At 55.3% G+C, this 56428-nt stretch carries 60 protein-coding genes (2 of these 60 running past the window's edge); 18 read left to right on the top strand and 42 right to left on the bottom strand.

Annotated elements, in window-relative coordinates; all coding sequences use genetic code 11:
• Positions 1–94: the 5' end (the start) of a M90 family metallopeptidase gene (locus AAY24_RS03830; protein ID WP_046858570.1), read on the bottom strand. Its footprint begins 665 nt before the window's first position; only the first 94 of its 759 coding nucleotides appear in the window; its start codon is at positions 92–94; its stop codon lies beyond the left edge, outside the window.
• Positions 95–358: 264 nt separating this feature from the next.
• Between AAY24_RS03830 and AAY24_RS03825 the strand changes: the two genes are divergently transcribed.
• Both AAY24_RS03825 and AAY24_RS03820 read left to right on the top strand, forming a co-directional pair.
• The gene (locus tag AAY24_RS03825) at positions 359–1495 is read left to right on the top strand and encodes an aminotransferase class V-fold PLP-dependent enzyme (RefSeq protein WP_046858569.1); all 1137 of its coding nucleotides are present in this window, start codon (positions 359–361) and stop codon (positions 1493–1495) included.
• 85 nt (positions 1496–1580) lie between these two features.
• Positions 1581–1979, top strand: coding sequence for an acyl-CoA thioesterase (locus tag AAY24_RS03820; RefSeq protein ID WP_046858568.1), 399 nt, complete (start codon positions 1581–1583; stop codon positions 1977–1979).
• A gap of 32 nt (positions 1980–2011) precedes the next feature.
• Here AAY24_RS03820 and AAY24_RS03815 read toward each other — a convergent pair whose 3' ends face one another.
• The 16 genes from AAY24_RS03815 to AAY24_RS03740 all read right to left on the bottom strand — a co-directional run bounded on the left by AAY24_RS03815 (position 2012) and on the right by AAY24_RS03740 (position 15730).
• Complete coding sequence (locus AAY24_RS03815) at positions 2012–2782, bottom strand: TatD family hydrolase (RefSeq protein WP_046858567.1); 771 nt, start codon at positions 2780–2782, stop codon at positions 2012–2014.
• A 45-nt stretch (positions 2783–2827) separates the two neighbouring features.
• Positions 2828–3187, bottom strand: coding sequence for a PilZ domain-containing protein (locus AAY24_RS03810; RefSeq protein WP_082117015.1), 360 nt, complete (start codon positions 3185–3187; stop codon positions 2828–2830).
• A 7-nt stretch (positions 3188–3194) separates the two neighbouring features.
• On the bottom strand, positions 3195–4205 hold the full coding sequence (locus tag AAY24_RS03805; RefSeq protein WP_046858565.1) for a DNA polymerase III subunit delta': 1011 nt from the start codon (positions 4203–4205) through the stop codon (positions 3195–3197).
• Positions 4198–4842, bottom strand: coding sequence for a dTMP kinase (gene tmk, locus AAY24_RS03800; RefSeq protein ID WP_046858564.1), 645 nt, complete (start codon positions 4840–4842; stop codon positions 4198–4200). Before tmk ends, AAY24_RS03805 begins: the two co-directional genes overlap by 8 nt.
• A 7-nt stretch (positions 4843–4849) precedes the next feature.
• The gene (gene mltG, locus AAY24_RS03795) at positions 4850–5848 is read right to left on the bottom strand and encodes an endolytic transglycosylase MltG (protein ID WP_046858563.1); all 999 of its coding nucleotides are present in this window, start codon (positions 5846–5848) and stop codon (positions 4850–4852) included.
• A 50-nt stretch (positions 5849–5898) separates the two neighbouring features.
• A complete protein-coding gene (pabC, locus tag AAY24_RS03790; protein ID WP_234422274.1) occupies positions 5899–6666 on the bottom strand; it encodes an aminodeoxychorismate lyase in 768 nt (255 codons plus the stop codon).
• 208 nt (positions 6667–6874) lie between these two features.
• Positions 6875–8119: a beta-ketoacyl-ACP synthase II gene (fabF, locus tag AAY24_RS03785; RefSeq protein WP_046858561.1), complete on the bottom strand. Its 1245-nt coding sequence runs from the start codon at positions 8117–8119 to the stop codon at positions 6875–6877.
• Positions 8120–8217: 98 nt separating this feature from the next.
• Positions 8218–8451, bottom strand: a complete 234-nt coding sequence (gene acpP, locus AAY24_RS03780; RefSeq protein ID WP_046858560.1) for an acyl carrier protein — start codon at positions 8449–8451, stop codon at positions 8218–8220.
• A gap of 193 nt (positions 8452–8644) precedes the next feature.
• Positions 8645–9385 (bottom strand): 3-oxoacyl-ACP reductase FabG, encoded by a 741-nt coding sequence (gene fabG / locus AAY24_RS03775; protein ID WP_046858559.1) that lies wholly within the window; start codon positions 9383–9385, stop codon positions 8645–8647.
• Positions 9386–9495: 110 nt separating this feature from the next.
• Positions 9496–10464, bottom strand: coding sequence for a beta-ketoacyl-ACP synthase III (locus tag AAY24_RS03770; RefSeq protein WP_046858558.1), 969 nt, complete (start codon positions 10462–10464; stop codon positions 9496–9498).
• Positions 10461–11486, bottom strand: coding sequence for a phosphate acyltransferase PlsX (gene plsX / locus AAY24_RS03765; RefSeq protein ID WP_046858557.1), 1026 nt, complete (start codon positions 11484–11486; stop codon positions 10461–10463). Before plsX ends, AAY24_RS03770 begins: the two co-directional genes overlap by 4 nt.
• Positions 11487–11594: 108 nt before the next feature.
• A complete protein-coding gene (gene rpmF / locus AAY24_RS03760) occupies positions 11595–11774 on the bottom strand; it encodes a 50S ribosomal protein L32 (protein ID WP_046858556.1) in 180 nt (59 codons plus the stop codon).
• 40 nt (positions 11775–11814) lie between these two features.
• Entirely contained in the window at positions 11815–12351 is a 537-nt protein-coding gene (locus AAY24_RS03755; protein WP_046858555.1) for a YceD family protein, read from the bottom strand.
• Positions 12352–12492: 141 nt separating this feature from the next.
• On the bottom strand, positions 12493–13626 hold the full coding sequence (locus AAY24_RS03750; RefSeq protein WP_046858554.1) for a sodium ion-translocating decarboxylase subunit beta: 1134 nt from the start codon (positions 13624–13626) through the stop codon (positions 12493–12495).
• Position 13627: 1 nt separating this feature from the next.
• Entirely contained in the window at positions 13628–15412 is a 1785-nt protein-coding gene (gene oadA / locus AAY24_RS03745; RefSeq protein ID WP_046858553.1) for a sodium-extruding oxaloacetate decarboxylase subunit alpha, read from the bottom strand.
• A 69-nt stretch (positions 15413–15481) separates the two neighbouring features.
• Positions 15482–15730 carry an OadG family protein gene (locus AAY24_RS03740; RefSeq protein WP_046858552.1) on the bottom strand — a complete coding sequence of 83 codons (249 nt, stop codon included), beginning with the start codon at positions 15728–15730 and terminating at the stop codon, positions 15482–15484.
• A 374-nt stretch (positions 15731–16104) separates the two neighbouring features.
• On the opposite strand from AAY24_RS03740, the gene AAY24_RS03735 reads away from it, so the two are divergent.
• Together AAY24_RS03735 and AAY24_RS03730 are read left to right on the top strand one after the other, a co-directional pair.
• Entirely contained in the window at positions 16105–16716 is a 612-nt protein-coding gene (locus tag AAY24_RS03735; protein ID WP_046858551.1) for a Maf family protein, read from the top strand.
• A 38-nt stretch (positions 16717–16754) separates the two neighbouring features.
• Entirely contained in the window at positions 16755–17729 is a 975-nt protein-coding gene (locus tag AAY24_RS03730) for a PDC sensor domain-containing protein (RefSeq protein WP_046858550.1), read from the top strand.
• Positions 17730–17738: 9 nt separating this feature from the next.
• Here the strand turns inward: AAY24_RS03730 and AAY24_RS03725 are convergent, their stop codons facing one another.
• The 3 genes from AAY24_RS03725 to AAY24_RS03715 all read right to left on the bottom strand — a co-directional run bounded on the left by AAY24_RS03725 (position 17739) and on the right by AAY24_RS03715 (position 20758).
• A complete protein-coding gene (locus AAY24_RS03725; protein WP_199930484.1) occupies positions 17739–18617 on the bottom strand; it encodes a tetratricopeptide repeat protein in 879 nt (292 codons plus the stop codon).
• A 53-nt stretch (positions 18618–18670) separates the two neighbouring features.
• The gene (locus AAY24_RS03720; RefSeq protein ID WP_046858548.1) at positions 18671–20119 is read right to left on the bottom strand and encodes an adenylate/guanylate cyclase domain-containing protein; all 1449 of its coding nucleotides are present in this window, start codon (positions 20117–20119) and stop codon (positions 18671–18673) included.
• Between the two features lie 141 nt (positions 20120–20260).
• A complete protein-coding gene (locus AAY24_RS03715; RefSeq protein WP_199930483.1) occupies positions 20261–20758 on the bottom strand; it encodes an NUDIX hydrolase in 498 nt (165 codons plus the stop codon).
• Positions 20759–21330: 572 nt separating this feature from the next.
• Between AAY24_RS03715 and AAY24_RS03710 the strand changes: the two genes are divergently transcribed.
• Positions 21331–21699, top strand: coding sequence for a hypothetical protein (locus AAY24_RS03710; protein WP_046858547.1), 369 nt, complete (start codon positions 21331–21333; stop codon positions 21697–21699).
• An 83-nt stretch (positions 21700–21782) separates the two neighbouring features.
• Here the strand turns inward: AAY24_RS03710 and AAY24_RS03705 are convergent, their stop codons facing one another.
• From AAY24_RS03705 to rluC, 4 genes are all read right to left on the bottom strand, one after another.
• Positions 21783–22139, bottom strand: a complete 357-nt coding sequence (locus tag AAY24_RS03705; protein WP_046858546.1) for a hypothetical protein — start codon at positions 22137–22139, stop codon at positions 21783–21785.
• A gap of 99 nt (positions 22140–22238) precedes the next feature.
• Complete coding sequence (gene sppA / locus AAY24_RS03700) at positions 22239–23213, bottom strand: signal peptide peptidase SppA (RefSeq protein ID WP_046858545.1); 975 nt, start codon at positions 23211–23213, stop codon at positions 22239–22241.
• A gap of 41 nt (positions 23214–23254) precedes the next feature.
• The gene (locus AAY24_RS03695; protein WP_046858544.1) at positions 23255–23908 is read right to left on the bottom strand and encodes an HAD-IA family hydrolase; all 654 of its coding nucleotides are present in this window, start codon (positions 23906–23908) and stop codon (positions 23255–23257) included.
• A gap of 6 nt (positions 23909–23914) precedes the next feature.
• Positions 23915–24889, bottom strand: coding sequence for a 23S rRNA pseudouridine(955/2504/2580) synthase RluC (rluC, locus tag AAY24_RS03690; protein ID WP_046858543.1), 975 nt, complete (start codon positions 24887–24889; stop codon positions 23915–23917).
• Positions 24890–25433: 544 nt separating this feature from the next.
• Between rluC and rne the strand changes: the two genes are divergently transcribed.
• The gene (gene rne, locus AAY24_RS03685; protein ID WP_082117232.1) at positions 25434–28637 is read left to right on the top strand and encodes a ribonuclease E; all 3204 of its coding nucleotides are present in this window, start codon (positions 25434–25436) and stop codon (positions 28635–28637) included.
• An 80-nt stretch (positions 28638–28717) separates the two neighbouring features.
• On the opposite strand, the gene AAY24_RS03680 is transcribed toward rne, so the two are convergent.
• A complete protein-coding gene (locus AAY24_RS03680) occupies positions 28718–29200 on the bottom strand; it encodes a low molecular weight protein-tyrosine-phosphatase (protein ID WP_046858542.1) in 483 nt (160 codons plus the stop codon).
• Positions 29201–29483: 283 nt separating this feature from the next.
• Here AAY24_RS03680 and AAY24_RS03670 point away from each other — a divergent pair, with 283 nt between their 5' ends.
• Positions 29484–29846, top strand: a complete 363-nt coding sequence (locus tag AAY24_RS03670) for a hypothetical protein (protein ID WP_046858540.1) — start codon at positions 29484–29486, stop codon at positions 29844–29846.
• A 105-nt stretch (positions 29847–29951) separates the two neighbouring features.
• Entirely contained in the window at positions 29952–30197 is a 246-nt protein-coding gene (locus tag AAY24_RS03665) for a hypothetical protein (RefSeq protein ID WP_046858539.1), read from the top strand.
• 5 nt (positions 30198–30202) lie between these two features.
• On the opposite strand, the gene kdsB is transcribed toward AAY24_RS03665, so the two are convergent.
• The 6 genes from kdsB to AAY24_RS03635 form a co-directional block, all read right to left on the bottom strand.
• Positions 30203–30982 carry a 3-deoxy-manno-octulosonate cytidylyltransferase gene (gene kdsB / locus AAY24_RS03660; protein WP_046858538.1) on the bottom strand — a complete coding sequence of 260 codons (780 nt, stop codon included), beginning with the start codon at positions 30980–30982 and terminating at the stop codon, positions 30203–30205.
• 26 nt (positions 30983–31008) lie between these two features.
• Positions 31009–31191, bottom strand: a complete 183-nt coding sequence (locus AAY24_RS03655; RefSeq protein ID WP_046858537.1) for a Trm112 family protein — start codon at positions 31189–31191, stop codon at positions 31009–31011.
• Positions 31184–32167, bottom strand: coding sequence for a tetraacyldisaccharide 4'-kinase (gene lpxK / locus AAY24_RS03650; RefSeq protein ID WP_046858536.1), 984 nt, complete (start codon positions 32165–32167; stop codon positions 31184–31186). The genes AAY24_RS03655 and lpxK overlap by 8 nt, the downstream gene beginning before the upstream one ends.
• A gap of 7 nt (positions 32168–32174) precedes the next feature.
• Positions 32175–32600, bottom strand: a complete 426-nt coding sequence (locus tag AAY24_RS03645; protein ID WP_046858535.1) for an ExbD/TolR family protein — start codon at positions 32598–32600, stop codon at positions 32175–32177.
• A 6-nt stretch (positions 32601–32606) separates the two neighbouring features.
• Positions 32607–33221, bottom strand: coding sequence for a MotA/TolQ/ExbB proton channel family protein (locus AAY24_RS03640; RefSeq protein WP_046858534.1), 615 nt, complete (start codon positions 33219–33221; stop codon positions 32607–32609).
• Between the two features lie 129 nt (positions 33222–33350).
• The gene (locus tag AAY24_RS03635) at positions 33351–35663 is read right to left on the bottom strand and encodes a DNA internalization-related competence protein ComEC/Rec2 (protein ID WP_046858533.1); all 2313 of its coding nucleotides are present in this window, start codon (positions 35661–35663) and stop codon (positions 33351–33353) included.
• Positions 35664–35896: 233 nt separating this feature from the next.
• On the opposite strand from AAY24_RS03635, the gene AAY24_RS03630 reads away from it, so the two are divergent.
• Positions 35897–36409, top strand: a complete 513-nt coding sequence (locus AAY24_RS03630) for a DUF2062 domain-containing protein (RefSeq protein ID WP_046858532.1) — start codon at positions 35897–35899, stop codon at positions 36407–36409.
• Positions 36410–36413: 4 nt separating this feature from the next.
• Here AAY24_RS03630 and lolD read toward each other — a convergent pair whose 3' ends face one another.
• Both lolD and AAY24_RS03620 read right to left on the bottom strand, forming a co-directional pair.
• Entirely contained in the window at positions 36414–37109 is a 696-nt protein-coding gene (lolD, locus tag AAY24_RS03625) for a lipoprotein-releasing ABC transporter ATP-binding protein LolD (protein WP_046858531.1), read from the bottom strand.
• Complete coding sequence (locus tag AAY24_RS03620; protein WP_046858530.1) at positions 37102–38349, bottom strand: lipoprotein-releasing ABC transporter permease subunit; 1248 nt, start codon at positions 38347–38349, stop codon at positions 37102–37104. Before AAY24_RS03620 ends, lolD begins: the two co-directional genes overlap by 8 nt.
• 109 nt (positions 38350–38458) lie before the next feature.
• Here AAY24_RS03620 and AAY24_RS03615 point away from each other — a divergent pair, with 109 nt between their 5' ends.
• From AAY24_RS03615 to AAY24_RS03605, 3 genes are all read left to right on the top strand, one after another.
• On the top strand, positions 38459–38749 hold the full coding sequence (locus tag AAY24_RS03615) for a hypothetical protein (RefSeq protein WP_046858529.1): 291 nt from the start codon (positions 38459–38461) through the stop codon (positions 38747–38749).
• Between the two features lie 47 nt (positions 38750–38796).
• Positions 38797–39867, top strand: a complete 1071-nt coding sequence (locus AAY24_RS03610; RefSeq protein WP_234422236.1) for an agmatine deiminase family protein — start codon at positions 38797–38799, stop codon at positions 39865–39867.
• Positions 39868–39953: 86 nt separating this feature from the next.
• Positions 39954–40862, top strand: coding sequence for a carbon-nitrogen hydrolase (locus AAY24_RS03605; protein ID WP_046858528.1), 909 nt, complete (start codon positions 39954–39956; stop codon positions 40860–40862).
• 40 nt (positions 40863–40902) lie between these two features.
• Here the strand turns inward: AAY24_RS03605 and AAY24_RS03600 are convergent, their stop codons facing one another.
• From AAY24_RS03600 to AAY24_RS03590, 3 genes are all read right to left on the bottom strand, one after another.
• A complete protein-coding gene (locus tag AAY24_RS03600) occupies positions 40903–41139 on the bottom strand; it encodes a hypothetical protein (protein WP_052761034.1) in 237 nt (78 codons plus the stop codon).
• A 44-nt stretch (positions 41140–41183) separates the two neighbouring features.
• Positions 41184–42062: a phosphoribulokinase gene (locus AAY24_RS03595; protein ID WP_046858526.1), complete on the bottom strand. Its 879-nt coding sequence runs from the start codon at positions 42060–42062 to the stop codon at positions 41184–41186.
• A gap of 126 nt (positions 42063–42188) precedes the next feature.
• A complete protein-coding gene (locus AAY24_RS03590; RefSeq protein ID WP_046858525.1) occupies positions 42189–43643 on the bottom strand; it encodes an aminoacyl-histidine dipeptidase in 1455 nt (484 codons plus the stop codon).
• 254 nt (positions 43644–43897) lie between these two features.
• Between AAY24_RS03590 and AAY24_RS03585 the strand changes: the two genes are divergently transcribed.
• From AAY24_RS03585 to AAY24_RS03570, 4 genes are all read left to right on the top strand, one after another.
• Complete coding sequence (locus tag AAY24_RS03585; protein WP_046858524.1) at positions 43898–44728, top strand: Rossmann-like domain-containing protein; 831 nt, start codon at positions 43898–43900, stop codon at positions 44726–44728.
• A gap of 190 nt (positions 44729–44918) precedes the next feature.
• The gene (locus AAY24_RS03580; protein WP_046860980.1) at positions 44919–45731 is read left to right on the top strand and encodes a transglycosylase SLT domain-containing protein; all 813 of its coding nucleotides are present in this window, start codon (positions 44919–44921) and stop codon (positions 45729–45731) included.
• A 98-nt stretch (positions 45732–45829) separates the two neighbouring features.
• On the top strand, positions 45830–46195 hold the full coding sequence (locus AAY24_RS03575) for a 4a-hydroxytetrahydrobiopterin dehydratase (protein ID WP_046858523.1): 366 nt from the start codon (positions 45830–45832) through the stop codon (positions 46193–46195).
• A 153-nt stretch (positions 46196–46348) separates the two neighbouring features.
• Positions 46349–47275: a TauD/TfdA family dioxygenase gene (locus AAY24_RS03570; protein ID WP_046858522.1), complete on the top strand. Its 927-nt coding sequence runs from the start codon at positions 46349–46351 to the stop codon at positions 47273–47275.
• A 10-nt stretch (positions 47276–47285) separates the two neighbouring features.
• Here AAY24_RS03570 and AAY24_RS03565 read toward each other — a convergent pair whose 3' ends face one another.
• The 3 genes from AAY24_RS03565 to AAY24_RS03555 form a co-directional block, all read right to left on the bottom strand.
• Positions 47286–47729, bottom strand: coding sequence for a DMT family transporter (locus AAY24_RS03565; RefSeq protein ID WP_046858521.1), 444 nt, complete (start codon positions 47727–47729; stop codon positions 47286–47288).
• A 182-nt stretch (positions 47730–47911) separates the two neighbouring features.
• Complete coding sequence (locus tag AAY24_RS18390) at positions 47912–48895, bottom strand: HDOD domain-containing protein (RefSeq protein WP_052761033.1); 984 nt, start codon at positions 48893–48895, stop codon at positions 47912–47914.
• Positions 48896–49251: 356 nt separating this feature from the next.
• On the bottom strand, positions 49252–49557 hold the full coding sequence (locus AAY24_RS03555) for a hypothetical protein (protein WP_199930482.1): 306 nt from the start codon (positions 49555–49557) through the stop codon (positions 49252–49254).
• A 296-nt stretch (positions 49558–49853) separates the two neighbouring features.
• Between AAY24_RS03555 and AAY24_RS03550 the strand changes: the two genes are divergently transcribed.
• Positions 49854–50531: a Crp/Fnr family transcriptional regulator gene (locus tag AAY24_RS03550; RefSeq protein WP_046858519.1), complete on the top strand. Its 678-nt coding sequence runs from the start codon at positions 49854–49856 to the stop codon at positions 50529–50531.
• 8 nt (positions 50532–50539) lie between these two features.
• On the opposite strand, the gene AAY24_RS03545 is transcribed toward AAY24_RS03550, so the two are convergent.
• Positions 50540–52576, bottom strand: coding sequence for an NADPH-dependent 2,4-dienoyl-CoA reductase (locus AAY24_RS03545; protein WP_046858518.1), 2037 nt, complete (start codon positions 52574–52576; stop codon positions 50540–50542).
• 121 nt (positions 52577–52697) lie between these two features.
• Between AAY24_RS03545 and AAY24_RS03540 the strand changes: the two genes are divergently transcribed.
• Positions 52698–53687, top strand: a complete 990-nt coding sequence (locus AAY24_RS03540) for a GlxA family transcriptional regulator (protein ID WP_046858517.1) — start codon at positions 52698–52700, stop codon at positions 53685–53687.
• On the opposite strand, the gene AAY24_RS03535 is transcribed toward AAY24_RS03540, so the two are convergent.
• Together AAY24_RS03535 and AAY24_RS18385 are read right to left on the bottom strand one after the other, a co-directional pair.
• Positions 53688–55940: a DUF1631 family protein gene (locus AAY24_RS03535; protein WP_046858516.1), complete on the bottom strand. Its 2253-nt coding sequence runs from the start codon at positions 55938–55940 to the stop codon at positions 53688–53690. It lies immediately after the preceding gene.
• Positions 55941–56007: 67 nt separating this feature from the next.
• Positions 56008–56428 carry the 3' portion of an AAA family ATPase gene (locus AAY24_RS18385; protein WP_052761032.1) on the bottom strand. The gene runs 1937 nt beyond the window's last position, so the window shows 421 of its 2358 coding nt (coding positions 1938–2358); the start codon falls outside the window, past its right edge — the gene reads right to left on this strand; the stop codon is at positions 56008–56010.

Here is a 56428-nt window from a genome sequence, read left to right as displayed (position 1 = left end):
AGGGCATACGCTCGAACAGCCCCATCCAGACCGATTCATCCACAGAGCTACGGGAGAGAATACGTCTGTTACGCCACGCCTGATACGACCACATCACACGACCTACCGGATTGAAAGATTCAAAAAAGATTGATTGAAAACGGCCCGTCGGATTACGGCGGGCTACAGTTCACCAGTGCGTAGCCTACTTTTATTTAGCTGCCCGTTCTGGCATCGTTGTTTAGGGGGCCTGCAGTTGCTCCTGGACAGTTGGACGCCATCATCGCCGGTTCAGTTCACCCATGTCCGGGTTTTATCCGAACCCTGGCAAAACGCGCTATCCTGGGACCCTAACCGACCAACCACGGTAACGTGCTCTATGAAAGATGAGAAAAATCTATTCGGCTTGCAGGATGACCTGATCTACCTGAACCATGCCGCCGTGGCCCCTTGGCCGCGCTGTACCGCCGAGGCGGTCAAACAATTTGCTGACGAAAACAGTAGTCTGGGCGCGACCCACTATTTGCAATGGATGGAGACCGAGCGCCAGTTGCGGGCAAATCTTGCCTGGTTGATCAATGCATCATCCCTCGATGATATCTCGATTCAGAAAAGCACTTCCGAGGCGCTATCAACCATCGCCCACGGCCTGGAGTGGCAGGCGGGACAGAACGTGGTCTTCCTGAAACAGGAGTTTCCCTCCAACCGGGTCGTCTGGCAAAGCCTGGCCCGTTATGGTGTGGAGGCGAGGATAATCGAACCCGGCCCGGAGCAGACGCCGGAAACCGCCCTGCTGGCGGCCTGTGATGAAAACACCCGACTGATCAGTGTGAGTTCGGTGCAGTACGCCACGGGGCTGCGTATGGACCTGGAATCCATTGGTCGTTATTGCCGGGAACGGCAGATCCTGTTCTGTGTCGACGCAATTCAGAGCCTGGGCGCCCTGGCGTTTGATGTAAACCGGATAGCTGCAGATTTTGTCGTGGCTGATGGCCACAAATGGATGCTTGGACCCGAGGGTGTGGCCCTGCTCTACACAGCTCGGAATATCCGGGAGCAGCTGAAACTGCACCAGTTTGGCTGGCACATGCTGGCGGCGGCCGGTGATTACGACAGCCTGGAAACCACCCCCGCCAGCAGCGGACAGCGCTTCGAATGTGGCAGTCCCAATATGCTGGGTATTCATGCACTTAACAGCAGTATCTCACTCATCAAAGAGATTGGGCTGGAGCAGATAGAGGCTGCTATTCTAGGCAATACCGATCTGCTCATCCACCTGATTGCTGAACACGATCAACTCCAACTGACCAGTTCACCAGAACAGCATCGTCGCTCGGGAATCGTCACTTTCAGGGTAACGTTCGGTGACCACGAACAGGTCTACCGGGAGTTGATGCAGCGTCGTGTGATCTGCGCACCGCGTGGCGGCGGTATCCGGTTTTCTCCCCACTTTTATACCGGCGAGCAGAAGTTATACGACGCGATGCAGATAGTGACTGAAATTATCAATAAATAACATTAAAAATAACTATTAAGCTATTATTTATAAAACACTATTAGATAAACTAATTGACTATTTTAACCAACACTTGAGATAAACCATGAGTAAATACCCCATCGAAGAACGTAACCCGGGTGAACGTCAGTTAACGGTCAGAGTGCTCGCCATGCCGGCAGATACCAACCCTTCAGGCCATATCTTCGGTGGCTGGTTAATGTCCCAGGTGGATATTGCCGGGAGTATCATCGCCATGCAGGTGGCCGACGCCCGGGTGGCCACTGTCGCCGTGCATGACTTTCAATTTGAAAAACCGGTCCATGTGGGTGATCTGGTCAGCTGTTATGCTGAGGTGGAGCGCAAAGGAAATACATCGATACGGGTCAAAGTGGAGGTCTATGCAGAGCGGGACAGAAACCCCCATACGGTCGGGCGAGTCGCTGTGGCCTCTATCACCTATGTCGGACTGGATGAGAACTCCAGGCCGAAGTTAATTAAATAAATTATCAGGTAATGACTATATCTATCTGATAATTAATTAAAAAACAGCCTGTAGAAATTTTCTTTGGTAATCTCTTCGATGCGCTCCCGGTCGACCCCCCGGATGTCCGCCACCTTGTCCGCCACATGGGCCACGTAGGCCGGCAGATTGGATTTACCCCGCAGGGGAACCGGCGCCAGGAAGGGTGAATCGGTCTCTATAAGAATCCTGTCTTGGGGGACTTTTTTCGCCACTTCCCGCAGATCGGCCGCGCTGTTGAAGGTGATGATGCCGGAAAATGAGATATAGAAGCCGAGATCCAGCGCCTGTCTGGCCATCTCCCAATTCTCGGTAAAGCAGTGCATCACTCCACCGACGCTCCGGGCGCCCTCCTCCTGCATGATACGGATGGTATCTTCCCGGGCGGCCCGGGTATGAATAATCAGTGGCTTATCGCACATCCGGGCCGCAGCAATATGGTTTCGAAAGCGGTCACGCTGCCACTCCAGATCACCTTCGCTGCGAAAATAGTCCAGGCCGGTTTCCCCAATGGCGACATTTTTCGGGTGTTTGGCCAGTTCCACCAGCTGTTCAGGGGTCGGTTCCTCTCTATCTTTATCATTGGGATGCACGCCGACTGAAATAGAGATGTCGGGCTGCCCCTCCACCAGTGCCAGCATGGCCGGATAGCTCTCCAGGTCGATGGAGACACAAAGCATGTGCTCCACACCCGCGCTGCGGGTGGAGTCGAGCATTTTTTCAAAACTGTTATCAAAGGGCGCCAGATCCAGGCAGTCCAGGTGACAGTGGGAGTCGACAAGCATCAGGGTCTCTTAAACTGTTGTGCAAACGCACCAACAGAGGTGCGTTTACATGGTGTGGGTGGGGCGCTCCGATTTCAGTGCGCCGGCGAGGTAGCCTTCAATCTTGTTCCTGGCCATGCCTCCGTCCTGGTCACTGAATTGAACACCGATGCCGGCAGCCCGGTTTCCCTCGGCACCAACTGGTGTAATCCAGATGATTTTACCTGCCACCGGTATGCGTTCCGTCTCCTCCATCAGGGTCAACAGCATGAAGACTTCATCACCCAAACCATATTTTTTATTGGTGGGTATAAAAAGGCCGCCATTTTTAACATACTGCATATAAGCCGCGTACAAGGCGTTCTTGTCTTTGATAGTCAAAGAGAGAATTCCTTGTCGGGCTGCCGGTGCATTCGTTACAGACATACTTATCTCACCCAACGCCGATGCCCGCCCAATTGAGCAGCAGGCTTTCCAATTGCATTTGTGTATTCAGCTGAGAGCCCAGTGTCCGGTTTGCTTCCAGGAGTTGGTCCAACAGCGCGTACAACTTCCTAGAGTTTACCTTTCGTGCCAGCGCATGCAAGCGATCCCTTTGATCCACATTCATTATATGGGCAGACTCCGGGGCTATTTTGAGCCGAATCAGGTCTATCACCCAGCCGCTGAACCAGTTGATCAGACTCAACTGGTCAAGTTTGCTCCAGCGCAGCGCTACACCGATGGGATCGCTCCCCTTCAGAATGCCAATCAGATCATCTAGCACCCTGGCCCGCTCCTCCAGGATACCTTCCCGGGCATAATTCAATGCCAGCAGGGGGGCGCCAGAGGCCAGCGAGAGCAGCAGTGGGAGATCCCCATTACCATGGATCTGCTCAGCCAGCCAGTTCTGGGCGGTCGCCGGATCGGGCGGAGTAAAATGGTAGCGCTGACAACGACTTCGAATGGTGGCTGGCAGGCGGCCGGCATTGGCCGTCACCAACACCATCACGGTGCGTTCTACCGGCTCCTCCAGGGTCTTCAACAGGCTGTTCGCCGCTGCCGTATTCAGGGCGTCCGCCGGTTCTATTATGATGATTTTATAGCCACCGGAGCGGCTGGTCAGCCCTTCTTTCTGGGTAAACTCTCTAATGGCATCGATCTTGATCGCTTTTCCCGGCTCTTCCGGTTGAATCCAGGTGAAATCCGGGTGGCTGCCCGCACGCAACAACCGGCACCCCTGACAGTTTCCGCAGGGCCTGCCCTCCTCCTGGGGCTCCGTACAGAGCAATGCAGCGGCCAACCGATGGGCGAACCAGGATTTGCCCAGGCCCAGTCCTCCGGTAAGCAGCAAGGCGTGGGGCAGACGGGCGGACTGCTTGGCAGCCATAAGGCGCTGCCAGTGGGTCGCCTGCCAGGGCAACACGGCCTCGATCGATGAATAGTCCGTTAACGGTTCATCCATCAAGTTGCCCCTGGACAAATCGTTGCATAACCAGACGGATCTGTTCCTGCACCTGACCCAGAGGCACGGCGGCATCTACAACCTGTACCCGAGCCCTATCCTGTTCTGCGATAGCCAGGTAGGTCTCACGTACCCGTTCAAAAAAAGCGTGCTGTTCAGCCTCGAAGCGATCCGGTTCGGAGCGTTGACCGGCCCGATCCAGTCCGGTCTTGACCGGCAGATCCAGCAGCAGTGTCAGATCAGGTTTGAGACCCTGCTGAACCCACTCTTCCAATACATTGATCCGATCCATATCTATACCCCGTCCGCCGCCCTGGTAAGCGTAGGAAGCGTCGGTAAAGCGGTCACAAAGTACCCATTTACCGGCATTCAGGGCGGGCAGGATGATGCGGGTCAGGTGTTCTGCACGGGCAGCAAACATCAACAGCAGTTCCGTGTCCCGGCCCATGCCAGTGTGTTTGTGACCCAGCAGAAGATCCCGGATATCCTCACCCAAGGCCGTGCCACCCGGTTCCCGGGTGAAGACCACTTCATGGCCAGCCTGCTCCAGCAGGTCGCGAATGAAGGCCAGATTTGAACTCTTGCCGGCGCCCTCGCCACCCTCTACCGTAATGAACTTGCCCTTGTTGACCGTCATGGTTTGATTATCGCTTAAGCTGGTATTTTCTGACAGCCCGGTTGTGTTCGCTCAGGGTACTGGAGAAGTGGTGTTGACCATTTCCCTTGGCGACAAAGTAGAGGCTGTTTCCCTTGGCCGGATGCAGGACAGCATGGAGGGCGTCAGCACCCGGCATGCTGATTGGCGTGGGCGGCAACCCCCGATGCACATAGGTATTGTAGGGTGTATCCCTGCGAAGATCGCTACGCCGTATATTGCCATCAAAATCGTCTCCCATGCCGTAGATCACGGTCGGGTCGGTCTGCAGTCGCATCCCTTTTCTGAGCCGGCGTATAAATACGCCGGCAATCTCTGGACGTTCGGCGGCGTGGCCGGTCTCCTTCTCCACAATGGAGGCAAGTATCAGGGCCTCATCGGGGGTCTTGAGGGGCAATCCCTCTTCCCGTGCTGCCCATTCCCGCTCCAGAAGCTGCTCCATGGCGACCTTGGCCCGCTTGAGAAAATCAAGGTCGGTTGTACCCTTGGGAAAATGGTAGGTATCGGGTAAAAAACGCCCTTCCGGATGCATGTCGGGTGATCCAAGGCGGGTCATGATCGCTTCATCGGAGAGACCCTCCAGGGTGTGTTTCAGGGCCTTATGGCCGGCAACGGCGGCAAGCACCTGGCGGAAATTCCATCCCTCTACCAGGGTGAGCGTGTGGTTCACTACCTGCCCTGAAACCAGCAACGTCAACAGTGAGCGGGGGGTAAGTCCTGCGTTGAGGTGGTATTCGCCGGCCTTGATATTGCCTGCCTGGCCCTCCAGTCGCGCCATCAAACGGAAATAAAATGCGCTATTGATATAGCCACGCTGTTGCAGATCGCCGGCAACGGCGGAGAGCGAACTGCCCGGCACAATTTCATAGGCGATCCCTGCCTCCGGCAGCTGTAAGGGCTGATTGCTGAAGCTGTCGAGCGACATCAGCACCCAACCGAGGGCGAGACTTCCGGTAAGAATCAGTATGCCAAGCAGTCGAAAAAGCATCGAAAATAATCTGCCGGATCAGTAAGTTAAAGGAGAATACTTAGACAACATCAGCTCAGACTATAACCCCGCTCCTGGACGGCATCAATCAGATTCCGGGGCAAGGCATCGAGAGAAAACTCCTGTCCGGATAGTTCCCGAATTGGCCAGATACCGATCAGTGAATTGGTCAGAAAGAGACCGTCGGCGACCCATAAATCCTGCAGGGATATATCGGTGATAATGACCGGGATATCCAGCTCTTCGGCGATTTCAATGACTCTGCCCTGCATCACGCCTGCCACACCACAGCGGCTGAGATCGGGGGTGTAAAGCTTCTCATCCTGCACCACAAACAGATTGGAACTGGTTCCCTCGATGACCCGGCCGGCTGCGTCCATCATCAGGCCTTCGTGAATGGATGGATCATTCCACTCATCCCGCGCCAATACCTGCTCCAGTCGGTTCAGATGTTTCAAGCCCGCCAGGGCCGGATTCCAACCCAGCCGGGTGGAGCAAAGGCGCGCCACGATACCCCGCTGATGCACCTGTTCCGGAAAAGAGGGTTCATCGCTGAAACTGATTATCCGGCTAGGTTGACTCTCCGCCTGGGGGCGATACCCGCGCTGGCCAGGTCCACGGGTGATAATAATCTTTATTACTCCCCGCCCGGCTTTGCCAATTTCCCGGTCAACTTCTTGCCGCAGCTGATGAATATCGGGCGGTTTGATACCCAGCCGGGAACAGCCACCGAGCAACCGCTCCATATGCCGGCGCCACAGGCATGGGGCACCATCTTTGACGGCGATGGTTTCAAACAACCCGTCTCCAAACTGCAAGCCACGATCATTCGCTTCGATCCGGGTTTCGCTTTTGCCGTTGATTAACAAGCCTGTACCTCTCTATACACCGGTTTGCAGGGTTATTTTATCGATCTGTAAGATAGATTGAACGGCACTCGATTGATAGCCCTGACAATAAAAAACGCCTGGTAATAGGCGTTTTTTATTGCGTATACGCTATCGACGGTAATCTGACGGATAGGAATCAGTCAGTCACCCGACGGAAGGCCAGCGTACCGTTGGTGCCACCAAACCCAAATGAGTTGGAGATCGCCACATCGATCTTCATCTCTCTGGCGGTGTTGGGTACGTAATCCAGATCACAATCCGGGTCCGGGTTCTCCAGATTGATGGTCGGTGGCGCAACCTGGTCGCGGATGGCCAGGGCAGTAAACACCGCCTCCACGCTGCCGGCGGCTCCCAGCATGTGGCCAGTCATCGATTTTGTGGAGCTGACGGCCAGCTTATAGGCGTGGTCGCCAAACGCACGCTTTACGCCACGGGTCTCGGCCACATCACCTGCAGGCGTCGACGTACCGTGGGCATTGATGTAGTCAACCTGTTCGCGATTGATGCCACCATCCTTAAGGGCCAGCAGCATGCATTCACTGGCACCTTCGCCACCCACGGACGGAGCGGTCATGTGATAGGCGTCAGAGTTCATTCCAACGCCGACGATCTCGGCATAAATTTTGGCACCACGTGCCTTGGCCGCTTCATACTCTTCCAGCACCATAACACCGGCACCGTCACTCAGGACGAAGCCGTCCCGATCCCGATCCCAGGGACGGCTGGCGCCCTGGGGATCGTCGTTGCGGGTGGAGAGTGCCCGGGCGGCCGCAAAACCACCCAGTCCAACCGGCGAGGTGGCCATCTCTGCACCACCGGCCACCATGGCATCCACATAACCGTGGCGAATCAGACGGGTCGCTTCGCCTATGTTGTGAGTGCCGGTACTGCAAGCGGATACGATTGAGTAGTTGGGACCTCTCAGCCCATATTTGATCGAGAGGTTACCCGCCACCATGTTGATGATGTTGGCCGGTACAAAGAACGGGGAGATCTTTCGTGGACCGCCATTAAGGTAGGCGTGATAACTGTTCTCGATTCCGGTGATACCGCCGATACCGGCACCAACAGCGACACCAATACGGGGCGCGGTCTCATCGTTAATTTCCAGTCCGGAATCTTCAATGGCCTGGGACCCGGCGGCGATGCCGTAATGGATGAACTTATCCATTTTCCTGACATCCTTCTTGGGCACGTACTGGGTCACGTCAAAATCATAGATCGGACCACCGAAATGGACGCTGAAAGGTTCAATATCGAAATGGGTGATCGGTTGAATACCACTCTTCCCCGCGAGAATATTCTCCCAGGACTCGTTAACTGTGTGTCCAACCGGCGTCACCATACCCAGCCCGGTTATAACAACCCTTCTTTCAGACATCTGAGGCCTACCCCCTATTGGGATCTTAATAAAGCAAAAAGCCGCATCCAGTCGCTATAGACGGCTGTGCGGCCTTAAATTAAACGGGCGAGAACGAATCAGCTATGCGCGTTGATGTACTCAACAGCCAGTTTAACAGTGGTGATCTTTTCGGCGTCTTCATCTGGAATTTCAGTACCGAACTCTTCTTCCAGTTGCATGACCAGCTCGACTGTGTCAAGAGAGTCCGCACCCAGATCGTCCACGAAAGAGGCTTCCAGGGTCACCTCATCTTCAGATACACCCAGCTGTTCAACAACTATCTTCTTAACACGTTCTTCAACAGAGCTCATGTTCTTAAATTCCTCCGGTAAAAAAATATGGCCGGCTTGTCACACGACCGACGGGTATTGTATTCATCAAACCTCAAAAGTTCAAAGCAAATTGGCCTTTAATTTCTCGTTTTTTGATGAGATAAAAAAAACTATGAATTTCAATTCGATAGATTGAATATATAAAGACGGAATGAGGCCCCGGTGTTAGGGTTTACCCCATATACATGCCGCCATTTACGTGCAGAGTTTCGCCAGTTATGTAATTCGCAGCCGGTGAAGCCAGGAAAACAACGGCGCTGGCAATCTCCTCTGGCGCGCCCAAGCGGGCCAGAGGAATTTCAGAAAGCAGCTTTTTATGCTGCTCTTCGGGCAGTTCACGGGTCATGTCGGTGTCGATGAAACCCGGGGCTACCGCATTCACCGTGATGCCCCGGGAACCAACCTCCCGGGCCAGGGATTTGGTGAAACCGATCATCCCTGCCTTGGCTGCGGAATAATTGGTCTGGCCGGCATTTCCGGTAAAACCAACCACTGACGCGATACTGATAATACGTCCCTTGCGTGCCTTCATCATGGCCCGGAGACAGGCTTTGGATAAGCGGTAGATGGAAGTGAGATTGGTCTCCATGATGCTGTCCCACTCTTCATCCTTCATTCGCATCAGCAGGTTATCCCGGGTAATACCGGCATTGTTCACCAGAATCCCGGGTGCGCCAAAGCGCTCTGCAATAGCTTTCAGCACGGCGTCGATGGAGGCCGGATCGGTGACGTTCAGCACCATCCCCTCGCCTTTTATACCGGCTTCGCCAAGACGGGCCGTGATGGCTGCCGCCCCCGATTCTGAAGTCGCTGTTCCGATAACCGTTGCTCCCTGCTCTCCAAGCCCTTTGGCGATGGCGGCGCCAATGCCACGACTTGCTCCGGTTACCAATGCAATTTCATTATCAAGCATCTCTATCTCCAAACGTTACCGTCCCGAACCGTGCTGCTCGGGACGCAAAGCTGGCAACGGGCGATCATCCAGCAATCAGGACAAAACTCACCCTGCTCCAGTTGATTCAGTTAAAACCTGGCCAGCACAGAACCCCAGGTAAAGCCGCCGCCAAAGGCTTCCATCAACAGGGTCTCCCCTTTCTTGATACGGCCATCACGAACCGCCACATCCAGTGCCAGCGGTACCGAAGCGGCAGAGGTGTTGCCATGTTCATGGACAGTCACTACAACCTGTTCCATCGGCATACCCAGTTTACGTGCTGTTGCCCGAATGATCCGAATGTTGGCTTGGTGCGGAATCAACCAGTCCACATCGGATTTCTTCATATTGTTCTTGTCCAGCGTTTCATCGACGATCCGGCCCAGGGTATTCACTGCCATCTTGAATACCTCGTTGCCCTTCATCTCGACGAAAGCGGCATTTTGCCGAACCACGTCGTAACCTTTTGAGACCCCTTCAGGTACGTGTAACAGACTGGCGTAATCCCCATCCGCATGCAGATGGGTGGAGAGAATGCCTGGCTCATCGCTCTTTTCGATAACGACTGCCCCGGCACCATCACCAAACAGGATACAGGTACCCCGGTCCTTCCAGTTCAGAATACGGGAAAAGGTTTCGGCGCCAATAACCAGGGCACAGGTCGCGTTGCCGGCCCGGATAAAATTATCGGCAATACTCAGGGCGTAAATAAATCCGGTGCAAACGGCCTGCACGTCGAATGCCGGGCAACCGTGGATATCCAGACGGCTCTGCAGCAGGCAGGCGGTACTGGGGAATATCTGATCCGGCGTGGTGGTGGCGACAATGATCAGGTCAATGTCGGAGATCTGTTTGCCGGAAGCGGCGATGGCATTGCGTGCGGCATTTTCAGCCAGATCGCAGGTGGTTTCACCCTCCACGGCGATATGACGCTCCCGTATACCGGTACGCTCCCGGATCCATTGGTCGGATGTATCGACCATCTGTGCGAGATCGTCATTGGTAACTACTTTTTCAGGCAGGTAACTGCCTGTTCCGATAATGCGGGAATAGGTCACACGTCCGCCCTTTTTTCTAGTTGAGATTCGACCCCATGGGCTATGCGCTCCGGGACATTGGTATGGACTGCTTTTTTGGCCATTTTAATCGCATGATTAAAAGCCAGCACATCGGCTCCGCCATGGCTTTTGATTACAATCCCCCGCAACCCCAGCAGACTGGCCCCGTTATAACGTCGCGGATCGATCTTTTTACGGAAACCATTGATCACTGGCAGGGCCAGCAAACCGGCCAATTTAGTGAATATATTGCGCCTGAATCCACTTTTCAGGTAATGGGCAATCATTTTGGCGACGCCTTCGGCGCTTTTTAACGCAACGTTACCGACAAATCCATCAGTAACCACCACATCGACTTCACCAGTATAGACACCGTCGCCTTCAATATATCCAATATAATTGAGCGAACTGTTGGTCAGCAGTTCATGGGCCCGTTTCACCTGGTCGTTCCCCTTGATCTCCTCCTGGCCGATATTCAACAGGCCAATACGGGGATTGGGAATATCCTCATCCACGGAAGAGACCAGTTCACTACCCATCACGGCAAACTGGAACAGATGGTCCGAACTGCTATCCACATTGGCTCCCAGGTCAAGCACCCAGGTGTGGCCCGACATGGAGGGTAATGCGGTAATGATGGCGGGGCGATCCACATTGGGCAGCATTTTCAGCACAAAGCGGGCGGTAGCCATCAGCGCACCGGTATTGCCTGCGCTGACACAGGCGTGCGCCTGACCTTCTTTCACCAGGTCGATGGCGACCCGCATGGAGGAGTCTTTCTTCCCCCGCAGCGCCCTGGAGGGCAGCTCATCCATACCAACCTCCTGGGAGGCTGGCACAATCCGGAGCCGGCTATCCGGCTGACGCCCGTTCAGATGCTGTTTGATGGCCTCTTCCCGTCCGACAAGAATCAGATCGACATCCCGGTCCTTTTTCAGGAAGTCCAGTGCAGCTGGCACCACGACGGAAGGGCCATGATCACCACCCATGGCATCCAGGGCTATGGTTATCCGATCACTCACCCTTATATCCTCGAAGGTTCAGACATCTTTTGCGGGCGCAAAAACACACAACCGCCCCGAAAGGACGGTTGTGTGGAACTGCTCGCATACGACTCACGGTGTAAAGGGTTATTCGCCCTTACCACTGACCACTTTGCGGCCACGGTAGAAACCGTCGGGAGAGACGTGATGACGAAGATGGGTCTCACCAGAGGTTGGATCGATGGAGAGAGTCTCACCCCGAAGTGCATCGTGGGAACGACGCATGCCACGTTTTGAAGGGGTTTTTTTGTTCTGCTGGACCGCCATGGTTCAAGCTCCTGAGTTACAATAAGCAATTAAATTTAAACTATTTATCAGATTTCAACCCGGCCAGTACGGCAAACGGATTCGGTCTGTCTGATGCATCATCTTCCTGTCCCTGACTGACCATCTCTTCCTGGGCAGGAGTATAACTTCCAGTCCCGCAATCGTCAGGTTCGTGTCGTGGCACCTGGGGAATCGCCAGTATCAGCTCATCTTCCACCAGATCCAAAAGTCGCAAGGTATCCTCTTCAACCCAGACCGGATCAACCGATTCCGGTAACCGATCGGCCTCTTCAGGAACCTGAATTACCGCCAGATCGAGTACCGCATCTACCGGTAGCACCAGGGCTTCCAGGCAGCGTTGGCACTCCAACACCAGCTCCGCCCGAACCTCTCCCTTGATCCGTGCCCGGTTCCGGTTATCACGATAAAACTCCAGGCTGAATCCGGCGTTACCGGCTGTATCCAGTAATGCCTCACTCAACCGCGGGAGATCAGCCAGCTTCACCGTACCGGAGTAGCCGCCTCCCTGGCTGGCTAGGCGCCGGGGATCGATGAATTCAGGAAGTCGCGACGACATAAGCGCGCAATGATATTACGGGATCCGGGATACGTCAAAAATATTACACACTTACGTCGGTTTGGAACCCGCCCGGAATAATGGATCACCATCCCTGACGCAGTATCTTTCCAGGCTTCAGCACAATCGCATGCTGGTCGTTTAGTTCCCAACCACCGCCAGCAGTACGCCGGCCGCAACTGCTGAGCCGATCACCCCTGCCACATTGGGCCCCATGGCATGCATAAGCAGGAAATTATGGTGGTTACTCTCCAGCCCCACCTTGTTCACCACCCGGGCCGCCATGGGTACCGCCGACACTCCCGCCGCGCCGATCAGGGGATTGACCTTACCGCCACTGATCTTGCACATAACCTTGCCCATCAGCACACCGGTGGCAGTGCCGATACAGAAGGCGATCGCCCCCAGGGCCAGAATACCCAGGGTATCGAGGGTCAGAAATCTGTCCGCTGACAGCTTCGATCCCACAGCCAGGCCGAGAAAGATGGTGACTATATTAATAATCTCGTTCTGGGCTGCGCGACTCAGGCGATCCACTACCCCCACTTCCCGTAGCAGATTGCCGAACATCAGCATACCGATCAGTGGGGCTGCGGAGGGCAGAAACAGGATACAGAGCAGTAATACTGTAAACGGGAACAGTATCTTTTCCAGGCGACCCACAGGTCGCAGCTGGGACATGACAATATTTCGCTCCTTTTCGGTGGTGAGCAGCCGCATGATCGGTGGCTGGATTATCGGCACCAGCGCCATATAGGAGTATGCCGCCACGGCAATTGCCCCAAGCAGATCGGGCGCCAGACGGGAGGCCAGGAAGATAGCGGTCGGACCGTCCGCACCACCGATAATGGCGATCGCAGAGGCGTCCGCCAGGCTGAAATCAAAACCGGGGATCAGATTCAGGGCCAGGGCCCCCAGCAGGGTGGCAAAGATGCCGAATTGGGCGGCAGCCCCCAGAAATAGGGTGCTGGGCATGGCGATCAGAGCGCCAAAGTCGGTCAGGGCCCCTACCCCCATGAAAATCAACAGGGGAAACACCCCGGTCTCTATACCCACATGATAGATATAGTATAAAAGCCCACCTGGATCGGCGATGCCCGCTTCCGGAATATTACTCAGGATGGCGCCAAACCCGATCGGCAACAGCAGCAGTGGTTCAAACTTTTTCACTACAGCAAGATAGATCAGCAAACAGCCGACCAGCATCATCAGCAGCTGGCCCCAGGTCATGGTGGCAATGCCCATGGATTGCCAAAGTGCTTCTGCTCCGCTCATATCAGCTGATAATCACAAGTGGATCGCCCACCTGGACCGCCTCGCCCTCTTTGGCGACAATTCTTTCCAGGATTCCGCCCCGGTTGGCCCTGACTTCGGTCTCCATCTTCATCGCTTCCATGATCATGATCACATCCCCTGCCTTGATATGCTGACCAATGGTTACCTTTACCTTGAAGATGTTTCCGGCCAGGGGTGCCGGCACCGCTTCACCCGCCGAGTTGCCCGATGCCGATGACGGGGATGCCGGTTGCGAAACCACCTGCTCTATCTCACCGCCGGCAGAGACGGTCACGCCGTAGGATTTACCGTTTACCGTCACTGTATAGGATTCCGGGCCTTGTGCAGTAGGTGTTGCCGGAACGGATGGGGGTGTGACCGGCTCTTCTTCCAGCGTGGGTGCGGATTCGAAGGCAGCGGGATTATCGCGATTTTCAAGGAATTTGAGACCAATTTGGGGAAACAGTGCGTAGATCAGCACATCTTCAACCAGGTTCTCCGCAACCTTAATCCCCTTCTCCTTGGCAATTGACCGGTACTCTTCGGTCAGTTTCTCCATCTCCGGTTCCAGCAGATCGGCCGGACGGCAACAAATCGGTTCCTCCCCTTCCAGCACCCTGGCCTGCAGTGCACTGTCGACAGGAGCCGGGGTAGCCCCGTATTCACCCCTGAGTACGCCGGCGGTCTCCTTGGTGATGTTCTTGTAGCGTTCACCATTGAGCACATTGAGTACCGACTGGGTGCCCACGATCTGTGAAGTGGGTGTGACCAGCGGGATGTAGCCGAGGTCCTTACGGACCCGGGGAATCTCCTCCAGCACCTCATCCAGCCGGTCAGCTGCCCCCTGCTCCCGGAGTTGACTCTCCATATTGGTCAGCATGCCCCCGGGCACCTGGGCAACCAGAATGCGGGAATCGACACCCTTCAGGGCGCCTTCGAATTTAGCGTACTTTTTTCGTACTTCCCGGAAGTAGGCGGCAATCTCCTCCAGCAGCTGGATATCCAGACCGGTATCACGCGCCGTTCCATCCAGGATGGATACCACCGATTCGGTGGATGAGTGTCCGTAAGTCATGCTCATGGACGAGATCGAGGTATCGACCATATCCACCCCCGCCTCGGCCGCTTTGACCAGCGTTGCGGTACTCAATCCGGTGGTGGCATGGCAATGCAGTGCGATCGGCACCGAGACCGCCTCACGCATCTGGCTGATCAGATCGAATGCCACGTAGGGTTTCAACAAGCCCGCCATGTCTTTGATACAGATCGAATTTGCCCCCATATCCTCCAGGCCCTTGGCCATATCCAGCCAATAGTCCGTATCGTGTACCGGGCTGACCGTATAAGAGATGGTCCCCTGGGCATGCTTGCCGGTTTTCAGGGTCGCCTTGATGGCAGTTTCCAGATTACGCAGGTCGTTCATGGCGTCAAAAATACGGAAAATATCCATGCCATTGGCGGCTGCCTGCTCCACGAAGCGCTCCACCACATCATCCGCATAGTGCCGATAGCCAAGAATATTCTGCGCCCGGAACAGCATCTGTTGCGGGGTGTTGGGCATAGCCTTTTTCAGTAACCGCAACCGTTCCCAGGGGTCTTCGCCAAGAAAACGGATACAGGCATCAAAAGTAGCGCCACCCCAAGTCTCCAGTGACCAGAAACCGACCTGATCCAGTTTTGCAGCTATGGGCAACATATCCTCAATCCGCAAACGGGTAGCGAAGAGGGATTGGTGGGCGTCGCGGAGAACGACATCGGTTATGCCGAGTTTGGTGTTATTGGTCATAGGATTTCGCTCAGCTAGACGGTGATGCGGAAAGAGGCGGACCTGGCAGACAGTGCTGCAGTCACGGCTCTAGGACTTGTTTCGATAACGGCTGATAGCCGCGGAGATCACCGCAATGACCTCCTCGTGCTCTGTTTCCGGCTCTGTTGGCAGGGGGTGGCCCTGGGGATCGCTGTAGAGTTCATCACCGGAGAAGGCGATCACCAGCCGGGAGACCCCGCTCATGGTGAACACCAGAACCGTCAGAAAAAGAAACACGCTGCCCATCCCCAGCAGCATCAGATTCACCCCATCAAACAGCAGATTGGATACATCCATTATGTCGGCCCCTTCGTCCCGCTTCTCTGTCCGTGGAGTTACAGCATGACGGTCAAATATTAGAAAAGACTTAAATCGGTCCGCATTTCTAGGGGATACGGAGCTATCTTGTCAAGTCTAAGGAAAGTTTGTTTATTTATAACCCATTGATAAACAATGAGTATATTATGGATAGATGCTTTGTATTGATAAAACCAATGCTTTTTTTCAATGTATCTATGAAATTTAAGATTGTCAAGACATCGCAATATGATGGCAACATTGCAAATCTTTTTACATTTTCAAATGGTCGGATTTCTCCCCTCAGAAGCGCTATTTTTGGTAGCATTGCGCAACCATAAAAAAGCCAGAAACGAGCAACCATTTCACTCCCCATGAACCGTACCCCATCCGCACTCAAGACCAACCACCCCGCCATTGTGCTGGCATCCACATCGCCCTTTCGACGGGAGCTGTTAGGCAAACTGGGGCTCGCTTTCGACGTGGGCGCCCCCGACGTCGATGAACAGCGTCACCCCCATGAGACACCGGAACAGCTGGTGCGACGACTGGCCGAGGCCAAGGCAAAGGCCGTCGCCAGGCAACACCCGGACGCCCTGGTGATCGGTTCCGACCAGGTGGCCTGTATTGATGAACAGATACTGGGGAAGCCCGGGAATCGTGACAGGGCCATTGAGCAACTTTCCCTGGCATCGGGTAAACGGGTGACCTTCTATACTGGTCTCTGTCTCTATAACAACAGGACCGATCAGGCCCGGACCAGCTGTGAGCTGTTCCACGTCCATTTCCGGGATCTGGATAAACAGCAGATAGAGCGTTATCTGGACAGGGAGCAACCCTATAACTGTGCTGGCAGTTTTAAATCCGAGGGATTGGGTATCGCCCTGTTCCGGCGACTGGAGGGGGACGACCCCAACACCCTGATCGGCCTACCGCTTATCCGGCTGATCAGTTTCCTGGAGGCTGAAGGAGTTCAGGTTCCTTGAGGATGGTCCACTCATCCCTGGTTTACTGGTAACAAATCATGACGAGTCCGATACAGAAAAGCATCAGTAAACAGCGGGAAGCCCTGGGCAGCCTCATCCAGCCCATTCTGGGACGGATTGCCAGGGCTTGCAGTGATGTCTGGCCTGATCGGGAGTCGCTCGATCAGGTACTGGCAGACCGGGTGGCAGAACTCCCCTACTGCGCCTACATCTATGCCCTGGGTACGGACGCCATCCAGATCTCGGACAATATCAATGGAAGCGGCCGTTTCCCGGAGCACTTTGGCAGAGACCGCTCCAGTCGTCCCTATCTGAACAGCATCTATCCGGCCGTCGACTACTACCTCTCCGAAGCCTATATCAGCCTGTTGTCGGGACGCCCCAGTATCACCGCAATCCAACTGGTCAGAAGACAGGATCGGGTGATCGGCTTGCTGGGTGCGGATTTTGATCTGCGCGACCTGCCCCTGACCCAACAGTTGTACGATGAGCCGGATCAATGGCGACAAATGAAAGGCGACCCGTCAATCCGGGGACTACTGTTTCAGCAGACAAGGGTAAAGAGCGTGCTGGACAGCCATATTGATGAGGTAATGTCCATTATGGAGGAGCTGATTGTCCAGCGCGGGGTATTTCATGGCAAGCTGCACTTCTCCAGCAGCCGTGCCACATTGTGGCTGATGGATGACCCCTTCCGTTACCGGATGCTGGAAGTTGAAGACCTGATCGATCCCGATATCTGCCTCGCCTATCCGCTGCACGACTATCCTTCTGATGCCGTGCTGCCGCAGAACAAAATCAAACCGGTGCTGGAGGGCTTCAAGAAACTGCGACTGGCGGATGAAACGGTCTATCTGCGCTCCGGGTCAATCAATGTTTTTAACGGGTTGATCGGGCTGAACTTCTCCTGTGATGGCTCCCACTACATCCCCTGGAGCGATTTTCTCAATCCGCGCAACGCCTTCTGGTCAGGAGATATCGGCTCCACCAGTCGACCGGCGGTGGATGCCTGAACCACGCCCTCAGGGCACCGGCTGTTCCTGAATCTCCCGCAGCCGCTCAAGAACCTTCATGGCGCGCTCGATGCGCCCCGCCACATCCTGACGCCCCATGTCGAGTTTTTCCGCCGACTCCCATACAGATACCGCCTGCTCGATCTGTTCCTCCCGATAGAGTGCATCACCGAATGCGATCAGATTGGCCACCTTCTCATCGCGAACCCGGATCACCTGTTCCAACAGTCCGCTGGCCTCCGGGTCATCCGGTACCAGTTCCAGCAGTTGCTGAAGCGAGGCGACTGCATCCGGGATGGCCTCATCGGCGATCTGTGCCTGGGCCTGTTTTAACAGTCGATTGCGCTGTTGGGTCTTATCATGCTTCTCCTGAACCGCCTTTTTCGAGCGTTCGGTTCGTTTTTTCTCGGCATGGGACTGCTGGATTTTGCGCAGCAAAAAAGCGCTCTCCTCGGTCGGCTTGATCTTTTCGGCCAGGGTGACGCAGGCCTCGGCAAGGGATTGATCCAGATGCAGATGTACCGAGCCGCAGGCTATCAGATCGGGAACTTTCGACTTGAGCATGTTCTGCCAGAACAGCAGCCGGGACCTGGTAATAATATTGTCCGGATCAATAGAAACCAGTTCCTCCAGATACGGAACCTTTTTCCATAGCGAACTGGTTTCATGCACCAGAATCCAGTCCTCCCGGTTCCGTTTTCGCATCTCCCAATTACGTTTTATTTCAGCGTGCAACTCGGCAAGACGCCGCTCATCAGGATACCGGTCCAGCCCCGAACCAAGCAGCACCAGCGCCTCATGCCACTGCTCCTGCTGGTACAGTTTCTCTGCCTGTTGGATCAGTTCTGCCGGGGATAGCGGAGGCGCCGTGGGAGCAGTTTTTGTCACAATGGCACTGCAACCCGTGAGCAGAATAACAAGGAGGGAAATCAGCAACTGCCTCATTGGACTTCCACCGTCGGTAGTATGGTTTTCAGGCTCTCCTGAAATCTGGATTCGGATATAAAGGAATTGCTGTCAATAAGATAGGTTTTAACAGGCTGACGACGACCCTTAACCTTGACGGTATTTTGCGGAAAACTTTTGGCCAGGGATTTAACCCCTGGCTGCATCAGTGTCGCCTCGGTTATCAGAATCTGGCCCGGTGAACAGATATCACAAACCCGCGCTGTCAGGTTCACTGTATCTCCTACTACGGTGTACTGCATCCGCTCCACACTGCCCAGATTACCGGCCAGCATCTGACCACTGTTGATTCCGACTTTGAATTGCACCAGCGGCAGGCCTTTCTTCTGTCGCTGATGGTTAATCCGGGCAGCAATCTCCTGGATCAGCACACCGCAGGTGACCGCATGCAGCCCATGGGATGTGTCCGATTCCGGCACCCCGAACAGAATCATCACGCAATCGCCGATGAATTTATCCACGGTTCCGTTGCAGCTGTCCGCCGCAATGGAGAAATAGCTGAAGTACTGATTCAACATCTCCCCCACATCCCTGGGCGACAGGTTTTCAGATAACTCGGTAAAACCGACCACATCGCAGAACAACACACTGCCTACCTTGGTAATACCGCCCAGTTCGCTACCGGCCGGCTGGTTCAACACCTGGTGTGCGATAGTGGGTGACAGGAAACGGGAAAAGGCCTGCTCAACCTCGCGCTTCTTCTCCATGCCCTCTGCCATGTGCTGAAAGGCATCGAGTACACGACCGATCTCATCTTTACGTCCCACGGCAATCGGCATGTGGGTTTTACCACTGTCTATTGCTTCTCCCACCTTGACCAACTGATAGATGGGACGGCAGAGTCGATGGGCCAACGGAAACGCCAGTATCGCCCCGATCACAATCAGGCCGATGGTGGTGGTGATCAGTGCCCCGGTTAATGCGCTCAACTGCTGTTCCAGCGGACCTTGATCAATACTGACCACCGCATAACCTGCGGTTACATCTTTGAATTTGATACTGCTGAAAAAAGAGACCGCATTGACATAGGGCGTGCGCCAGGGCAACTGGCGCAGCTGTTCGTTCCGATCAAAAAGGGACAAAATATCACCGATGGGTGAGACACCGGCGCTCGCTTTCAGGACGCCTTTCAGGTCAAACACCTGCATACCGATGATCAGCGCGTTTTTCTCCTGCTGCCTGACCAGCACCTGCAGACTGAGATCATCCCCTGCCAGCAGCGGCTCACCGGCGGCAAACGCCAGCTGATCAACCACCACACCACCAAGCAGTGCATTCTGATGTCGATAATTGGCGGTCTGCTGATTGATTAAAAACCAGCCCAGAGAACCCATCACCAGAGAGACAAAACAGGCGATAATAACCGACCACTTCAGCGCAAGCGGAAGCGATGAGTTCTCGAGTCGTCGGGTCAGTTTTTTCATCAAGGGCGCCAGTGCGCAAGGAGACAGGTTTTGCAAGAGGACAATCTTAGCATGTATCGGTGAGTCCGATAGTTACCGGTTTAAGTACAATTCCCGTGGAAGTCGGAACTTGTCATATGCCGGTTTTCTGGCGGTCACCACTCAGCGCCGGGTCTCCAGCAAGCCGATCAGATTCAACAGCGTAACGGTCAATTTGGCAGTAATACCCCAGAGTAGTTCACCCTCGTAACGCTCAAAATGGATCACCTGGATACTTGCATCAGAGCCATCCAGCCTGCGCCAGCTGACCCGGTGATTTGCCGGATCCGCCAGCCAGTTCACCGGAATACTGAAAACCCGACTCACTTCCCGTCTGTCCGGCACCAGCGGTACCGGCCACTGGATCTCCGCCACCACCGGTGTCACCAGATAGTTGCTGATGGTGTGATAGGACCTCAAGTCACCCAGAATAGAGACATGAGCGGGATCCAGCCCTATCTCTTCCTGGGCTTCCCGTAATGCGGCCGCATGGGCGTCACGATCAATGGCCTCCAGCTTTCCGCCGGGAAAGGCCACCTGGCCACTGTGCCGGTCATTCTCATGTTCCGACCGTCTGATATAGAGTACCCGCCAGCCATCCTGGTCCTTGAACAGCGGCATCAGCACCGATGCGGGGGCCGGGGGGGCCGCGAAATAACCTTCCGGATACCGGACCGCTTCGGGAACCTGATGCCCTTTTACATCGAGTATTTCTGAGATGCTTGTACAATCAAGCTCGTACCGATTCATATCCTTCGCACGTTGAATCCTACTGGTCATACCTGCTTGCTGTTTACCCTTGGGGCAGGTCCTGTCATTCCCGTCCGTTGTGCCCGGTCAGAGCAATCCCGTCCGGTTAGCGCTGCCGAACCGCCAACTACATAGATGCATACAGCAGACCCACCCGAGGCAGAAGCAAATAATCACAGCATTCGGGTCTATACTCTGTCTGACATTACTATTGTAGAGCGGTAACAGTTACAGAGTAATGGGTACAAGCGGTGTTGATTTAACAGACAGAGACTACTTTAACAAAGACTATCCATCAGGTGCATCGACCGGTTGCCTGGAAATATAGACACTTTCGTTTACATTTGCCCTATTGCTTTGCAGCAGACGGCTTGCAACCATTGGCCGGGTAGGAAGGTACTCTTTTAACGCTTCCATCAATAGAACCCAACCCGAGAAATATCATGAAAAAGTTTGCATTGATCATTGCTATATCCACACTCCTGCTTAGTGGCTGCGGTACTGACGAACAGAACAGCACCGGCAACGTGGAGAAAAGCAGCATGGAGAAAGCTGCCGAGCACGCAAAGGCATCAGCCAAAGAGCTGGGCAATGCAGTATCGGAATCCACAGAATCCGCCCGGGAAAAGTGGAGTGAAATGAACCAGGATCGTCATGAAGCTCCAACCGGAGAGCAGGATAGCCTGCCGAAGAGCGAAAAGGCCGATATGGAAGCCATCAAGGAAAAATATGAAGAGGTGAAGCAAGCCACCATTGAGAAAACCGAAGAGGTGGTGGACAAGGTGAAGGAGATGGCGCAACCAGCTGAATAGAGACGGACAGAACCCATACGCCCCGCTGTCGGCAGACAGTCGGGGCGTATGTCCGGTAACCGATAGTCAGGCTGCCCTACCGGTTACTTGGACACCGTAATCTGCATACCCTGCATGCGCAGAGCCACCATCACAGCCCGGGCCTCTTCTGGTTTGACTTTCACCCGCTTCAGACTCTTGAATATACTCAGCTGATCCAGATACAGCTGCTCGATTTCCGGTTTGCACTCCAAACCCCGCAGAACCGCCAGTATGGTCTCCGCCACGGTGACATGGCAGGAATCCACAAAGTAGATGGCATGCCGCTCCGGCGCATAGTGCACCCGATCCATACAGAGATTGAAAAAAATATCCGCTTCGCCCGCCGATGCAGGGGAACTGACCTTGCGATGACTACCGCACAGGCGCTTGGCACACTTGGAATCCACCGGGCCAATCATGGGGTTATTCTGACGCTCTCTGGTCCAGGCACGACGACTATTCCAAAGGATAGTACGCCGTGCCCCCCATACTGACAACTGATGATGAACAGGGGTCCGTTAGCGTATATGCGGGGTTAGTCCCAAGCCGGTTTGACTGGACATAAACGCCGCCGCGCCGGCGCCAATACGCTTGGCAAAGCGCTCCAGCAGATCCTCGGAGCGGGTGTAGTCCACCAGGGTCTCGGCACCGATCAGCTCCCGGGCGACGTAGCTGCTGCTACCCAGGCCATCCGCCAGACCGAGCTTGATGCTCTCTTCCCCGGACCAGAACAGTCCACTGAAGATATCGTCATTCTCCTGCAACCGGTCACCGCGACCATCCCTGACTGCCTGGATAAACTGTTGGTGCACCTGGTCAAGCATATTCTGGATATGCTGCTTCTCCTCGCTCTTCATGGGGGAAAAGGGATCGAGAATCCCCTTGTGCTCACCAGCCGTCAACAGCCTGCGCTCCACACCCAGTTTTTCCATGCTCCGCTCAAAGCCAAAGGTACTCATGAGCACGCCGATTGAACCGACGATACTGGCCTTATCCACGTAAATCTGATCAGCGGCAACCGCGATATAGTAGCCGCCCGACGCGGCCATATCGGTCACAACCGCATACACTGGAATTTCGGGATGCTTCTCCTTCAGACGCCGGATCTCATCATTGATATAGCCGGCCTGTACCGCGCTGCCCCCGGGGCTGTTGATGCGCAGAATCACCCCTTTGGTTTTCTCGTCTTTATAGGCAGAACGGAGCGCAGTCACCACGTTATCTGCACTGGCCTCGCTATCATCCGCTATCACGCCCTTGATTTCGATCACGGCGGTATGTTCCTTGGCAGACTTGATAGCCGCATCGGACCAGGTGTCCGGCAGCCACAGGATCAGCACCGTCACCAGATAGGCGAAAGTCAGCAGTTTAAAGAAAATACCCCAGCGCCGCGCTCGCCGCTGTTCGGTGATCGAAGCGGTGGCGAGTTTTTCCAATAGCTCCCGCTCCCAACCTGCTTTACGCTTGACTCGCTCTTGTTCCAGATTATCCATTTTCCTCACTCTGAATCTGTTTCAACGGTGTGAGATCCGACTCAGCCATGCAGCCAGGCCGAAAGCTCTGATATATCATCCAGACAACCCAGGGGGTTGAATCGATTGAGCCGCTCGGGCGTGTGTACCCCGTAGCTCACCGCCAGGCCATGGGTACCTGCATTGATGGCCATCTGCAGGTCATACTCGGTATCTCCGATCATCAGGGTATCCACCGGCTCCACAGCCAGTTCATCCATGATCTGTACCAGCATCTCCGGGTGCGGCTTGGAAAAGGTCTCATCGGCACACCGGGTGGCGTGAAACAGCGACTTCAGGCCGGTCTCTTCCAGCACCTTGTTGAGCCCGGGGCGCCCTTTCCCTGTCGCTACGGCCAGCAGATAATCTTCGTCAGCCAATCCATGCAACACATCGAGAGCGCCGGGAAAAAGCTGTGAGGGGGTACGATCCTCATGCAGAAAATAGTCCCGGTAAAAACCGATAAACTGCTCTTTAAAAGAGTTGTCTGAGCCGGGAAACAGCTTCTCCAAAGCCTCTTTCAGCCCCAGACCAATAATGTCCCTGACCCGATCATCCGACGGGCTTTCGATGGCCATATCCCGGGCAGCCGCATGTACGCAGGAGACGATCCTCGCCTCGGAATCCATCAGGGTCCCGTCCCAATCAAATACCAGGAGTTTGAACTCGCGTCCCATTGTCAATTAATACCTGTTTGCATGTGCACTTGTCCGAATTCGGGACAGTAACTCCTCCAGAGCCGGTTCCAGGGGCGCTCTGAAGTGCTGAAACTGTTTCTCATCCGGCCATCTGAAACGCAGCGTTTCAGCATGAAGAAACAGACGCCGCAACCCCAGATCCCTGAGTTCCCGGTTCGTGGCGGCATCACCATATTTCCCATCCCCCAACACCGGTGTCCCCAAATGGGCGGCGTGAACCCTGATCTGGTGGGTTCTCCCGGTCATCAAGCGGGCCTCAATCAGCTGAAAATCCCCGATTCGCTCTCGGATGCTGAATCGCGTCAGCGACTCTTTTCCCCGTGGATTCACCACTACGATCCGTTCACCACCCTGCAGGGTGTTTTTAAGCAGCGGCGCATCGACTTCGATACGGTCGCGCCGCCAGTTACCCCTGACAAGCGCGATGTAACGCTTATCGATCCCATTGGAACGCATAAGTTCATGGAGTGTGCGCAGTGCACTGCGCCGTTTGGCCACCAGCAAACAGCCCGAGGTCTCACGATCCAGACGATGCACCAGCTCCAGCTGGCGTTCATCCGGACGCAACTGACGCAGTGCCTCGATCACTCCGAAGCTCAAACCGCTCCCACCGTGGACAGCTATACCTGATGGTTTATTAAGTACTATCAGTCGCTTATCTTCGAATATTATAGCTTTTTCGAGACGTTCAAGCTGCCGGTTGTCGACTCGCGCCGGTTCATCCCGGTCTGCCATGCGAACAGGCGGAACCCGCACCTGATCCCCCACCTGCAGCCGATAATTGGCCTTGATACGTCCTTTGTTGACACGCACTTCACCCCGTCGCAGGATCCGGTAGACCAGACTCTTGGGTACGCCCTTCAGGTGATTGATAAGAAAATTATCAATACGCTGCCCCTCATACCCCGGCTCGATACTCAGGGTATGCACAGCGTTATAAATCTGTTGAGAGTTTGACATCGCCGGTATGATACCAGCTTCCCAAACGACACCAAGCAGTTGTTCGGGGTTGAGCAACCCAGGTTCTCTGACTGTTAACTGTTTCACCGGAAATCAAGGGCACCGAGCGGTTCCGCCGACAGATGTTATTTGCTGCACCTGCTTAATATAGCTATAATCCGCCGTTAGCGGTGATATAGAGCTGAGAGGGTTCGTTGTATCCGCTATACGCAAACTGATCATCGAACGTACACCCCGCCAGGTGGCGTTCCGTTATTGCCGGGCGATCAGATCTCTCACCCGGGTGGGATAGATCGATCAGCAGACTCCTGCCGACCCTGTGCATAACAAAGAACGCATCGTATTGCAGACGCAATCGATGTACATAGTTAACGGCGTGCTTCAAAGATGCTGCCGTGTTGAACAGGCTAAGGCCCCATTCAACCAGGCGTACAGCTCTTGTTTCTTGTTAGGAATCCGGCCCCGAAATAGCGGGTGAAGCCAGGTGATGTATCACCCTGTCCGGTTCCTGCCGGAAGAAAGCGCGCCCTGGGAATTTCACAATATGAAACGCATGTTGATCAACGCAACTCAGCCAGAAGAGTTGCGGGTAGCCATCGTGGATGGCCAAAAATTATACAATCTGGACATAGAAACAACCGGTCGGGAACAAAAAAAAGCCAATATATACAAGGGAAAGATCACTCGGGTAGAGCCCAGTCTGGAAGCAGCCTTTGTTGACTATGGATCGGAACGACACGGTTTTCTGCCACTCAAAGAGATTTCCCGCCACTACTTCACCGGAAGCGCCAAAGAATCCAGTGGGCGCGTACAGATCAAGGATGCTGTTAAAGAGGGTCAGGAGCTCATCGTTCAGATCGAGAAGGAGGAGCGCGGTAACAAAGGCGCCGCACTGACCACCTTCATCTCCCTCGCCGGCCGTTACCTGGTATTAATGCCAAACAACCCCCGGGCCGGTGGGATTTCCCGCCGTATTGAGGGCCAGGAACGTAATGAGCTGCGCGATGCCATGTCCGGCCTGGAGATACCTGAAGGCGCCGGACTGATTGTCCGTACCGCCGGAATCGGCAAGAGCCAGGAAGATCTGCAGTGGGACCTGGATTACCTGCTGCAACTGTGGGAAGCCATCGAGACCTCGGCTAAGGAGAAATCCGCGCCATTCCTGATCTACCAGGAGAGCAATGTCATCATCCGCTCTATCCGAGATCATCTGCGGGCGGATATTGGTGAAATTGTCATCGATCACCCGGAGGTCTTTACCGAAGCGCGCGAATTCATCGAGCAGGTCATGCCCCACAATGCACGAAAACTGCGCCATTATACCGATGAAGTGCCGCTGTTCAGCCGCTATCAGATCGAGAGTCAGATCGAGTCCGCCTTCCAGCGCGAAGTCCGCCTGCCCTCCGGTGGCGCCATTGTCATCGATCACACTGAAGCACTGACCTCGATTGATATCAACTCGGCCCGCTCCACCAAAGGTGCCGACATCGAAGAGACCGCCCTGAATACCAACCTGGAAGCGGCCGACGAGATTGCCCGGCAGCTCAGAATGCGGGATATGGGCGGTCTGTTCGTGATCGATTTTATCGACATGACCCCCACCCGTAATCAACGGGAAGTGGAAAATCGTCTGAAAGAGGCGATGAAACAGGACCGGGCCCGGGTTCAGCTGGGTAGGATCTCCCGCTTCGGACTGCTGGAGCTGTCCCGTCAGCGGCTTCGACCATCTCTTGGCGAATCGATGCTGCATGTCTGCCCCCGTTGTGATGGACACGGGTTTATCCGCGGCGTTGAATCCCTGGCACTCTCGGTGCTCCGGATTATCGAAGAGCATGCCATGAAGGAGAATACCCTGCGGATCACCGCTCAATTACCGGTGGACGTGGCCACTTTCCTGCTGAACGAAAAGCGCGATGCGATCCATGACATTGAACAGCGCCAGAATGTCAATGTGGTATTGATTCCCAACATCCATTTCGAAACACCCCATTACGAAATCGAGCGCATACGTGCCCAGGATGTGGCGGAAGGTGACGAAGAGACTTCCAGCTACAAGATGATGGTGGAGCCGGAAGACAAAACCCCGGACTTCGCCAAGCCTAAGGAGACCAAGACGGAAGAACCTACGGTCAAGCGGTTCATCCCCACCTCCCCTGCCCCTACTCCGCAGCAACGCCAGGTAGAGGAAGAGAAGCCGCGTGAGAAAGGTTTCTTCAGCAAGCTCTGGAAGGCTATCATTGGCGGTGATACCGCAACAGGCGCGGAATCCTCTCCGAAAAAAGCCGACTCGACCCCCCGCAAGGAAGAGAAACGGGACGAATCCAAGAGCCGTGACCGGCGCAGCCGGAACAAGTCAGATGATACCCCGCGCTCCAACGGGAACCGTTCAGGTAAGTCAAAGCCAGCCGGGAAGAAAAAACCTGAAGAAAATCGCCAGCAGCGGCCCAATCAGCGTAAAAGCGATAAACGTACTCCGGAAGAAGAGACCACCTCTGGCGAGCAGAAATCGAACGCGAACAATGACAAAAATCGTTCTGGCGAGCAGAAGGCGACAGGCGAAGAGCCGAAACGCAGCTCGCGGCGTGGACGCCGTGGCGGACGCCGCCGGCGTAAGACCACTACGCCTGAGAATGAGGCGGTCAGCACGACCAACGAGGCGTCTGACGCATCGAAATCAGGCCAGCCATCAGATGCCCAATCAAACGGGAAAGAGAGCACTGAACAGGCCAAGGACAAGCCTCGGGCGGCCAAGAGTCAACGCACCCGCAAGCCAAAATCATCGGCGCAGGAGAAGGATAAGCAGGAGAACGCAGCTTCAAATGGCCAGAACGATTCAGCCACTGACAAGTCTGCGAGCCGTCAACCGGCTGCCGAAAACAAGGCCGCAACCCCTGCCCCTGCTGCAGTGGCCTCGGCTGCGGCTGCAACCAGTGGCTCCGATAGCGGCAGTAAACCGGACGGGGACAACGCCGCCACGACCAGCAAGCCGGAGTCGTCCGCAGCAGCACCAGCCGAATCTAGGCCGGTTGTGGAGTCCGCCGCTGATAGTGCTCCTGAAACGAAAAATGAGAAGCCAGCAGTACGCGCCAAGGCCCCTGCTTCCGAGTCACCGGCGCCAGCGGGTGATGCGGCAGCTAAACCGTCCGACAAGCCGGCGCCTGTTTCTGTAGCCAAAGCCACGGAGGTCAAGGCTGGGGAAAAGTCCGACAGTCGTCCCGCAGACAGTGACAATAACAGGCCAGAGATGACGCAACCGGCAAAGTCCAATGTGTCTGCGCCTAAACCTAAAACTGCCCCGTCATCGGCCCCTGTTGAACAGAAACCTGAAGTAAAAAAACCAAAAGCTGAAGCGGCAAAACCGTCGTCGACCGCTCCGGAAGCGCCGAAGACACCGCTGGTAAACGAGCAGCCTCTGCGTCAGGTGGAAACCAAACCCACTGCGGTAAAATCAAGCTCAGCCGCTCCTGCAACCAAGCCAGCGCCGGCAGCAAGCAAACCGGAGGCGACGCCCGTAAAGGCAGCCCCCAAGCACGCACCGGTCCCCGAGCAGGCGCCCCTGCGACAGGTGGAGACAAAGCCTGCCACCACTACCCCATCGGCCAAGGTGGCAAGTAAACCGGATGTCGCCATCAAGGAGAAATCCGAGGCAACCGGCAAGCCGGCTCCGGCTGAAACATCACCGAAGAGTACGCCGAAAAGCGTTGATAAAAAGCCGGAGGAGAAACCGGCACCGGATGGGGACACCTGATCACCTATTGTCAGGATGAAACGCAAAAACGGGGGAGGTGTCGAGTAGCACCTCCCCCGTTTTTTATGCATAACATCGGGTCAGAGCTGGTGTTTCCGTCGGATTGCGGTCAGCAATGCTTGAGAAGCATCGGAAACCAGATCAAAAACCTTGTCAAATCCCCGCGTCCCCCCGAAATAGGGATCGGGAACCTCCCGCTTTTCCAGTTCAGGGGCAAAATCCAGCAACAGGTGCAGTTTCTCCCGATGGTTCTCCGGGGCGATAGCCAGAAGATTGTTCAGATTATCCTGGTCCATCGCGATAACATAATCGAAGCGCTCGAAATCGCTATGTTCCGCCTGTCGGGCGCGCTGTTGGCTAAGATCAACACCGCGACTTAGTGCCGTTTTCTGAGCCCGGGGATCAGGGGGATTACCCACATGGTAAGCATGGGTACCGGCAGAATCAACTTCGATATACTGGCTCAGCCCGGTGTCTTCGACCAGCTTTTCGAACACACCATGCGCGGTCGGTGAACGGCAGATATTGCCCATGCAGACGAATAAAACTGAAATTTTTTTCATAAAATCAAGGCCTGTAAATGGAGCAGAATGGATCGCGTCTTTTCCTGGGTCTCCGGTATCTCCCGGACACCGTTTCTGCTTATGAAGAGTTCGGATCGCTTTATTCCATGATTGGCCATGGAAGTCCAGTGCCGCGACCCCGCTATGCTTTCCGACACCGATCCGGTCAAACCGAGCACACTATCCCGCCTTTTCCCTAGCCAGGCGATGATCCAACTTTCAGCAGGCAAAAAATCATCATCTATAATCACAACATACAGCGGGTCAAGCAGTGAGAGATATTATGAAATGGTTCTCCAGAAACGAACATAAGTCATCCGGTATTAACGAAACACGCAAGGCCCAGCTCGAGAAAATCCAACAATATGAGCGGTTTATCCTGCTGAAAGTTTCCAGATGCGGTTGTAAATCGGCCATTCGTCAGATGGATCGCATGTATCCGGTGGATAAGCCACCGAAGCTGCCGTTCCCGGGCTGTGACGCGGCAGCGTGCCATTGCGCCTATGAAGGTGTGGTTGACCGCCGCAGCCAGAAATCCCGCCGTTATCGGATTGAACGCAGGCGTGCTCACCGGGACGGCACGGATCGACGCATGAACCACGGACGAAGAAAAAGTGACCTTCTGGTGGCCTACGGCCATTTTTAGGCCCGGGCGGAAAGCTGCACTGTTCTGAATCTCTCTGGTTAAATCCCACGCTTGAAACACTTAACTTTGGAGTCTGTTTTGCAGGATCAGGATTTTATTCTACGCATGCGCACACTGATCGGGAGCCGTTTTACCCATCTCGGTAGAGAGTGGGTGTTGCATGAAGTGCTGGCGGACGAAGGGGTTCTGGTACTGTCAGACCCTTCTGATAATACGATAATTCAGGCCAATCTGTTTGGAGAACCATCCAGAAAAGGACCTGAAACAGTGCTGATTCCCCTGTTTGGCCAGGTTCCCGACAGTCTTTCAGAAGAGTTATTGGAACTGCTGGCCAACAAGATCAGTCGATAGAGCGATCAGCTGGTCTCTCTCGCCCCATCCCGCTTAAACAGTTCATTGAGCTGATCCAGATCCTGTTGAGTGTCGACCCCCGGTCCCGGCAGCACGGTGGCGGCACTGACATGGATACGCTCGCCGTGCCAGAGTACCCGGAGCTGCTCCAGTGACTCCAACACTTCCAGTGGTGCCGGCTGCCAGCGGATGTATTGTTCCAGGAAGCCCGCCCGGTAGGCGTAGAGCCCGATATGCCGCCGATACCCTTCCACACTTTCTGGTAACTGCCGCTGATCGGCGAACTGATCCCGGTTCCACGGGATAGCTGCTCGGCTGAAATAGAGGGCATACCCCCTGGCGTCGGTCACCAGTTTAACCACGTTGGGATCGAACAGCTGGGAGGTTTCTGTCAAATCAGCAGAGAGCGTGGTCATAACGGCATCCGGATGGTTGGCCATATCGGTGGCAACCTGTTGCAGCAGATCTGGTGCCATATCCGGCTCATCACCCTGCAGGTTGACCACGATCTCATCCGCTGCCCAGCCAAATTGCCTGACCACCTGGGCAATACGGTCGGTACCGGAGCGGTGTCCGGAATCGGTCAGACAGACCTCACCACCGAACCCCGTTACACAATCTGCGATACGCTGGTCATCGGTGGCAACAATGATCTGATCGGCGCCACTCTCAACAGCCCGCTGATGGACGTGTTGTATCATCGGTTTTCCGGCGATTTCCAGCAGCGGCTTTCCCGGCAGCCGGGTTGAGGCGAAGCGGGCCGGTATGACGACTTTAAAGTTCATCGCTGACTCCAGGTGACCGGCACCGGTTACTCGACCTCTTCTTCCGGAGACAGGCTGCGCGCCTCCTCCTCCAGCATCACCGGTATGCCATCACGGATCGGGAATGCCAGTCGATCCGCTTTACAGATCAACTCACCCGCCTTTTTGTCATAGGTCAGCTTGCTCTTACACAAGGGGCAGACCAGAATATCCAACAATTTCCTATCCATTTTTAAACTCTCTGATTCGCTTATCCAGCTGTTGAATGGTGCCCGGATCGGGTTCCGCACTGATTTCCAGATACCAGTGCCGCCGACCGGCGAATGGAGCGCATTTTACCGCATCTTTCTCGGTTACGATCACCGGTAACTGGTCTTCCGGGTTAATTTCTGTTTCGGTGAATCGGTGGTGGTCTGGAAAGGGCCTTGTCTGCAGTTCCAGACCGGCACTGCGCAGGGTGTCAAAAAAACGCTCGGGATTCCCAATACCAGCCAGGGCATGTACCCGCTGCTCCGCAAAATAGTCCAGACCGACCTGGTGTGACGGATCGGCCAGGTTGATCAGTCGTCCGGGCACCAACGTCATCCGGTGCTCGGTTAACGGAGATTTTCCGTTGGCGATCACCATATCCACCCGATTCAGCCTTGCAGGCCGCTCCCGCAGCGGACCGGCCGGGAGTGATAGTCCATTGCCCAGGCCCCGCGCCCCGTCAACCACAACAATCTCCAGGTCACGCCGGAGCCGGTAGTGTTGCAGACCATCATCGGAGATCAGAATGTCGCAATCTGACTCACTTAACAGCTGCCGCGCAGCCCTGGGTCGGTCGGGTCCCACCCATACGGGGCAGCCGGTACGACTGGCCAGCAGCACGGGCTCATCACCCACCAGGGTTGGATCACTCTGTGGTGTTACCGGCTGCGGCCATTCATCCGCCTGACCACCATAGCCTCTGGAGATGATGCCCGGCGTGAAGCCCAGATCCCGCAGATGGCGGGCCAGCCAGATCACCAGTGGTGTTTTTCCGGTGCCGCCCACCGTGATATTGCCCACGACGATGACCGGAACCGGTAGTTCAGAAGTTATCAGCAGACCCATTCGGTAGGCCTGACACCTGAGCCAGCTGACCAGCCGGAACAGCCAGGAGAGCGGCAGCAGGAGAATGGCAACCGGGTTGAGACTATCCCAGTAATAATCCAGACGTTTCACGGATCGGTCAGTTGTCCGCTACCGGCTGTTTACCGGGGAAGGTCATATTCACAAAGCCCAACTGACTGGTGACATCCATCACCTTGAAGACCGACTGGAAGGAGGCACGGGCATCCGCCTTGATGATGACCGGCAGGTCCCGGCGCACTCCGGCTGCCTTTTCAATGGCCCGCTTCAGGGTATCCGCTTCGGTATTCACCACCTCTCGATCATCAACGTAGAAACGCCCACGGGCGTCGATGGTAATCTCCAGGACTTTCTCTTCTTCTACTTGTTCATCCTGGGTCGCTGCCGTTGGCAGCTCCACCTTGATACGTGACTCCTTATCAAAAGTGGTGGAGACCATGAAGAAGATCAGCAACAGGAACACCACGTCAATCAGCGGGGTAAGGTTCAGCTCCGGTGACTCTTTGCGATGTGGACGTAGATTCACCTGGCTTTACTCCTGCTCGCGCTCGCCAGCCATCACTTCGACCATTTTCAGTGCCTGCTCCTCCATCTTGATCACCAGGCGATCCACCTTACCGCCGAAGTAGCGATGGAACATGAGACTTGGGATGGCGACAGAGAGGCCCGCCGCAGTGGTGATCAACGCTTCAGAGATCCCTCCCGCCAGGACAGTGGGATCACCCACGCCCGCGGTCATGATGGCGGCAAAAACCTTGATCATGCCGATCACAGTGCCCAGCAACCCCAGCAGTGGCGTGATCGAGGCAATGGTTCCCAGTGTATTCAGATAGCGTTCCAGCTCATGGACCACTTGGCGCCCCACTTCCTCAATTGCCTCCTTCATCACAACCTTGGTATGTTGCCGATTGGCCAGGCCTGCGGCCAGGATGCGGCCGAGTGGCGAGCCTTCCTTAACGGTAACCACATGGGCGTTAGTCAATTTTCCTTTACTATAGAGCTGCCAGATCTGGGCAACCAGATTATCCGGAATAACCCGCTTGGCCCGTAGCGCCCACAGACGTTCAATTATGATCGCCATGGCCACGATGGAACACGCAATGATTGGCGCCATCAATATGCCGCCAGCTTTAACCAGTTCAAACACCTTGACTATTCCCTCTGGGGTTCTCTTCTTATGTGGACTGGGACAATCCGCCCCACTAAATGAGCTGTATCATACTGCATTCCAGGGAGGGATCGAAAGCTGTAAGGTGGATCCTATCCCGAAGCCGGGTCACAAATGGGGAGCCATCCAGTATCGCCGGTGGGTACTGCGGTAGCCTGTCGGGCCTTCAATCAGACCGTCCGGGCCCAGCCGCAGGGAGAGAGCTCCCACCTCCGCTGTATTCACCAACTGAACACGCCGTTCGCGCCATCGCTGTAGAACTTCCGCCTTGGGAAATCCATAGCGGTTTCGATAACCGCTGGATATCAGGCCGAAGCTCGGTGCAGTGGCGGCCACAAAATGGGGTCTGGAAGAGGTGCCACTGCCGTGATGGGGGATGGTGATGGCAGTGGACATCAACCGCTCCCCATAGGTCTGAACCAGCCACTCCTCGGCCTCCGCTTCGATATCGCCGGTCAACAGCAGCTGTGCAGTAGCTGTTCTGACAGCCAGAACACAGGAGGCGTTATTGCCACGCCAGCGCGCCGATCCATCCGGATGAAGTATTTCAAAACGAACCCCATCCCATTCCCACTGCATACCGGCCCGGCATGGCTCGGCCTGAGCAATATCGACCCGTTCCGGTTCACCTGATAACAGCTCTGTCTCCGGAAACGATCCAAGCACGGCTGCCAGGCCACCCCGGTGATCAATATCGCCATTGGTGACAATAAGCCGATCTATCTGTTTCACACCGCGAGTTTTGAGAAACGGAACCACCACAGCATCGCCGGTATTGAACCCTGACGGAAACATGGGACCGGTATCATAAAGTAACCGGTGTTGTGCGGTTTCAAGCACGATGGCCAGCCCCTGCCCCACATCCAGCATGGTCAGCCACACCTCACCCGGAGAAGGTTGTGGCGGACGATAGAGCAACAGGGGACAGACCAGTAGTGTGCCCAACCATCTGCCCGGCAGACCGGCCGGCAGTAAAAGCAGGATGATGCTCAACAATACACCGAGCAACATCCACCCGGGCGGGTCACCATGCAGCCGAAGCGTCTCGCCATGCTCTGCCAGCGCAGCCAGTAACAGCTCGGCCTGCCCCAACAGCCAGGCCGCTGCCGTTAGCAGATCCGCACCCACAGGTGGCCATAACATGAGTATCAGTGCCGAAAACAGGGTGAACGGCACCAGGAGCAGGGAAAACAGCGGAACCATGATGAAATTCACCAGTGGCGAATGGATTGGCAGCTCCAGCCCGAGCATCAACAGCAAGGGCGCCAGCCCCAGTGCCACTACCCACTGAACCCGAAACAGGCCGGCCAGGGGTGATTGGCGAGAACCCGTTCGACCCACCACTCCGAACATGATTGCCGCAACAGCGCCGAAAGAGAGCCAGAACCCGATCGACAACACCGCCGCCGGGTCCAGCAGCACGATCGACAGCAGGGCAATACAGAGACTACGGGACGGATGGGGTACCCGGCGAAAAAGCAGCCCGCCCAATGCCACCGTGAGCATAACCAGCGCCCGCACGCAGGGAATAGCAAAACCGGCCAGACCGGCGTAAATAAAGCCGCCCGCCAGAGCGACACCTGCCCCGGCCTGGGGGGCAGGAAACAGAGTGCAGAGCAAGGCAGATCGCCGCCACAGCCATTTACCCAGAAAAAAGGCCAGGCCGGAGACGATACCGATATGGAGACCCGAGATGGCGACCAGATGATTGGTGCCGGTTTGGCGGAAAATCAGCCATTGATCCTGGGAGATACCGGAACGATCTCCGATTACCAGTGCCCGTACCAGCCCCGGGGCAGCTTCAGAATGGAGTACGGTGTTTATGCGTTTGGCCATTATCTGGCGCAAGTGCTGGAACAGATAACCGGCATACAGAATTTCAAGCCTGGCATTGATGGCATCATTCCGTACATAGCCGGTCGCTCGAATGCCCTTCTGAAACAGGCTCTTTTCATAATCGATGGCGCCGGGATTGGCCATCCCATGGGGACGCTTGAGCCGGACCAGCAAGCGCCAACGCTCACCCGGCGAGAGTTCTGGTGCGTTCCGATACCAGTTCAGTCGTACATACCCAGGGGACGGGTAGTCATGCTGTCCATCCGAGATCTGCTCGACCAGAAACCGGAAACTGGTTCGCTGCGCAGTGGCATCAGGTAGCGATTCAACAATACCGACCACCTGAAGATCCCGCCCTTCCAACTCGCTGGCGAGACCCGGGTAAAGGGAGAGGTGTGCCATGATCGAGGCCCAGAGAAATCCACACAGCAGGACAGCAATGCCGTGGATTGGGGGACGGGAGTAATAGCGCCACGCTGCATAGAGTAGCGGGCATAACAACAGCGACAGGAGCGGCGCCGGAAGTGTCGGCTGGTACTGCAGCAGCAGAACACCGGTAATAAAAGCAACCGTTGTAAGAATCATGGCCCTTCCCTGGGTTTATGATCGTTCAACTGATGGTCAAGTAGATTAAATCTTATGCAGGACAAACACCACCATTTTTCAAGCGCTGCGGAGCCGGTCGCCTGATGGAATCATCCGGCCGGAGAGTCGCCGCTGAATGTGGGTCAAAACCACGCATTCACTGGTCAAAATAGTCGTTGCGTGCTTCAATACTCTGCCCTGAACAGGGGATTGTACCGTTGAGAAGAGACCGCATGCCAAAACAACTGTTCAAACGATTTACCCCGAATCACGAAACGATCCGTAACCACAAGCATCTCAAGGTCTTTGGTCAACTTCTGCAGGATCCCAATCTCTGGCACATGAACCGCCGCTCCGTGGCTGGTGCGTTCGCCGTTGGCCTGTTCTGGGCTTTCATTCCCATGCCCTTTCAGATGATTGCGGCAGCGGCAACCGCCATTCCGTTTCGGGTCAACATGCCGATCTCGCTGGCACTGGTGTGGATTACTAACCCGTTCACCATGCCGCCGATGTTCTATTTCTCCTACCTGGTCGGCACCTGGATGATGGGTACACCGGCATCAAACGAAGCCTTCGAACCCACTATGGAGTGGTTCAAACACAGTATGGGCAGCATCTGGGAGCCGCTCTATCTGGGCAGCCTGGTGTGTGGCCTGCTGGCGGCCTTGATCGGGTATATCTCGATCCGGGGTTTGTGGCGTATGCACATTATTTCAAACTGGAAAAACCGGCGCGGTTCAAAATAGTCCCTCAGGTGCCGGCTTGATCACTCAGCAGCCCATCCGACAGATAGAGCACGCGATCCATACTCTCCGCCAGCCCCATGTCGTGGGTGACCACAATAAAGCTGGTTTGGAGATCCCGGTTCAATTCCAGCATCAGTTCGTACACCTGACGTGCCGTTTTCTGATCCAGATTACCGGTCGGCTCGTCAGCCAGCACACACCGTGGATGATTCACCAGTGCCCTGGCAACCGCGGCCCGCTGACGCTCCCCACCGGATAGCTCGCCGGGCTTGTGCCCTACCCGGTGCTCCAGACCAACCCGGGACAACATCTCGGCGGCCCGTTGCCTGGCATCCGACACGGGAGAATTCCCGATCAACAGCGGCATGGCCACATTTTCCAGGGCGGTGAACTCCGGCAGCAGGTGGTGGAACTGGTAGACGAAGCCGAGCGCCTGGTTTCTCAGTGTCCCGCGCGCTTTCTCATTCAGGCTGGCCAGATTCTGTCCGTCTATCAGTACCTCACCACTGGTCGCCTTATCCAGTCCCCCCAGGCAGTGCAGGAGGGTACTTTTTCCCGACCCGGAACTGCCCACAATAGCCACCCGCTCTCCACGCGCCACACTCAGGGTGACGCCATCCAGAACCTTGACCGTCAAACGACCATCGATAAAGGTCCGGGTCAGATCCCGGCAGGCAATGACTGCGGCCTGATCACTCATAGCGCAAAGCCTCGGCTGGTTGGGTACGGGAAGCGCGCCAGGCCGGATAGAGCGTAGCCAGCAGGGTGATAAGAAAGGCACTGATGCTGATCAGACCCACGTCATCCCAATGCAGGTCTGAGGGCAGTGAACTGATGTAATAGATGTTGGGGTCGAGGAAATTCACATTGAACAGCCGTTCGATACCCTGCACGATCGACTCCAGATTGAGCGACAACAGAATGCCGCCACCGATACCCAGCAGGGTTCCAATGAAACCGATGGTGGCGCCCTGTATCACAAATATGCTCATCACGCTCCGGGGTGAGATACCCAGGGTGCGCAGGATGGCGATGTCGCTCTGCTTGTCCGTCACCACCATCACCAGGGTGGAAACAATATTGAATGCGGCCACAGCAACGATCAGAAACAGGATCAGAGACATCATCCGTTTTTCCGTATGCAGGGCGCTGAAAAAATTACGGTGCTGAAAGGTCCAGTCACTGACCCGGTAGACACCGGGGAGTTGATCGGCAAGTTCCCGGGACACTTCCGGTGCCAGATAGAGGTCATCCAGCTTCAGCCGTACGCCGGTCACACCATCGCCCAACTTAAGTAACCGGGCCGCATCCTCCATATGGATCAGGGCCAGTCCCCGGTCATACTCCCCCATACCCACTTCAAATATTCCGCTCACGGTAAACCGTTTCAGGCGAGGCATTGCACCAGCCGGAGTGACCCGTATCTGGGGCGTCACCACGGTCACCTTGTCACCGACCCCAACTCCCAGCAACTGCGCCAGTTCCCGCCCCAGTACAATATCGAACTGTCCGGCAACCAACTGATCCAGGCGGCCGGCCAGCATGTGGTCGCCGACTTCCGAAACCCGGGGTTCATAATCGGGCAGAATACCGCGTAAGATCGCACCATTGACCCGCTGCCCATTGGTCAGCATGGTCTGGGCTTCAATAAATGGCGCCTGGCCGACCACGTGGGGGTTCTGCGTAGAGAGCTGCATCGCCTCCTGCCAGTCCGTCAGGTTGTTCTGGTAAGAGGAGATGGTGGCATGAGATGTCATTCCGAGAATCCGTTCACGGACTTCTTTGTGAAACCCATTCATAACTGAAAGCACGGCGATCAGCGCAACCACACCCAGCATGATTCCCAGCATGGAGATCAGGGAGATGAAAGAGATAAAGTGGTTGCGTCGCTTGGCGCGCGTATACCGCAGTCCAATGAACAGTTCGAGAGGCTTATACATAGGCGCGCATTAAACCATATTCTGAAAAGAAACACCTTTATGTTTCGGGATCTAGATCAAAATGCTATATTTTACCTTAGAGAATAAGAGGACAGGAGTTCCAAATATTATGAAACCCATTTCCACCCTGCTGCTGATCGCCGCGCTCTCGTCCATCAGCCCGCTGGCGACAGCCGACGTGCTCTTACTCGATGCCATCGAGCAAGCGCCGGCCAACAGTAGCGAAGGGCTGCTACGCCCCCGCACCGGACAGACCATGGATGCGGTTCGGGCCCAGTTCGGCAGTCCGTCACAAGAGCTGCCCTGGGTGGGCGAACCACCGATCACGCGCTGGGTTTACCCCAAATTCACGGTCTATTTTGAAAACGAGTATGTGATCAACACCGTCGTACACCGCTGATTATTCGGGCACCGGCTTTCCGGTCGGTGCCCCATGGAACAACTCCCTTGACCGCCAAGTACCACCTGCCCGCCGAGTGGACCCCTCAATCCGCCATCATGCTCACCTGGCCCCATCGGGATACCGACTGGTCCGACCAGCTTGCAGCCGTAGACCAGGTCTACCTCTCTATCTGCCGACAGGTTAGCCGCTTCCAGATGCTGCTGATTGTCTGTAACAGCGAACGCCATCAGCAGGTTATCCGCCGCAAACTGGAGGACGCAGGTATAGATTCAAGTGCCCTGCGGTTTGCGATTGCTCAATCCAATGACAGCTGGGCACGAGATCACGCGCCTTTGACCTGTATCGGGGAAGAAGGTGCACTGCTGCTCGATTTTCAGTTCAATGGTTGGGGGGGAAAATACCCGGCCAACCTGGACAACCAGATAACAGAAACGCTGTTCCGTTCGGGTGTTTTTGCCCATATCCAGCGGCAGCCAGTGCCACTGGTGCTGGAGGGCGGCGCCATCGAAACCGATGGTCAGGGTACCCTTCTGGCCACCCGCAGCTCCATCCTGACCCCTAGCAGAAATCCGCAACTGAAAACGGTGCAGGTGGAGGCAGTGCTGGCTGAACAACTGGGGATCGAGCGCTTTCTGTGGCTGGATCACGGCCATCTTTCCGGGGATGATACTGACGGTCATATAGACACCCTGGCCCGATTTGCCGACCCGGCAACCATTCTCTACTCCACCGCCACGCCGGATGATCCGGACTATCCCGAGCTGGAAGCGATGGCAGCCGAACTGGGCAGATTCAGGCAACCTGACGGCACCCCCTACCGATTGGTACCTCTGCCACCGATTCCACCGATCATATCGGCTGATGGTCATCGGTTGCCGGCCGGTTATGCCAATTTCCTGATTATTAACGACGCCGTGTTGCTACCTGTGTACGATATCCCGCAGGATGTGGAAGCGGTGCACTGCCTGCAAACCCATTTCCCGAAACGGGAGATTATTCCCATCAACTGCCTGCCCCTGATCCGTCAGAATGGCAGTCTCCACTGCATTACCATGCAGTTTCCCGAGCAGGTCGGTTTTCCCATACCATCTCCCCGACCTGACCCCGCTGATTGAGGTTGTGACTTCCGGCGCAATCCTGTTAAATCGGCTCAGTTCAAACGACCATCAGCGCCTTCACAACAAGCTTCAAGATCCCAGCCATGAATCCGAACAAAAACCTCAAGATCGCCCTGATCCAGCACGCCTGCAGCAGTGACCGGGATGAAAACATCGCCCTGATCACGGACAGGATACGTCAGGCTGCCGCGGCGGAAAGTCAACTGGTGTTATTGCAGGAACTGCACAACACCCCCTATTTCTGCCAAACAGAGGAGAGCCGTCTGTTTGACCTGGCAGAGACCATCCCAGGCCCTTCCACTGAGCACTTCAGTGCCCTGGCTGCTGAATTGGGTTTGGTAATCGTCTGCTCACTGTTCGAGAAGCGGGCCACTGGCCTCTATCACAACACCGCAGTGGTATTCGACAGTGATGGCCGGATGGCGGGATGTTATCGCAAGATGCATATTCCGGATGACCCTGGATTTTACGAGAAATTCTACTTTACCCCCGGTGATCTCGGTTTTACCCCCATTGACACCAGCATCGGTCGACTGGGGGTACTCATTTGCTGGGATCAGTGGTATCCGGAAGCAGCCAGACTGATGGCCCTGGCCGGTGCCGAACTACTGCTCTACCCCACAGCGATCGGTTGGGATCCAGCTGATGATGAGGATGAGCAGTTGCGGCAGCGGGAGGCCTGGGTCACCGTACAACGGGGTCATGCCGTCGCCAACGGCCTGCCGGTGGCGGCCTGCAACCGGATCGGCCATGAACCGGATCCTTCGGGACAGAGTCAGGGCATCACCTTTTGGGGACACTCCTTCGTCTGCGGACCCCAGGGAGAATTTCTTGGTAAGTCAGGTAGTAACGAAGATATCCTGATAGTGGATATCAACCTGGAGCGGAGCGAATCGGTACGCCGTATCTGGCCTTTTCTGAGGGATCGTCGAATCGATAGTTTTGCCGACCTTGAGCGGCGTTATATCGATAAATCACCAATCAAGAAGTAACCGAGGGGTGCTGCTGCCCCCCCTATGCGGCAGACCGCGGCTACTTCTGATCCTTGTCCTTGTTCAGGTCAAACGGTACGACGGTGGAGGTGGGCTGCGCATCAGTGTAATAGGGTCGTTGCGCGGTCTCACCCGCCTCATCACCCAGCTCCCGCTCCCGGGCGGTGATCATACCAAGGCAGACCCGCATGTCCTGGATTGTCGTATCGGTGAGCGGATGACGCATACCCGGAGGTGGCGTGGTATCCCGGATTACGGCAGTCAATACCTTACGCATTGCTTCGAGAATGGCGCGATCTTTGGATTTGTCGGTAGTGATGATCAGATCTCCTGTAACTGGCGTCGACGCTCCATCATCTCATGCACCAGGGGGTTCAACAATATCTCCATGGCGAACTCCATTTTACCACCAGGCACCACCAGAGAATTGCGCCGGGACATGAAGGCCCCGTCAATCCGGTTGAGCAGATAGGCAAAATCATGGTTTCGGGGTTCCCGGAAACTGATCACCACCATACTCTCGTCATTCTCCGGTATGTCCCGGGCATCAAACGGATTGGATGTATCCACCAGTGGGATACGCTGGAAATTGATATCTGTTCTGGAGAACTGCGGCGTTATGTAGTGAACATAGTCATGCAGGCGATGCTGGATCACCGAGCGAACTTCATCCAGGGTGTAGCCCCGATTCCTGATGTCTACATGGATTTTCTTGATCCACTCCAGATTAACGATGGGCGCCACTCCCAGAGAGAGATCCACATGCCGCTGCACATCCAGCTCAGGAGAGCTGAAGGCGCCATGTAACCCCTGGTAAACCAGCAGGTCCAGGTTTTCCGGCAATGCCTGCCAGGGGGTGAAAGTGCCCACCTGCTGGCCATGCTCCTGCGCCTGCTCCTCGGTGTGCAGGTAGTGCCGATATTGACCGGTACCACCGGCGGAGAACTCCTGAAACAGGGACTCCAGCAGATCGAGACGATTGCCTTCGGGGCTGAAGTGGCTCAGATAACGCCCTTCGGCGCTGGCTGCTTCAACCTGTGTCGCCATCTCGTCCCGCTCGTAGCGGTGGAAAGCGCTGCCATCCACAATCAGGTGGCTGATCTCTTCACGCCAGGCGATATGGTTGAATACATCACTGACTCGCCAGGAGCCGGATCCCGACGAGCCAGTGATCACAATAATGGGGTGTTTAGTTGACATTGCAGCACGGTAATACACTGCTTCGGCTGATGCAATGTGCCGCAGATTCAAATTTTCTTATACTTCATGCAACCGGCACTTATAGATAGCTTAATGATTTATAAATGCTTTTTGGCTTGACACGGGTCACTCGAGCCGTGCCAGTGTGGCCACCAGCAGATCCCAGAAGCGCTGCACCGAGGGAATGTGCATGCACTCATCCGGCGAATGGGGATAACGGATGGTGGGGCCGAATGAGATCATATCCATGCCTGGATACTGTCCACCGATGATGCCGCACTCGAGCCCGGCATGAATAGCGCCGATCTCGGCCTGATTATCAAAAATCTCCCGGTAGGTCTGGCGCATAACTTGTAACAAAGGGGAATCCAGGTCCGGTTTCCAGCCGGGGTACTGACCATCGATCAGGGTCTCGGCCCCGATCAAGCGGAACAGGGAGCGGTGTACCGCACACAACTCATCACGGGCAGAGTCCACTGAACTACGCACCAGGCTCTTGATCTCTATCTGACCGTCTGCCACTTTCACAATGGCCAGGTTGGTGGAGCTCTCCACTAAGCCGGGCATGGTATCGCTCATCCGCACCACCCCGCTGGGACAGGCCCGCAGGGCGTCCAGCAAACCCTGCTGGAGCGGTTTTGGCAGCCAATTTTCCGCTTTGGTATCGGGTTCCAACTGGATCGACAGATCCGCTTCGATTGCCGCCAATTCAGATGTTATGGCGTTCCCGTGGCTCTCTATCTGCCTCTTCAGCTCTGCTGATTTGGATGCCGGCACCAGCAGAATACCGGTCGCCTCCCGGGGTATGGCATTACGCATATTGCCGCCGCTCAGGGAACTCAATCGGGCGTCGCAGGCCGCCTCAACCACTGACAACAAGCGGCACAGGAGCTTATTGGCATTCGCCCTGCCCCGATGAATGTCCACGCCCGAGTGCCCACCCTTGAGTCCGCTGATCGAGAGACGATAACCGACCCAGCCCGCTTCAATCGGCTCGGGAGTGTATGACAGGCTGGTACTGGCATTGGCGCCACCGGCACAGCCGATACAGAGAACCCCTTCATCTTCGGAATCCAGGTTGAGCAGCATTTTCCCCTGAAGCCAGGCGGGCTGAACCCCGAAGGCACCGGTCATGCCGTCCTCTTCGTTGCTGGTAAACAGCGCCTCAATAGGGCCATGTTTCAGCTGTCGGGACTCCAGCACCGCCAGGGCGGCCGCCACACCGATGCCGTTATCAGCCCCCAGGGTGGTTCCGGATGCCTTTACCCACTCCTGCTCGATCCGGGCCTGAATGGGATCCCGGGTAAAGTCGTGGCCGCTGTCCCCATTGGCCTGGGGCACCATATCCAGATGCCCTTGCAGTACTACGCCGGGAGCGGATTCCATGCCAGGGCTTGCCGGCTTCCGGATCAGAATGTTGCCCGCCTCGTCCTGAAAGGTCGGCAATCCCAAGCCTTCTCCAAACTGCATGACGTAGGCCTGCACGGCAGCTTCATGGTGTGATGGCCGGGGTATCCGGGTAAGCTGATAAAAATGTTTCCAGACAGGTTGGGGAGCTAGGTTTGCAATGGCGTTATTCATAGGGGGCAATCACAATTGGGAGCAGCCGATTTTGGCGCGCTTATGGTAGCCCCGGCGAGGCCCTTGAGCAATCGAATTGGCCGGTGGACAGAGTAACCTGCCTCCGTAAAAGAGGCTCCTGGCGATGTCACAAATCATCGGCACCGTCTATAGTTTGAGCAGCCCGGGATAAACTGTTCAGGACAACTGTCTGAAACAGTCCGGGTTGGCGCTGTTGCCAGTCGCTAAAGGCAAACCATAACAGGTTATTCTCCATGTCCTATCTGAGCCGCTATCAGCAACTGATCTGGCAGATCGACAACACCCTGCATTTGCCAACCATTGAGCGGATTCTACTGCCACCTGAAATATCATCATCCGAGATCAAGGACAACTTCGCCTTTGTATTGCTGAATGACGGCAGTACCGGCCCCTTTTACAGCTGCCTTGGCGAGACTCGCCCCTGGTTGGCATCGGCCGCTCAGGATACTGTTGGTCAATCGGTGGCGGGCATTGCCGGTCAACTGGATGGCGTTGATATTCCCCGCAGCGCACTGGCGTTGGGGGCATTCAATGCAATGAGTCAGCACTTGATGAGGCGGGCCGGTTTTGACCCCTCCACAATCCCCCGGGGCAGCGATATCGACGGGCCCGACGCCCACATTGGTATGGTCGGCTTTTTCGGCCCGCTTATAGAACGTTATCTTGCCCGGGGCCGGCGGGTAACGATAATCGAGCAGCAACCGGAACGGGTACCGGCCGAACTGGGCCTGCCGGTCTTCACCTCGCCGGAGCCATTGGCTGATTGCGACACCATTTTGTGCACCGCTTCGACCCTGATCAACAACACCCTGGAGTCGATCATCACGGCGGCTGGAGATGCGGGAAAGATCCATATAATCGGCCCAAGCGCCAGCGGTTTGCCGGACCTGCTGTTTCAACTGGGGATTGGCTCAACCGGCGGGATGATCATTGATCGGCCGGATGAGCTGATAAAAGCGCTGGCGGTGGGTGAATCCTGGGGCGCTTGCGGGCGTAAATACCAGTTAACCCAGGCCAACTATCCCGGCATAGCTGCTCTGCTGGATGCAGCGGGGACCCCATGAATCGAACAATCTTCTCTGCGTAAACTCTTTCCCGAAGCCACGGATAGCGACCCGATATGTCAGGTGTTTTTACACCGGGAGTTGTATTGTTGCACAGCAACAATAGCTAACTTTCTGATGCTATTAGATTTTATATGTTCTGGAACAATAATTGCGTAACCATGTTGATTACCACTCTTGTGACCAGATCATGCGCTTCCGACTTCACACACTGCTGCTCAGCTTTCTACTGCTCCCCCTGCCCTGTCTGGCAGAAGAGCTGCCGACGTCGGACAGCCTGCGTGAACTGGCGGTTCGCTATGAGCACGGTCGCGGCGTGCAGAAGGATTATGAAAAGGCGTTCCAGCTCTACTGCCTGGCGGCGGATCGTGGAGACCGGGAGGCGTACTACGCGCTGGGCTGGATGTATTTCAACAGTCGCGGTGTTGAACAGAATCCCGCCATCGCTGCCGGCTGGTTCAAAAAGGCCGCCGACGCCGGTGATCCGGCGGCGACACGAATGGTGTCACTGCTCGCCGCAACGGATCCCCAGCCTGACCCACACTGCACGCCACTGGCCGCACGGAAGCGCCCGGGCCGCGAAGAGATTGAACAGTGGGTCAGGGTCAGGGCACCCGCCTATGGACTGGATCCCGAACTGGTGCTTTCGGTCATATGGGCGGAATCCAATTTCAACCCACGGGCCCACTCGGTAAAAGATGCCCGGGGATTGATGCAGTTGATTCCCGATACCGCGAGACGATTCGGCGTCACCGACAGCTGGGATCCCGCCCAGAATCTGCATGGCGGCATGGCCTACCTGCAATGGTTGATGCAGCGTTTTGATGGAGATGTGCCGTTGGTATTGGCGGCCTACAATGCGGGCGAGAACGCTGTGGACGCTTATCAGGGGATCCCCCCTTACCCGGAGACCCGTAACTACGTAAAGCGCATCTCCCGTCACTATCCGAAACTACGCCATCCGGTTATCGACAGTCCTGTCGTCAGCATGATCAACGGCTGAAACGACCGGCCGAGCTGACCGGCAATGCCAACCAGCAGAGCCGTGCCGCTTATACCATACTCTCTGCAGATCGATTCACTCCCAATGGAGCCGCAATCATGTCAAAAGTGGACCCCCAAGCCACCCCGCTACTGACCAGACATTGTGAAGCCTGTAATCCGCAGACACCACCCCTGCCAGAAGCGGAATGCCGGAATCTGCTGGCCAAACTGGCGCCGGAATGGAGCCTGGTGGGCTCAGCCCAGTGGATTAAACGTGAATTCAGATTCAAGGATTTTTACCAGACCATGGCCTTCGTCAATGCCGTTGCCTGGATTGCCAATGTGGAAGATCACCATCCGGAGCTGGAAGTAAGCTATAACCGCTGCCTGGTCAGTTACACCACCCACGCAATCGGCCACCTGTCGGAAAACGATTTTATCTGTGCAGCAAAAATCGATGCATTGATTCCAGATGAAAGTTAGAAAAAGCTATAATAAAAGGCAGTAACTATCTGTTTAATAGTTATATCTTTAAATATTTACACGCACATGAAATAGTAGTTTCATTGGCTGACTGGAAGAGATCTTTAGTAATTGCTAATATTTTTCGATCTTCTTCTGACGAGCGGTTCGTCGATGCCCCATACAGCAGTAAGCCATGATATCCAGATCAGCTCTCCATTCAATCCGGATGAAGAGGCGGCATATCAGGAGTGGCGGACCAGAAAACTGGCCGACTACCCAACTTCTATAGAAGATCTGCTGGTACCTGTCACGGATCCCCGCCACCTCGATTCAGCCGAGTACAACGCCATCCAACGGCGGTTACAAAAAGCCAACATGGCGATCTATATCAGCAGAACCGGCAGTGACCCGGATCCGCAGATCCCGCTGGCACTGGGCAGACAGTTTGGCGCCCGACACCTGAATCATAACTGGCTGTCGGATGATACCGGCCTGACCTCACTGAAAGTGGCCACCGACGGCGTAAGGCGGCAGTACATCCCCTACTCCAACCGCCCCATCAAATGGCACACGGATGGCTACTACAATCGACCGGACGAGCAGATCCACTCACTGATCCTGCACTGTGTACAGAGTGCCGGCAGCGGTGGTGAGAATGCCCTGCTGGACCATGAGATTGCCTATATCCTGCTGCGGGATCGTAATCCGGACTTTATCCCGGCCCTGATGGGCGCAGATGTGCTCACCATCCCGCCCCGCATGAGCAGAAATGAAGTGGCCCGCCGGGAGGAGACCGGCCCGGTCTTCTCTATTCTGCCCTGTGGCAACCTGCACATGCGCTTCACCATCCGGACCCGTCACGTTATCTGGTCTGAAGATCCCATTGTCCGTCAGGCGGTATCCGCCCTGAATGAGATCCTGGACAGTGACTCCCCGTATATCTTCCGGGGCCGGCTGGAGCCGGGGATGGGTCTGATCAGCAACAATATCCTGCACGATCGGGCCGCCTTTCAGGATGATGAACAGGGAACCCGCCACCTCTATCGGGCGCGCTACTATGATCGGTTGGAGAACACAGGTATAGCGCAGTATCGCTGATCAGTTTTGTTCAGCTGCGTACCGTCAGCCAGACGCCAAGTAGCAGAACCAGCATGCCAAGGACCTTCTGGAGATTAAGCTCCCGCACTTCGGCGCCCAGAAAACCGTAGTGATCCAGAAGCGCCCCAACGAAGAACTGGGCGGCCACAATCAGGGTAAAGGCTGACACCAGACCAAGCCGGGGAACACTGAAACCGATGGTGGCCACGATCACCAGACCAATGGCCCCGGAGAGGAAGGCATACCAGGGCACGGTGTGCCAGGCCGACAGGTTGCCACCCCGCATAAAGAGCATCATCAGGCCCACCATTAAGCCGCCGCTGCCATAGGTGATGAAGACGCTCTCCAGGGTCCCCATCCCCCGATCCAGCAACCCCATCAACTGCGCCTGCAAAGCGACAGCAACACCACCGGCGACTGCCACAAGTGAAATTAACAGCAGATTGGATGACATCATGACTCCCTGGTCGGCTCTGTTTGAGGAACATCATCGCCCGATCCGGTTGGCGAGATAAAAATTATCCGCTGCCGCGGCAACGGTTCAGCAATTCCTGAAAGGACACTCTGTACACCACGCCCTGAAACTCCCGCCAACCGGCGACAGGTCGATCTCCCTTTTTGGACCCTCACCCGGATTTACACCACCAGTTCAGTCAGTTGGGTATACAGATCGATGATGGATTGCATGGCGGGCTCGCTTGGGGTCTGTAACTCCTGCTCGACGCTTCGATTGTCCAGATACTCGTGTGCCAGTTGGTTGGCCCTGCGAAGCACCAGTAATCGGGCAGACCCCGGTAATGAATCGGGACCATGGTGATTACCCGCCAGTTCGACAAACAGGTCCGGCAGCTGCCAGCTTTCAAACAGCCGCGCGGCCAACTCGCCATGATCAAATCCCATCAGTTCCAGTTCCAGTGCAGCACCTTCATCGCCACCCTTGTAACGCTTGATCACATCCCCATACTCGATAGGGATCATCTCCAGAAACAGCAGTTTGCCGATATCATGCAGCAAGCCAGCGACAAACAGATCTCCCGCTGACTCCAGTCTCTGTTGTTCCGCGAATACCCGGCAGGCGCAGGCGGTGAACAGGGAGTGACGCCAGAAACTGTTCATGTCGATCAGATCCGGGCGAATACCGAAGAACAGGCTTTTCACTTCGCTGGATATCAGCAGGGCCCAAAGGTCAAATGGCCCCACACGCAAAATGGCGTCCTCTACCCGGGTCACCTCTTTCCCCATACCATAATAGGCGGAGTTACCGATCTGCAGGGTGCGTGCTGTCAGTCCCGGATCGGTTTCAATCAAATCGATAATACGATCGATACCGGCCACCCTGGACTCCAACTCCCGGTAGATCTCTATCAGCACATGGGGTAATGACGGTAGTTTTGCATGCCTTACCAACCAACCCGCCAGATCGGATTCACGTTCTACCTGCCACTTGGCTGTTGCCAGGTCGCGCACATCCCGCGCACCCTGATCCCAGGCGACAACCGCCCCGGGGCAGAACGAACAGATACCGAGACCGGTAGCTTCATCGCTACGTAACCAGTGCATACCCTGGTCAATGGCAGAATTAATATATCGATGGGTTCTGCCACAATTAATGCAGATCATATCGCGCTCCTTCAGCGATTCGGGCTTCCACTTCATTAAACAGAGGTAGGCAGCCGCCCCGTTCAACCCATAGCATAGAGCACCCCGGCCAGAAATACACAGGGTTCAGGGTACAGATACAGCTGACACCGCTTCAACAGGTGGAGCACTGGGGGAGATGGCTGATAGTTCAGCTGTCAGGACAGGTCAAACCGGCGGATAGCGGCTGCGTCATACAGGGAGTGCCAGATAGTGCAATAACCTTCCTCTTGCGGGTCGATTGCACTACCACAGAACCCATGCACGGGCATCGTGATCGAAAAGGGAACGGCGTTGTAGCCATGTCGCCAGACGCCGTTCCCCGGACGGTTGGCTATTCAGCGACTCTTGCCAAAAGGGATAGCGATCATGACGTAATCGTGCCCGGCATAGTGAAAACTTTTCCAGGGCTCATCATCCCGCAGTGCCGTCTTCATCAAGTTGATCGACTCCTGGTGCCGGGGGTCACAGATCTCACCGTTCTCATCCACCAGGTAAGCCTCGAAATGCATGGGGCAGGCATTCACATAGAGAGTTGCCAGCAATTGGCTGGGAACGCCGTTTTCATCGTCATCAAGAAAATCCACCGGCTCCCAGCAGGCATCGGGAATCTGGACTGCTGTAACGTCCGTTGCGCCAGGCACGTCATTGTGTGCAGCCGGATGAGTGGAAACAAATGCCGTAGTTTCATTGACAACTGATAAACTCATATTTGCAGACATATCACAATGCTCCGTAGAATTCGCCATCGATCACGGCCCGCTTCAACGTCTACACAACAGCTCTCAGGCGAGAAGGGCCGACGCCTTATATCTTATTGTTTTTATTATATTATTATTGTTTTTTCTACTATTCACATGTCAATATTTCATTCCATGGGATTTTGTTATGATAACAACTCGATTTTCAATTATCTGTCATTCAGATGACATTTGAGGCCATGCAAACGCTTGAGCAGTTTCTCGTAAAAAGCCCCTGGCTGGAGGGCCTTTCAGTGGCCCAGCAGCAAAGGGTCAGGGAGACACTGTATGAGCAGAGATACAAGGCCGGAGAGATCATTCGCCGCAAAGGCTCTCCAGCGGAGGAGTGGGTAGGCATCGTCGATGGACTGGCAAAGATATCCTGTGAATCCCGTTCCGGAAAACAGATATCCTTTATTACCGGTATCCCGTCCGGGAGCTGGTTTGGCGAGGGTGCATTGCTGAAGCGCGAGCCCAGGCGATATGACATTGTGGCTCTGCGACCATCCCGTATCGCCTTTATGCCCGCTGACACTTTTTTTGCCCTGCTGGAGGAGAGCATCAGCTTCAACCATTTCCTGCTGACTCACTTTAACGAACGCCTGGGACAGTTCATCGGTTATATGGAGTATGACCGCCTGTTATCCCCGGAGGCGCGGGTCGCCCGCTCGCTGGCCTCCATGTTCAATTACGAACTCTATCCAGGCATGCACTACAAGTTGGAGATATCCCAGGAGGAGCTGGGAAATCTATCTGGAATCTCCCGTCAGCGGGTCAACCAGGCCCTGCACGTGCTGCAATCCAAAAAAATCCTGGACGTGAAATATGGGGCGATTACCGTACTGGATATTGAAGCCCTGAAATCCTACGAGGCCTGATAGGCCGTCTAGAGCTGGGCCGCCAGTTCCGCCCCGTCCCGTATCGCCCGCTTGGCATCCAGCTCTCCAGCCAGTCTGGCGCCACCAATAAGATGGACCTTCGCACCGTTCGCCTGAAGCGCCTCATAAAGTGTCGTGCGCGATACCTGGCCGGCGCAGACAACAATGTTATCCACCTCCAGCAATCGGGGAGCATCGTCAATCCGCAGATGCAGTCCCGCATCATCAATCCGCTCATACTGAACGCCGGAGAGCATCTCCACCTGGCGATGTTTCAAGGTCGCCCGATGGATCCATCCGGTGGTTTTTCCCAGGCCGGCACCCGGTTTACTGGTCTTGCGTTGCAGCAGGTAAATCTTTCTACCTGAGTTGGTGGTCACCTGCTTTACAGGAGCCAACCCGCCCCTGGCGGATAGACGCTTGTCGATGCCCCATTCATTGAGAAAATCATCAAGCGTCTCGGTCGATCCCTCCCCATGGCTGTTGTGGGAGAGGTACTCGGCCACATCAAACCCGATACCCCCGGCACCAATTATCGCCACCCGTTGCCCCACCGGCTTCTGTTTACGCAGCACATCCACATAACCGAGCACCTTGGGGTGATCGATACCGGGCAGCGCCACACTTCTTGGCACCACGCCGGTGGCTATCGCCACCTCATCATAGTCGCCGGAGACCAACTCTTCGGCGGTAACTTCGCGCCCGGTATGCAGGGTCACTCCCGTGAGCTCGATCTGCCGCCTGAAGTAACGCAGGGTCTCATTGAACTCTGCTTTTCCGGGAATCTTTCGAGCCATATCAAACTGTCCGCCGATCTCTTCAGCTGCTTCGAACAGATCCACGTTATGCCCCCGGCCGGCCGCGATGGTGGCGCAAGCGAGACCGGCGGGGCCGGCCCCCACCACTGCGATCCGTTTGCTCCGTGGGGCCGGCGGATAGTTCAGCTCGGTTTCATAACAGGCCCTCGGATTCACCAGGCAGGTGGCCCGCTGGCGGGAAAAGACGTGATCGAGACAGGCCTGGTTACAGGCGATACAGGTATTGATCTGATCGGCCCGTCCCTCCGCGGCCTTGCGGACAAACTCCGGATCAGCCAGCAGCGGTCGGGCCATGGAGACCATATCCGCATCACCGCGCGAAAGAACCTCCTCCGCCACTGCAGGGGTGTTGATACGATTGGTCGTGATCAGGGGGATGCCAACTTCCCCCTTCAATCGCCTGGTTACCCAGGTAAAACCGGCCCGGGGGACCATGGTCGCAATGGTGGGTATACGGGCTTCATGCCAGCCGATACCGGTGTTTATCAGGGTTGCACCGGCTGCCTCGATCGCCCGGGCCAGTTCCACAACCTCCTCCCAACTGCTGCCCTTTTCAATCAGATCCAGCATCGAGAGACGGAAAATGATAATGAACTCCCGGCCGACTGCGGCACGGATCTGTTTCACCACCTCGACAGGCAATCGCATGCGATTGCGGAACGATCCGCCCCACTCGTCCGAGCGCCGATTGGTGTGGGGTACCAGAAACTCGTTCAACAGATATCCTTCCGAGCCCATCACTTCCACGCCGTCGTAGCCGGCCCGTTGCGCCAGACAGGCGCAACGGACAAAACCTTTCAACTGCTTGGCTATACCACGCCGGGAGAGTGCACGGGGCTTGAAGGGTGTGATGGGAGACTTGATTGCCGATGGCGCCACATTTATTGGTGTATAACCGTACCGTCCAGCGTGCAGAATCTGCAGGCAGATTTTACCCTCCTCCTGATGTACCGCATCGGTCACCAGCCGATGCCGACCCACCTCAAAACGACTGGTGAACTTGGAGGCAAAAGGTGCCAGCCAGCCGGCCCGTGTCGGAGCAAAACCACCGGTAACCATCAGACCGACTCCGCCCCGTGCCCGCTCGGCAAAATAGGCGGCCAACTTCGGAAAATCGGCCCGCCTATCCTCCAGCCCCGTGTGCATGGACCCCATCAGAACCCGGTTTTTAAGCTCAGTGAAGCCTAGATCAAGCGGTGTGAGCAGATTGGGATAAGCAGTGTTCATGTTTTGTTTGATACCTAAGTGAGCATAACAATCGCCAGAACAGAGAGTTGCATCCTTTGTTCCTCTATGCAATTGTCACTTATGACAAATAGGTGGCGATATATGCCAAACCGTACTGCCGATGAAAAAAATTACCCTACTCTGCTTTGATTACGCCTTCTCTTCGGTGATTACCGGGGTATTGGACCTGTTCAGCCTGGTGGGTGTCACCTGGAACAGGGTACACAACCAGCCGCCGGCAAGCCGCTTCCAGGTCCAGTTGGCGGCAGAGCAACAACGGCCGATTCGCTGTTTAAATAGACTGACGCTGCAACCGGATCTCTGTTTTGCATCGATTAGGGAGAGCGATATTGTCTTCATACCCCCTATCGGCGCCGACATTGACCGGACCTTAGAGAGTAACCGTAACGCCATCGACTGGTTGCGGGAGATGCATGCCACCGGCAGCCAGATTGTCAGTAGCTGCACCGGCAGTTTTCTGTTGGCAGAAACCGGTCTGCTGGATGGCAAACAGGCCACCACCCATTGGGGTTACATCGACCAGTTCAGACAGCGTTATCCCCGGGTAATACTCAAACCGGCGCAACTGATTACCAACGAGGTGGATCTGTTATGTGCTGCCGGTGGCAGTGCCTGGCTGGACCTGTCACTGCTTCTGATACAACAGCATGCAGGACAGGAGCTAGCCCTGCAGACCGCCAAGGCACTGGTGATAGAACGGAAACAGCACTCCCAGGCCGCCTTCACTACCAGCCAGGGCCAGAAATATCATCAGGATGCACAGATTCTCTCCGCCCAGGAGTGGATGGAGAGTCACCTGGCGGAGAAAATTAGTATCGATCGACTGGGGGAACGTTGCGGCATGGCTCCCCGCACCTTTAAACGGCGCTTCAAACAGGCGACTGGAGACAGCCCCCTGGCCTACCTGCAGTCGTTGCGCATTGAGAGAGCGAAAAAAATTCTGGAATCGAGCCAGATACCGATTGAACAGATCACCCGACAGGTGGGCTATGAGGACAGTAGTTCATTCATGAAACTGTTCAAACGCACCACCGGAATGTCACCGCAGCAATACCGGACTGTTTTCAGTCATGTCCAGCACTGCCGGTAGCTACTCCTTGCGTAACAGGCGGTATATCTTCTGCAATGCCTGGTCGACAAACGGAAAACGGTTCGGTTCGACGGTGTACGCAGTTCCGTTGGCCAGCCGTTGAACAAGGACATCTGTCGGAATAACAAACGCCTTTGACCCGAACCGATCGAGAAACATATGGTTGTTTGTCACCGGGCTGTACCAGGAGAGTTTTACCCGCCGCAGGCTGCCATCAGGCTCGCTGAATTCGAACCAGGTGCCAATTTCTGTCTGCTGCGCCTGCTCCAGGAATTTGCGCAGGGTGGCCGAGCGGGCGGCTTCTGCAGATTTGGCTTTGCGCTTTTTGGTCTCGGTAACGGGGCGCACCACGACCTTTTCGGACGGCTCCGATTGCCGGGCCTGCTGCAGTTCAGCGATCGTCTTTTTAAAGGCGACGTACTCACTTGGATTGGTATTGCCAAGAAAATCCAGACCGGATTCAATGTTCTTTCTGAGACGGGGCCAGGCGTGCTTTAACCACTGTGCTGTCAGGGCATCACCATAACCGTTATTGATCTTGATGACGCTATTGATCACCATCAGAACACTGCGCCACTCTTTACGCCGCTCGATCTCCTGATCCCGAAGCAGCAACAGAGTCATGTAGTTTTTCCAGACAACCGAAAGAAACTGCCACAGGACCGGATGAAAACGTACTCCATCACAATGCTGATGCATAATCTCATCGGCACGTAACCGGGCATACTCCAGCCTATCCTTGCCCCGGGTCGCCTCCCGGGTCCGCTCTTCCAGTAACCGTGTTCTATGTTCCAGTGCTCGCAGATGATCGAGAAATTCACTGTAGCAGCGATCAAAGAGAGAAATGTCATCCTTGAAGTCGCGCATGATGCTATGGATCATGTCGCGCATGGTGTGGTAGATACCGGCATCGACGTTATTCTCGTCAACCCAGCGCCGCCCCGCATTAACCACCAGGTTGAGCAGTTTTCGGGCGATATGGTCCGGGTTGGTGAGAAATTCCCGGTCGATAATGGCCACCTTGAGATAAGGTGTGTGCAGGTGGCATATCACCGTTTTGGTCAGGCTGGCAAGATCCGGATCATCCAGCACATGTTCAAACAGCATTCCCACCAGTTCAATGGTATCCAGATCGGCAGTAGGGATGGTGTTTTCGTCCAGTTCACTGAATAGATTCTCCCGTTCACTGGTAATGCGCTTCTGCAGATAATCTATCGCCGCTGCGCTCCTGTCATTCGGGCTGAGATCATCCGCCGCTGTATCAGCGTATACCCCCATATCGAACTCAACCGGCGTATGCAACTGATTGATGGCGGTGACCAGTTCCGGGCTGGATCTGAGCTGCTCCAGATTGCCATCCGGGGCGTACTCCGGGTGATTCCTGAAACGGGGATCGGCATGACGCCTTTCTGTCAACATGGACAGAATGGTGTTGAATACCTCTTTGCCAACCAAAAAGTCCTCATTGGTCAGAGGTTCGGTCCGCAGGTCTGAACTGCTGCTCGCTTGAGACGCTTGCTGCTGCGCACTTTCACCATCCTGGGCAGACCCGTTTCCGTCGGATCGGCTGCTATCTTTATAGCGGGTGATGGTAGGGGGTAGATGGGGATAAATACCTGCATCGGAAAGCATCTTGTTGATGCAGGCGTAGAGCGTTCCGATCTCTTTTAACACGCATTTTTCAAATAATACGTAGAGTATGAGGAGTAGTTTCTGCTCCAGCCCAAATAGGTCGGAAGCGGTCTGGAATGTGGTGCTGACGTGTTCGGGGCTGGCCGGTATATCCTGGTCCCTCAGTTTTTTCCCCTGCTGAATCACCGCCAATCGCTGACCCAGTTGATAAAGTGCCTGATGATTTTTATCTTTTGACCGGGTAATCATCGACTGTATGGCAATATGGATCTCCAGGTCCTGGTTTTCAACAATTTCGATTTTTGACGTATCTTCCGCCTCAATAATAGGTCTGGGATACTCGATTGGCCGACAATTGGAGAATGCGGAGAACCCCTTATGTAAGGTGGTCAAAAAGGAGTCTGTGACCTGCTCGCTGAGGTTCTGTACCTGGGTAATAGCATCAAAAAAGAGAAGCTGTGCATTATCTGTTTCAGCCTTGCTGGCAAAATCGATCATTACCGGCTCAACTTCCTGGAACAGGCGCACCAATCCTTTGTGGAGAAAAGTATCCACTTCTGCCTGATAATCTTTAATCAGCGGGTGAAATTTAGGCAAGACCCCGACTTGCGTATCACTCATGCCATATCACTCGGATAAAAATAGTATGTCGCGCGGAGGACAGAAGAAAATATCCATATAGAACAGGTTAGTCAGTCAGCGGACCAGCTGTAACTTCCACCAGTCGCTGTGATCGCCGCTCACCACCCACCGTGCCGGCGAGGCTGTCCGTATTTGAATAACTACCCCTCCCCTCAATACGGAAGCGGCTGTCATCGACATTCTTGCTCTCCAGGTAAGCCGCTACAGCCTGGGCCCGTTTCAGGGAGAGCGCTTGGTTATAGGCGGCGTCACCCAGACTATCGGCATAGCCGACGATACGAACCACACTCCCCTGGTGTCGTTGCAGCCACGCCGCAAGCTGGGATAACTGCTCTTTGTATTCGTCCTGAATAAATGTGCTATCGGAACGGAAGAATACTTTTGATTGCATATCAGGTTCAATAGCCGATTCAGGGGACGCATCGTGCGCAAGAGTATGTGTTGTATCGGGAAGCGGCGTCTCGGCG

Origin of the sequence: Sedimenticola thiotaurini (assembly GCF_001007875.1) — a bacterium.
In the GTDB taxonomy this organism is placed as follows: domain Bacteria; phylum Pseudomonadota; class Gammaproteobacteria; order Chromatiales; family Chromatiaceae; genus Sedimenticola; species Sedimenticola thiotaurini.
The sequence above is the reverse complement of the archived record's forward strand: the minus strand, read 5'-3'. Positions and strand labels throughout refer to the sequence as shown.

Excerpts from the sequence above, each read along its gene's own strand:
- AAY24_RS03825 (WP_046858569.1), top strand. The coding sequence starts at position 359 with ATGAAAGATGAGAAAAATCTATTCGGCTTGCAGGATGACCTGATCTAC.
- AAY24_RS03820 (WP_046858568.1), top strand. The coding sequence starts at position 1,581 with ATGAGTAAATACCCCATCGAAGAACGTAACCCGGGTGAACGTCAGTTA.
- AAY24_RS03815 (WP_046858567.1), bottom strand. The coding sequence starts at position 2,782 with ATGCTTGTCGACTCCCACTGTCACCTGGACTGCCTGGATCTGGCGCCC.
- AAY24_RS03810 (WP_082117015.1), bottom strand. The coding sequence starts at position 3,187 with ATGTCTGTAACGAATGCACCGGCAGCCCGACAAGGAATTCTCTCTTTG.
- AAY24_RS03805 (WP_046858565.1), bottom strand. The coding sequence starts at position 4,205 with ATGGATGAACCGTTAACGGACTATTCATCGATCGAGGCCGTGTTGCCC.
- tmk (WP_046858564.1), bottom strand. The coding sequence starts at position 4,842 with ATGACGGTCAACAAGGGCAAGTTCATTACGGTAGAGGGTGGCGAGGGC.
- mltG (WP_046858563.1), bottom strand. The coding sequence starts at position 5,848 with ATGCTTTTTCGACTGCTTGGCATACTGATTCTTACCGGAAGTCTCGCC.
- fabF (WP_046858561.1), bottom strand. The coding sequence starts at position 8,119 with ATGTCTGAAAGAAGGGTTGTTATAACCGGGCTGGGTATGGTGACGCCG.
- acpP (WP_046858560.1), bottom strand. The coding sequence starts at position 8,451 with ATGAGCTCTGTTGAAGAACGTGTTAAGAAGATAGTTGTTGAACAGCTG.
- fabG (WP_046858559.1), bottom strand. The coding sequence starts at position 9,385 with ATGCTTGATAATGAAATTGCATTGGTAACCGGAGCAAGTCGTGGCATT.
- rpmF (WP_046858556.1), bottom strand. The coding sequence starts at position 11,774 with ATGGCGGTCCAGCAGAACAAAAAAACCCCTTCAAAACGTGGCATGCGT.
- AAY24_RS03755 (WP_046858555.1), bottom strand. The coding sequence starts at position 12,351 with ATGTCGTCGCGACTTCCTGAATTCATCGATCCCCGGCGCCTAGCCAGC.
- AAY24_RS03750 (WP_046858554.1), bottom strand. The coding sequence starts at position 13,626 with ATGAGCGGAGCAGAAGCACTTTGGCAATCCATGGGCATTGCCACCATG.
- oadA (WP_046858553.1), bottom strand. The coding sequence starts at position 15,412 with ATGACCAATAACACCAAACTCGGCATAACCGATGTCGTTCTCCGCGAC.
- AAY24_RS03740 (WP_046858552.1), bottom strand. The coding sequence starts at position 15,730 with ATGGATGTATCCAATCTGCTGTTTGATGGGGTGAATCTGATGCTGCTG.
- AAY24_RS03735 (WP_046858551.1), top strand. The coding sequence starts at position 16,105 with ATGAACCGTACCCCATCCGCACTCAAGACCAACCACCCCGCCATTGTG.
- AAY24_RS03730 (WP_046858550.1), top strand. The coding sequence starts at position 16,755 with ATGACGAGTCCGATACAGAAAAGCATCAGTAAACAGCGGGAAGCCCTG.
- AAY24_RS03720 (WP_046858548.1), bottom strand. The coding sequence starts at position 20,119 with ATGAAAAAACTGACCCGACGACTCGAGAACTCATCGCTTCCGCTTGCG.
- AAY24_RS03715 (WP_199930483.1), bottom strand. The coding sequence starts at position 20,758 with ATGCCGCTGTTCAAGGACCAGGATGGCTGGCGGGTACTCTATATCAGA.
- AAY24_RS03710 (WP_046858547.1), top strand. The coding sequence starts at position 21,331 with ATGAAAAAGTTTGCATTGATCATTGCTATATCCACACTCCTGCTTAGT.
- AAY24_RS03705 (WP_046858546.1), bottom strand. The coding sequence starts at position 22,139 with ATGATTGGCCCGGTGGATTCCAAGTGTGCCAAGCGCCTGTGCGGTAGT.
- sppA (WP_046858545.1), bottom strand. The coding sequence starts at position 23,213 with ATGGATAATCTGGAACAAGAGCGAGTCAAGCGTAAAGCAGGTTGGGAG.
- AAY24_RS03695 (WP_046858544.1), bottom strand. The coding sequence starts at position 23,908 with ATGGGACGCGAGTTCAAACTCCTGGTATTTGATTGGGACGGGACCCTG.
- rluC (WP_046858543.1), bottom strand. The coding sequence starts at position 24,889 with ATGTCAAACTCTCAACAGATTTATAACGCTGTGCATACCCTGAGTATC.
- rne (WP_082117232.1), top strand. The coding sequence starts at position 25,434 with ATGAAACGCATGTTGATCAACGCAACTCAGCCAGAAGAGTTGCGGGTA.
- AAY24_RS03680 (WP_046858542.1), bottom strand. The coding sequence starts at position 29,200 with ATGAAAAAAATTTCAGTTTTATTCGTCTGCATGGGCAATATCTGCCGT.
- AAY24_RS03670 (WP_046858540.1), top strand. The coding sequence starts at position 29,484 with ATGAAATGGTTCTCCAGAAACGAACATAAGTCATCCGGTATTAACGAA.
- AAY24_RS03665 (WP_046858539.1), top strand. The coding sequence starts at position 29,952 with ATGCGCACACTGATCGGGAGCCGTTTTACCCATCTCGGTAGAGAGTGG.
- kdsB (WP_046858538.1), bottom strand. The coding sequence starts at position 30,982 with ATGAACTTTAAAGTCGTCATACCGGCCCGCTTCGCCTCAACCCGGCTG.
- AAY24_RS03655 (WP_046858537.1), bottom strand. The coding sequence starts at position 31,191 with ATGGATAGGAAATTGTTGGATATTCTGGTCTGCCCCTTGTGTAAGAGC.
- AAY24_RS03635 (WP_046858533.1), bottom strand. The coding sequence starts at position 35,663 with ATGATTCTTACAACGGTTGCTTTTATTACCGGTGTTCTGCTGCTGCAG.
- AAY24_RS03630 (WP_046858532.1), top strand. The coding sequence starts at position 35,897 with ATGCCAAAACAACTGTTCAAACGATTTACCCCGAATCACGAAACGATC.
- lolD (WP_046858531.1), bottom strand. The coding sequence starts at position 37,109 with ATGAGTGATCAGGCCGCAGTCATTGCCTGCCGGGATCTGACCCGGACC.
- AAY24_RS03620 (WP_046858530.1), bottom strand. The coding sequence starts at position 38,349 with ATGTATAAGCCTCTCGAACTGTTCATTGGACTGCGGTATACGCGCGCC.
- AAY24_RS03615 (WP_046858529.1), top strand. The coding sequence starts at position 38,459 with ATGAAACCCATTTCCACCCTGCTGCTGATCGCCGCGCTCTCGTCCATC.
- AAY24_RS03605 (WP_046858528.1), top strand. The coding sequence starts at position 39,954 with ATGAATCCGAACAAAAACCTCAAGATCGCCCTGATCCAGCACGCCTGC.
- AAY24_RS03600 (WP_052761034.1), bottom strand. The coding sequence starts at position 41,139 with ATGCGTAAGGTATTGACTGCCGTAATCCGGGATACCACGCCACCTCCG.
- AAY24_RS03595 (WP_046858526.1), bottom strand. The coding sequence starts at position 42,062 with ATGTCAACTAAACACCCCATTATTGTGATCACTGGCTCGTCGGGATCC.
- AAY24_RS03590 (WP_046858525.1), bottom strand. The coding sequence starts at position 43,643 with ATGAATAACGCCATTGCAAACCTAGCTCCCCAACCTGTCTGGAAACAT.
- AAY24_RS03585 (WP_046858524.1), top strand. The coding sequence starts at position 43,898 with ATGTCCTATCTGAGCCGCTATCAGCAACTGATCTGGCAGATCGACAAC.
- AAY24_RS03580 (WP_046860980.1), top strand. The coding sequence starts at position 44,919 with ATGCGCTTCCGACTTCACACACTGCTGCTCAGCTTTCTACTGCTCCCC.
- AAY24_RS03575 (WP_046858523.1), top strand. The coding sequence starts at position 45,830 with ATGTCAAAAGTGGACCCCCAAGCCACCCCGCTACTGACCAGACATTGT.
- AAY24_RS03570 (WP_046858522.1), top strand. The coding sequence starts at position 46,349 with ATGCCCCATACAGCAGTAAGCCATGATATCCAGATCAGCTCTCCATTC.
- AAY24_RS03565 (WP_046858521.1), bottom strand. The coding sequence starts at position 47,729 with ATGTCATCCAATCTGCTGTTAATTTCACTTGTGGCAGTCGCCGGTGGT.
- AAY24_RS18390 (WP_052761033.1), bottom strand. The coding sequence starts at position 48,895 with ATGATCTGCATTAATTGTGGCAGAACCCATCGATATATTAATTCTGCC.
- AAY24_RS03550 (WP_046858519.1), top strand. The coding sequence starts at position 49,854 with ATGCAAACGCTTGAGCAGTTTCTCGTAAAAAGCCCCTGGCTGGAGGGC.
- AAY24_RS03545 (WP_046858518.1), bottom strand. The coding sequence starts at position 52,576 with ATGAACACTGCTTATCCCAATCTGCTCACACCGCTTGATCTAGGCTTC.
- AAY24_RS03540 (WP_046858517.1), top strand. The coding sequence starts at position 52,698 with ATGAAAAAAATTACCCTACTCTGCTTTGATTACGCCTTCTCTTCGGTG.
- AAY24_RS03535 (WP_046858516.1), bottom strand. The coding sequence starts at position 55,940 with ATGAGTGATACGCAAGTCGGGGTCTTGCCTAAATTTCACCCGCTGATT.